This window comes from Methylobacterium mesophilicum, from assembly GCF_036441335.1.
GTDB lineage: Bacteria > Pseudomonadota > Alphaproteobacteria > Rhizobiales > Beijerinckiaceae > Methylobacterium > Methylobacterium mesophilicum_B.
On the sequence record NZ_MLBW01000023.1, the window covers coordinates 1 to 55969 of the forward strand.

The 55969-nt window shown below is 71.3% G+C and carries 49 protein-coding genes, 2 tRNA genes and 3 pseudogenes (1 of these 54 cut by a window edge); 28 read left to right on the forward strand and 26 right to left on the reverse strand.

Translation table 11 applies throughout. The features are described 5' to 3' along the window. Positions 1-649: cupin domain-containing protein (locus MMR14E_RS14775; protein ID WP_331315311.1), on the forward strand; the 649-nt coding region annotated here is incomplete at its 5' end. Positions 650-772: 123 nt separating this feature from the next. Next, positions 773-1798, forward strand: a complete 1026-nt coding sequence (locus MMR14E_RS14780; protein ID WP_331315313.1) for an SDR family oxidoreductase — start codon at positions 773-775, stop codon at positions 1796-1798. Here the strand turns inward: MMR14E_RS14780 and MMR14E_RS29280 are convergent. Continuing rightward, positions 1792-1935: pseudogene (locus MMR14E_RS29280) on the reverse strand (outer membrane protein transport protein); the annotation flags it as partial. The gene MMR14E_RS14780 and the pseudogene MMR14E_RS29280 overlap by 7 nt on opposite strands. Positions 1936-1980: 45 nt before the next feature. On the opposite strand from MMR14E_RS29280, the gene MMR14E_RS14790 reads away from it, so the two are divergent. Further along, positions 1981-2904: an alpha/beta hydrolase gene (locus MMR14E_RS14790; protein ID WP_331315314.1), complete on the forward strand. Its 924-nt coding sequence runs from the start codon at positions 1981-1983 to the stop codon at positions 2902-2904. A gap of 22 nt (positions 2905-2926) precedes the next feature. Here the strand turns inward: MMR14E_RS14790 and MMR14E_RS14795 are convergent, their stop codons facing one another. Further along, the gene (locus MMR14E_RS14795; RefSeq protein WP_331315315.1) at positions 2927-3889 is read right to left on the reverse strand and encodes a phytanoyl-CoA dioxygenase family protein; all 963 of its coding nucleotides are present in this window, start codon (positions 3887-3889) and stop codon (positions 2927-2929) included. 373 nt (positions 3890-4262) lie between these two features. On the opposite strand from MMR14E_RS14795, the gene MMR14E_RS14800 reads away from it, so the two are divergent. Then, a complete protein-coding gene (locus MMR14E_RS14800) occupies positions 4263-4577 on the forward strand; it encodes a GCG_CRPN prefix-to-repeats domain-containing protein (RefSeq protein WP_331315317.1) in 315 nt (104 codons plus the stop codon). A 20-nt stretch (positions 4578-4597) separates the two neighbouring features. Here the strand turns inward: MMR14E_RS14800 and MMR14E_RS14805 are convergent. From MMR14E_RS14805 to MMR14E_RS14835, 7 genes are all read right to left on the reverse strand, one after another. After that, positions 4598-4673: transfer RNA gene (locus MMR14E_RS14805), tRNA-Val, on the reverse strand. Positions 4674-4734: 61 nt separating this feature from the next. After that, positions 4735-5013 carry a hypothetical protein gene (locus MMR14E_RS14810; protein WP_331315318.1) on the reverse strand — a complete coding sequence of 93 codons (279 nt, stop codon included), beginning with the start codon at positions 5011-5013 and terminating at the stop codon, positions 4735-4737. An 83-nt stretch (positions 5014-5096) separates the two neighbouring features. Next, positions 5097-7523 (reverse strand): endopeptidase La, encoded by a 2427-nt coding sequence (lon, locus tag MMR14E_RS14815; protein WP_331315319.1) that lies wholly within the window; start codon positions 7521-7523, stop codon positions 5097-5099. A gap of 250 nt (positions 7524-7773) precedes the next feature. Beyond that, positions 7774-9045 (reverse strand): ATP-dependent Clp protease ATP-binding subunit ClpX, encoded by a 1272-nt coding sequence (clpX, locus tag MMR14E_RS14820; RefSeq protein ID WP_010684321.1) that lies wholly within the window; start codon positions 9043-9045, stop codon positions 7774-7776. A 184-nt stretch (positions 9046-9229) separates the two neighbouring features. After that, positions 9230-9856 (reverse strand): ATP-dependent Clp protease proteolytic subunit, encoded by a 627-nt coding sequence (locus MMR14E_RS14825; protein WP_012322036.1) that lies wholly within the window; start codon positions 9854-9856, stop codon positions 9230-9232. Positions 9857-9982: 126 nt separating this feature from the next. Next, positions 9983-11416, reverse strand: a complete 1434-nt coding sequence (tig, locus tag MMR14E_RS14830) for a trigger factor (RefSeq protein ID WP_331315321.1) — start codon at positions 11414-11416, stop codon at positions 9983-9985. Positions 11417-11547: 131 nt separating this feature from the next. Beyond that, a tRNA-Leu gene (locus MMR14E_RS14835) sits at positions 11548-11632 on the reverse strand. Between the two features lie 376 nt (positions 11633-12008). On the opposite strand from MMR14E_RS14835, the pseudogene MMR14E_RS14840 reads away from it, so the two are divergent. Both MMR14E_RS14840 and MMR14E_RS14845 read left to right on the forward strand, forming a co-directional pair. Next, positions 12009-12131 (forward strand): annotated as a pseudogene (locus MMR14E_RS14840) (ABC transporter permease); the annotation flags it as partial. A 59-nt stretch (positions 12132-12190) separates the two neighbouring features. Continuing rightward, complete coding sequence (locus tag MMR14E_RS14845) at positions 12191-13573, forward strand: multicopper oxidase family protein (protein WP_331315552.1); 1383 nt, start codon at positions 12191-12193, stop codon at positions 13571-13573. 4 nt (positions 13574-13577) lie between these two features. Here MMR14E_RS14845 and MMR14E_RS14850 read toward each other — a convergent pair whose 3' ends face one another. Then, entirely contained in the window at positions 13578-14459 is an 882-nt protein-coding gene (locus MMR14E_RS14850; protein WP_331315323.1) for an ADP-dependent NAD(P)H-hydrate dehydratase, read from the reverse strand. Between the two features lie 194 nt (positions 14460-14653). Between MMR14E_RS14850 and MMR14E_RS14855 the strand changes: the two genes are divergently transcribed. Further along, positions 14654-14992 carry a P-II family nitrogen regulator gene (locus MMR14E_RS14855; RefSeq protein ID WP_003600526.1) on the forward strand — a complete coding sequence of 113 codons (339 nt, stop codon included), beginning with the start codon at positions 14654-14656 and terminating at the stop codon, positions 14990-14992. Between the two features lie 186 nt (positions 14993-15178). Further along, a complete protein-coding gene (locus MMR14E_RS14860) occupies positions 15179-15358 on the forward strand; it encodes a DUF2735 domain-containing protein (protein WP_331315324.1) in 180 nt (59 codons plus the stop codon). 269 nt (positions 15359-15627) lie between these two features. Here MMR14E_RS14860 and MMR14E_RS14865 read toward each other — a convergent pair whose 3' ends face one another. Then, positions 15628-16662 carry a glutamine synthetase beta-grasp domain-containing protein gene (locus MMR14E_RS14865; RefSeq protein WP_331315326.1) on the reverse strand — a complete coding sequence of 345 codons (1035 nt, stop codon included), beginning with the start codon at positions 16660-16662 and terminating at the stop codon, positions 15628-15630. 332 nt (positions 16663-16994) lie between these two features. Here MMR14E_RS14865 and glnA point away from each other — a divergent pair, with 332 nt between their 5' ends. Further along, positions 16995-18404: a type I glutamate--ammonia ligase gene (glnA, locus tag MMR14E_RS14870; RefSeq protein ID WP_192706492.1), complete on the forward strand. Its 1410-nt coding sequence runs from the start codon at positions 16995-16997 to the stop codon at positions 18402-18404. Between the two features lie 194 nt (positions 18405-18598). Continuing rightward, a pseudogene (locus tag MMR14E_RS14875) lies at positions 18599-19217 on the forward strand (VOC family protein). A 163-nt stretch (positions 19218-19380) separates the two neighbouring features. Here MMR14E_RS14875 and MMR14E_RS14880 read toward each other — a convergent pair. Then, positions 19381-20004: a ribonuclease D gene (locus MMR14E_RS14880; RefSeq protein WP_331315327.1), complete on the reverse strand. Its 624-nt coding sequence runs from the start codon at positions 20002-20004 to the stop codon at positions 19381-19383. A gap of 99 nt (positions 20005-20103) precedes the next feature. Here MMR14E_RS14880 and MMR14E_RS14885 point away from each other — a divergent pair, with 99 nt between their 5' ends. After that, positions 20104-20532: a cupin domain-containing protein gene (locus tag MMR14E_RS14885; RefSeq protein WP_020090769.1), complete on the forward strand. Its 429-nt coding sequence runs from the start codon at positions 20104-20106 to the stop codon at positions 20530-20532. On the opposite strand, the gene MMR14E_RS14890 is transcribed toward MMR14E_RS14885, so the two are convergent. Then, positions 20529-21443: a DMT family transporter gene (locus tag MMR14E_RS14890; protein ID WP_331315329.1), complete on the reverse strand. Its 915-nt coding sequence runs from the start codon at positions 21441-21443 to the stop codon at positions 20529-20531. The two genes, MMR14E_RS14885 and MMR14E_RS14890, sit on opposite strands and share 4 nt — an antisense overlap. A 99-nt stretch (positions 21444-21542) precedes the next feature. On the opposite strand from MMR14E_RS14890, the gene MMR14E_RS14895 reads away from it, so the two are divergent. Continuing rightward, positions 21543-22769 carry a glycerophosphodiester phosphodiesterase family protein gene (locus tag MMR14E_RS14895; protein ID WP_331315331.1) on the forward strand — a complete coding sequence of 409 codons (1227 nt, stop codon included), beginning with the start codon at positions 21543-21545 and terminating at the stop codon, positions 22767-22769. A gap of 219 nt (positions 22770-22988) precedes the next feature. On the opposite strand, the gene MMR14E_RS14900 is transcribed toward MMR14E_RS14895, so the two are convergent. From MMR14E_RS14900 to MMR14E_RS14915, 4 genes are all read right to left on the reverse strand, one after another. Continuing rightward, on the reverse strand, positions 22989-23228 hold the full coding sequence (locus tag MMR14E_RS14900; RefSeq protein WP_331315333.1) for a hypothetical protein: 240 nt from the start codon (positions 23226-23228) through the stop codon (positions 22989-22991). 21 nt (positions 23229-23249) lie between these two features. Further along, complete coding sequence (locus MMR14E_RS14905) at positions 23250-23744, reverse strand: hypothetical protein (protein ID WP_331315335.1); 495 nt, start codon at positions 23742-23744, stop codon at positions 23250-23252. A gap of 456 nt (positions 23745-24200) precedes the next feature. Next, positions 24201-24929, reverse strand: a complete 729-nt coding sequence (phbB, locus tag MMR14E_RS14910) for an acetoacetyl-CoA reductase (RefSeq protein ID WP_331315337.1) — start codon at positions 24927-24929, stop codon at positions 24201-24203. A 114-nt stretch (positions 24930-25043) separates the two neighbouring features. Continuing rightward, positions 25044-26228 carry an acetyl-CoA C-acetyltransferase gene (locus MMR14E_RS14915; protein WP_331315338.1) on the reverse strand — a complete coding sequence of 395 codons (1185 nt, stop codon included), beginning with the start codon at positions 26226-26228 and terminating at the stop codon, positions 25044-25046. 325 nt (positions 26229-26553) lie between these two features. Here MMR14E_RS14915 and phaR point away from each other — a divergent pair, with 325 nt between their 5' ends. Beyond that, positions 26554-27150: a polyhydroxyalkanoate synthesis repressor PhaR gene (gene phaR, locus MMR14E_RS14920; RefSeq protein WP_331315340.1), complete on the forward strand. Its 597-nt coding sequence runs from the start codon at positions 26554-26556 to the stop codon at positions 27148-27150. Between the two features lie 437 nt (positions 27151-27587). Here phaR and MMR14E_RS14925 read toward each other — a convergent pair whose 3' ends face one another. Further along, the gene (locus tag MMR14E_RS14925; protein ID WP_331315553.1) at positions 27588-27890 is read right to left on the reverse strand and encodes a hypothetical protein; all 303 of its coding nucleotides are present in this window, start codon (positions 27888-27890) and stop codon (positions 27588-27590) included. A gap of 162 nt (positions 27891-28052) precedes the next feature. Between MMR14E_RS14925 and MMR14E_RS14930 the strand changes: the two genes are divergently transcribed. Then, complete coding sequence (locus MMR14E_RS14930; RefSeq protein ID WP_331315342.1) at positions 28053-30932, forward strand: phosphoenolpyruvate carboxylase; 2880 nt, start codon at positions 28053-28055, stop codon at positions 30930-30932. 564 nt (positions 30933-31496) lie between these two features. Continuing rightward, the gene (locus MMR14E_RS14935; RefSeq protein ID WP_331315344.1) at positions 31497-32477 is read left to right on the forward strand and encodes a helix-turn-helix domain-containing protein; all 981 of its coding nucleotides are present in this window, start codon (positions 31497-31499) and stop codon (positions 32475-32477) included. A gap of 429 nt (positions 32478-32906) precedes the next feature. Here MMR14E_RS14935 and MMR14E_RS14940 read toward each other — a convergent pair whose 3' ends face one another. Together MMR14E_RS14940 and MMR14E_RS14945 are read right to left on the reverse strand one after the other, a co-directional pair. Next, positions 32907-33362 (reverse strand): NfeD family protein, encoded by a 456-nt coding sequence (locus tag MMR14E_RS14940; RefSeq protein ID WP_331315346.1) that lies wholly within the window; start codon positions 33360-33362, stop codon positions 32907-32909. 5 nt (positions 33363-33367) lie between these two features. Further along, the gene (locus MMR14E_RS14945; RefSeq protein WP_331315347.1) at positions 33368-34348 is read right to left on the reverse strand and encodes an SPFH domain-containing protein; all 981 of its coding nucleotides are present in this window, start codon (positions 34346-34348) and stop codon (positions 33368-33370) included. Positions 34349-34491: 143 nt separating this feature from the next. On the opposite strand from MMR14E_RS14945, the gene MMR14E_RS14950 reads away from it, so the two are divergent. From MMR14E_RS14950 to MMR14E_RS14965, 4 genes are all read left to right on the forward strand, one after another. Further along, the gene (locus tag MMR14E_RS14950; RefSeq protein WP_331315349.1) at positions 34492-34680 is read left to right on the forward strand and encodes a hypothetical protein; all 189 of its coding nucleotides are present in this window, start codon (positions 34492-34494) and stop codon (positions 34678-34680) included. Continuing rightward, positions 34677-35771: a glycosyltransferase family 4 protein gene (locus MMR14E_RS14955; protein WP_331315351.1), complete on the forward strand. Its 1095-nt coding sequence runs from the start codon at positions 34677-34679 to the stop codon at positions 35769-35771. Before MMR14E_RS14950 ends, MMR14E_RS14955 begins: the two co-directional genes overlap by 4 nt. Positions 35772-35878: 107 nt before the next feature. After that, positions 35879-36973, forward strand: coding sequence for a glycosyltransferase (locus MMR14E_RS14960; RefSeq protein WP_331315352.1), 1095 nt, complete (start codon positions 35879-35881; stop codon positions 36971-36973). Then, positions 36970-38004, forward strand: coding sequence for a glycosyltransferase (locus tag MMR14E_RS14965; RefSeq protein ID WP_331315354.1), 1035 nt, complete (start codon positions 36970-36972; stop codon positions 38002-38004). The genes MMR14E_RS14960 and MMR14E_RS14965 overlap by 4 nt, the downstream gene beginning before the upstream one ends. 77 nt (positions 38005-38081) lie before the next feature. On the opposite strand, the gene MMR14E_RS14970 is transcribed toward MMR14E_RS14965, so the two are convergent. Next, entirely contained in the window at positions 38082-38264 is a 183-nt protein-coding gene (locus MMR14E_RS14970; protein WP_020090787.1) for a hypothetical protein, read from the reverse strand. Between the two features lie 177 nt (positions 38265-38441). On the opposite strand from MMR14E_RS14970, the gene MMR14E_RS14975 reads away from it, so the two are divergent. The 4 genes from MMR14E_RS14975 (at position 38442) to MMR14E_RS14990 (ending at position 44208) form a co-directional block, all read left to right on the forward strand. Continuing rightward, positions 38442-39725 (forward strand): efflux RND transporter periplasmic adaptor subunit, encoded by a 1284-nt coding sequence (locus tag MMR14E_RS14975; RefSeq protein WP_331315356.1) that lies wholly within the window; start codon positions 38442-38444, stop codon positions 39723-39725. A 21-nt stretch (positions 39726-39746) separates the two neighbouring features. Continuing rightward, positions 39747-42881 carry an efflux RND transporter permease subunit gene (locus tag MMR14E_RS14980; protein ID WP_331315358.1) on the forward strand — a complete coding sequence of 1045 codons (3135 nt, stop codon included), beginning with the start codon at positions 39747-39749 and terminating at the stop codon, positions 42879-42881. 118 nt (positions 42882-42999) lie between these two features. Continuing rightward, the gene (locus MMR14E_RS14985; protein WP_331315360.1) at positions 43000-43557 is read left to right on the forward strand and encodes a DUF4337 domain-containing protein; all 558 of its coding nucleotides are present in this window, start codon (positions 43000-43002) and stop codon (positions 43555-43557) included. A 123-nt stretch (positions 43558-43680) separates the two neighbouring features. Next, entirely contained in the window at positions 43681-44208 is a 528-nt protein-coding gene (locus tag MMR14E_RS14990; RefSeq protein ID WP_331315361.1) for a phosphate-starvation-inducible PsiE family protein, read from the forward strand. A gap of 84 nt (positions 44209-44292) precedes the next feature. On the opposite strand, the gene MMR14E_RS14995 is transcribed toward MMR14E_RS14990, so the two are convergent. After that, complete coding sequence (locus MMR14E_RS14995) at positions 44293-44811, reverse strand: TspO/MBR family protein (RefSeq protein WP_331315363.1); 519 nt, start codon at positions 44809-44811, stop codon at positions 44293-44295. A gap of 94 nt (positions 44812-44905) precedes the next feature. On the opposite strand from MMR14E_RS14995, the gene MMR14E_RS15000 reads away from it, so the two are divergent. Further along, positions 44906-46108 carry a trans-sulfuration enzyme family protein gene (locus MMR14E_RS15000; RefSeq protein ID WP_331315365.1) on the forward strand — a complete coding sequence of 401 codons (1203 nt, stop codon included), beginning with the start codon at positions 44906-44908 and terminating at the stop codon, positions 46106-46108. A 91-nt stretch (positions 46109-46199) separates the two neighbouring features. Next, positions 46200-46679 (forward strand): hypothetical protein, encoded by a 480-nt coding sequence (locus MMR14E_RS15005; RefSeq protein WP_331315366.1) that lies wholly within the window; start codon positions 46200-46202, stop codon positions 46677-46679. 19 nt (positions 46680-46698) lie between these two features. Here the strand turns inward: MMR14E_RS15005 and MMR14E_RS15010 are convergent, their stop codons facing one another. Then, complete coding sequence (locus MMR14E_RS15010; protein ID WP_331315368.1) at positions 46699-47481, reverse strand: class I SAM-dependent methyltransferase; 783 nt, start codon at positions 47479-47481, stop codon at positions 46699-46701. 94 nt (positions 47482-47575) lie between these two features. Here MMR14E_RS15010 and MMR14E_RS15015 point away from each other — a divergent pair, with 94 nt between their 5' ends. Both MMR14E_RS15015 and MMR14E_RS15020 read left to right on the forward strand, forming a co-directional pair. Continuing rightward, positions 47576-48505 (forward strand): AEC family transporter, encoded by a 930-nt coding sequence (locus MMR14E_RS15015; RefSeq protein WP_331315370.1) that lies wholly within the window; start codon positions 47576-47578, stop codon positions 48503-48505. Between the two features lie 113 nt (positions 48506-48618). Continuing rightward, positions 48619-49848 (forward strand): acyl-CoA dehydrogenase, encoded by a 1230-nt coding sequence (locus MMR14E_RS15020; RefSeq protein ID WP_331315371.1) that lies wholly within the window; start codon positions 48619-48621, stop codon positions 49846-49848. Between the two features lie 74 nt (positions 49849-49922). On the opposite strand, the gene addB is transcribed toward MMR14E_RS15020, so the two are convergent. Further along, positions 49923-53087, reverse strand: a complete 3165-nt coding sequence (gene addB / locus MMR14E_RS15025) for a double-strand break repair protein AddB (protein WP_331315372.1) — start codon at positions 53085-53087, stop codon at positions 49923-49925. Positions 53088-53208: 121 nt separating this feature from the next. After that, positions 53209-54705 carry an FAD-dependent tricarballylate dehydrogenase TcuA gene (tcuA, locus tag MMR14E_RS15030; RefSeq protein ID WP_331315374.1) on the reverse strand — a complete coding sequence of 499 codons (1497 nt, stop codon included), beginning with the start codon at positions 54703-54705 and terminating at the stop codon, positions 53209-53211. Between the two features lie 134 nt (positions 54706-54839). Between tcuA and MMR14E_RS15035 the strand changes: the two genes are divergently transcribed. Further along, complete coding sequence (locus MMR14E_RS15035; protein ID WP_331315376.1) at positions 54840-55493, forward strand: GntR family transcriptional regulator; 654 nt, start codon at positions 54840-54842, stop codon at positions 55491-55493. Positions 55494-55506: 13 nt separating this feature from the next. On the opposite strand, the gene MMR14E_RS15040 is transcribed toward MMR14E_RS15035, so the two are convergent. Then, positions 55507-55969, reverse strand: partial view of an MFS transporter gene (locus MMR14E_RS15040; protein ID WP_331315377.1) — the 3' portion only. Its footprint extends 845 nt past the window's final position; 463 of the gene's 1308 nt are visible here — the last part of the coding sequence; its start codon lies beyond the right edge, outside the window; its stop codon occupies positions 55507-55509.

Genomic DNA, 55969 nt, shown 5'->3' on the forward strand with positions numbered 1-55969 from the left:
GCGGACCGCCCGGGCCGGGGTGCTGCCGGTGTCGTTCGCGTGGTCGGATGTCGGCACCTGGGACGCGGTCTGGCAGGTGCTGGACCACGACGCGGCCGGCAACGCCGTGCGCGGCCGGGTCTCGCTGATCGGCACGCGGAACAGCCTCGTGCACAGCCAGGGCGAGGGCCTGACCGCGGTGGTGGGCCTGGAGGACGTGGTGGTGGTCTCCACCCCCGACGCGGTGCTGGTGGCCTCCAAGGCGCATTCGGGCCAGGTGAAGGAGCTGGTCGGCGCCCTGCGGGCGCAGGGCGCGCCGGAGGCGGACGCGCACCTGCGGATGTACCGGCCCTGGGGCTGGTACCAGCGCATCGACCTGGGCGAGCGCTTCCAGGTGAAGCGGATCCAGGTGGTGCCGGGCGGGCGGCTGTCGCTGCAGAAGCACTACCACCGGGCCGAGCACTGGGTGGTGGTGCGCGGCACCGCCGAGGTCACGATCGACGAGCGGGTGGTGCTCGTCCACGAGAACGAGGCGGTCTACCTGCCGATCGGCTCGATGCACAGGCTGGCCAACCCCGGCAAGATCCCCCTGGAGCTGATCGAGGTCCAGGTCGGCTCCTACACCGGCGAGGACGACATCATCCGCGTCGAGGACATCTACGGGCGCTGAGCCCGGGCCGGGCAGCCTGCGACCCGATCGCCCGCGGGCCGCCAGGAACATGCGGCCGCCCCGATCGATAGCCCAGCGTGTGGCCGCTCCCGTGCGGCCGCGCCGCAGCGTCGGGGACACCGCATGAAGCACAAGCCGCTCCGCGAGCAGGTCGTCGTGATCACCGGCGCCTCGTCGGGCATCGGCCTCGCCACCGCCCGGATGGCGGCCGAGCGCGGCGCCCGGGTGGTGCTGGCGGCGCGCAGCGGCGACGCCCTGGCGCGCATCCGGGCCGAGATCGAGGGCGTCGGCGGCAAGGCGATCGACGTCGTCGCCGATGTCGGCCGGCGGGCCGACGTGCAGGCGGTCGCCGACCGGGCCGAGGCCACCTTCGGCGGCTTCGACACCTGGGTGAACGTGGCGGGCGGCTCGATCTACGGCCGGCTGCGCGAGATCAGCGATGCCGATCACGAGCGCCTGATCCAGACGAACTTCTGGGGAACGGTCTACGGCTCCCTGGTGGCGACCGAGCACCTGCGCCGGCACGGGGGCGCCCTCATCAATGTCGGCAGCATCGCGTCCGACCTCGCCTTCCCGTTCCAGGGCATGTACGCGGCCTCGAAACACGCCGTGAAGGGCTTCACCGACGCCCTGCGCATGGAGCTGATGGACGAGAACGCGCCGATCTCGGTGACGCTGATCAAGCCGGCCTCGATCGACACGCCCCTGCCCCAGCGGGCGCGCAACTACATGGACCGCGAGCCGAGCCTGCCGCCGCCGATCTACCCGCCGGAGGAGGTGGCGAACGCCATCCTGCACGCGGCGGTGCACCCGCAGCGCGACATCTTCGTGGGCGGGGCCGGCAAGGCCTTCGTGGCCGGCAAGGAGTTGGCCCCCGGCGCCTACGACTATCTCGGCCCGGCGATCATCGCGCTGCAGAAGCGCGGGAGCGCGCCGCGCAACCCGGACGGCGCCCTGCACGCGCCGGTGGCGGCGGGCGAGACGCGGGGCGACCCGCCCGTTCCGGTCATGCGGACCAGCGCCTATACCCGCGCGACCCTGCACCCCCTCGCGGCGGCGGCCGGCCTCCTCGGCGTCGGCGCGGCCACCGAGACGATGTCGGCGCTGGAATCCACCACGCCCGCGAAGGCGATGTTGCTGATGTTGTAGTCGCGGCCGATGCCCGCGAGGATCCGCGACCGGTCCAGGAAGAAGTGCGAGTAGGCGAGGTTCAGCGTCAGCTGCTGGCTCCAGCGGTAGCTGGCGCCGACCGAGACGTTGTACCGGTCGCCGTCCGGCAGGCGCACCGAGCGATTCCGGAAGTCGATGGNCGGACGGCGGCGGCGGCTCTAGTGGCCGTCGCGACGGAGCCCCTGCCCGGGCCCGCCCGGCCTGCGCGGGAGGCCGGGACCGGCGCCGAGGCCGATCCCCGGATCGTGCCGCGCCGGATCGTGTCCCTGGCCGACGACCGGACGATCGCCTACGCGCAGACCGGCGCCGGGCCGGACCTCGTGGCGATCCACGGCACGCTGATGTGCCTGGAGGACGTCTGGCTCGGCCCCGTGCCGGCGCTGGCCGCGCATTTCCGCGTGCTCGCGGTCGACCGCCCGGGCCACGGCTTCAGCCGGCGCCCGCGCGGCGGCGCGGCCGACATCTGGGATCAGGCGGCCTCCATCCGGGAGGCCGTGCGGCGCCTCGGCCTGGAGCGCCCGGTCATCCTGGGCCACTCCTTCGGCGCCGCCGTCGCCCTCGCCTACGGCATGCTCCATCCGGACGAGGTGGCCGGTATCGTCGCCCTCGCGCCGATCTGCTTCCCCGAGCCGCGGCTGGAGCAGGTGCTGTTCGGGCCGCGGGCGCTGCCGTTCGGCGGCGACGCGCTCTCGGCGCTCCTGGGCGCGAGCAGCGACCGGGCGCTGCTCCCGCTCCTGTGGAACGCGATGTTCTTCCCCGAGGCGATGCCGCCGCGCTTCGCGCGGGACTTCCCCTTCGCCCTCGCGGGCCGCCCGGCGCAGATCACCGCCGAGGGCGAGGATGCGGGCTGGCTCTGGCCGGGGCTGACGCGCAGCGTCCTCGGCTACCCGGCCCTCCGCCGGCCCACGCGCATCCTGGGCGGCGGCGCCGACCTGGTCGTGAACACCGACCTGCACGGCCGGCGGGCGGCCAGCCTGATCCCCGGGGCGCAGTTCGAGCGCCTGGCGGGGGCCGGACACATGCTGCATCATCGTCAGACCGACGCGGTCGTGCGCGCGGCGCTGGCCGTCCGCTCGGCCGCCTGACGCCCCGCGAGCGGGGCCATCGTCAGCGGATGAGCGCCTTGATCTGCTGCTTGGCGCCCGCCTTCAGACGGGCGAGGCCGCCGCGGGCCTGCCGCTCGCGCTCCTGCCGCAGCGTGCGCTTCTCGGCGTTCCAGGGATGCTCGTGCCGGAGGGTGTGCTCCGGCGCGCGGACGCCGAAGCCGAGGGCGTAGGCGCGCCGCGGTCCGGCGCTGAGATTCGGCCCGGCGCAGTGCAGGGTCCGGCAATCGTGGAAGGTGGCGCCGCCGGCCGGCAGCGGACAGGGGACCGCGCGCTCCACCGGAACCCCGAGGGCCTCGAGCCCGTGGATCCGCGGATCGCCGCCGATGCTGCGATGGGGGAGGAGCGGCTCCCGGTGGCTTCCCGGGACGTAGAGCATGCAGCCGTTCTCCGGCGACACGTCCTGCAGGGGCATCCAGACCGTGATCGCCCGGTAATTGGTGTAGGCGGCGTAGAACGCCTCGTCCTGGTGCCACGCGGTCGCCGCGCCGATCTTCGGCGGCTTGCGGATCGCGTGCTCGAAGACCAGGGCCGCGCGGCCCCCCAGGAGCTGGCGCGCCATGGCCAGGGCGTTGGCCCGGAACAGGATGTCCCGGAGAAGCGGCTCGAACCGGGACGGATTGAGGAGCTGGGGCGAGCGCGCCTCGCTGGCGCCGCGGTCGACGTCGACGAGGTCGAACAGGCTCCCGTCCTTCCAGCCCCGCGCCTCCTCGAACAGGCGGTCATAGGCGCCGCGCAGCGTGTCGAGTTCCTCGGCGGTGGTGATCGCCGGGACGGTGACGAACCCGTCGCGCCGGAACGCGGCGATCTCGTCGTCGCTCAGGAGCCGCGTCGGGGTGCGCGCCGCCGCCCGGTGTCCCACGATCCAGCCGACGAGCCGCGACCGCGCCGCGGCCACGCGGGCGGAGAGGCCGTTTCCGGCCTCGGCGACGTCGAGCCCCAGGCGATCTGGAATCGTGACCGGCATCGCACCCTCCGCTTCGAAATGATCACGTGACGATGCCCACGTTTATTTCAGGGCTTACAGTACCTATTCTTAGGTACACCTAGTCATTCCGGCTTCAGGCATTCGGATTCAGCTTCGCCTCACACCACCTCCAGTTGAGATCGTCGGAGACAGCTCTTCCCGGGGCCGGGCGCGGGCGTTGGCCGCCGGCGTCGATCCCGCTGACGCGAGACGCCCGGTGCGGCAGCACCGCGCCGCGCCGATGCATCGTATTGATCGCATGTCCGAAACCCTTTTCTTTCATGGCCGATATTTAATGCAGCTCTTGGGCGTATTTGCGAGTTCACTCCGCGATCGAAGCGATCAGTACGGTCCGATTACTCGGAGAAAAATCATGAATATTTTAACGAAAGCTGCCGCGGCCGCGACCCTGGCGGCCCTGCCGGTCTCGGGCGCGCAGGCGATGCCGGTCCCGGCCGATCCGGGCCTCGCGGCGCCGATCACCCTGGTGGCGGGGGGATGCGGGCCGGGCGCCTGGCGCGGCCCCTGGGGCCACTGCCGCAGCACACCCTATGTCGGGCCGCTGCCCGGCGGCTGGTACCAAGTGCGTGCGGGGAACGGCTGCCCGCCCGGCTACTGGCGCGGACCGTGGGGCCATTGCCGCAACACGCCGTATCACGGACCGCTGCCGAACGGCGGCTACCGGTAGCCGCGGCGACGCCGGAGCGCTGGTGGGCGGTGAGGGACTCGAACCCCCGACCCTCTCCGTGTAAAGGAGACGCTCTACCAACTGAGCTAACCGCCCGGCCGGCGACCGTTACGGCATGGCGCCGGTCCGGTGCAAGGGTCCCCGCCCCGGATCCGCGTCAGGGGTCGACGGGCCGCGCCGGGAGGGCGTGGGACAGGCCGAGCGCCGCCACGAATTGCACAGCATCGGCTCCCGGGCCGCGCCACCGGTGACGATGCCGAATCGGCCGGCCGAGGCGGCCTCGCGGCAGGCCGCCTCCGGCATGCCGATCACCGGGCGCCGAACCGGCCGCGACGGCGCGCAGCACCGCCCGGTCGCCGATCTGCCCGCGGACATGGCCGGCAACGAGGTCGGTGCCGTGCGCGCTGGTGTTCGGGTCGATCAGCAGGACGCGCATCCGCGTCTCCGCGCCCGGATGCGCCCACGAAAAAGCCCCCGGCGCGCGGGGCGCCGGGGGCTCGTCTCGATCCGTCAGGCGGCTCAGTGGGCCACGAAGGCCGCGCCGTCCTCCTCGGTCCGGGCGGGCTTGGCCACCGGCAGCGGCTCCTCCCACTCGATCGCCTCGGGCTGGCGGACCAGCGCCTTCTCCAGCACTTGGTCCATCCGCGAGACCGGGATGATCTCCAGCCCGTTCTTCACGCTGTCGGGCACCTCCGCGATGTCCTTGGCGTTCTCCTCGGGGATCAGCACCGTCTTGATGCCGCCACGGAGCGCGGCCAGCAGCTTCTCCTTCAAGCCGCCGATCGGCAGGACCCGGCCGCGGAGCGTCACCTCGCCGGTCATCGCGACGTCGCGACGGACCGGGATCCCGGTCAGCGTCGAGATGATTGCGGTGGCCATGGCGATGCCGGCCGACGGACCGTCCTTCGGGGTCGCCCCTTCAGGCACGTGGACGTGGATGTCGCGGCGCTCGAAGAGCGGCGGCTCGATGCCGAAGTCGAGGGCCCGGGAGCGGACGTAGCTCGCCGCCGCCGAGATCGATTCCTTCATCACGTCCTTCAGGTTGCCGGTGACCGTCATCTTGCCCTTGCCGGGCATCATGACGCCCTCGATCGTCAGCAGCTCGCCGCCGACCTCGGTCCAGGCCAGACCCGTCACCACGCCGACCTGATCGTCCGCGTCGATCTCGCCGTAGCGGAACTTCGGCGGGCCGAGGAAGACCGGAAGGGTGTCCGGGGTCACCGCGACCGACTTGGTCTTGGTGATCAGGATCTCCTTCACCGCCTTGCGGATCAGGTTGGACAGCTCGCGCTCCAGGTTGCGGACGCCGGCCTCCCGCGTGTAGCGGCGCACCAGCATCATCAGGCCGTCGTCGTCGATCGACCACTCGTGCGTCCCGAGGCCGTGCTTCTTCAAGGCGTTCGGGATCAGGTGCTTGCGCGCGATCTCGACCTTCTCCTCCTCGGTGTATCCGGCGATGCGGATCACCTCCATCCGGTCCATGAGCGGGCCCGGGATGTTGAGGGTGTTGGCCGTGGTCACGAACATCACGTTCGAGAGGTCGTAATCAACCTCCAGGTAGTGGTCGTTGAAGGTGCTGTTCTGCTCAGGGTCGAGCACCTCGAGGAGCGCCGCCGACGGATCGCCGCGGAAGTCCATGCCCATCTTGTCGATCTCGTCGAGCAGGATGAGCGGGTTCGAGGTCTTGGCCTTGCGCATCGACTGCACGATCTTGCCGGGCATCGAGCCGATATAGGTCCGGCGGTGACCGCGGATCTCGGCCTCGTCGCGCACGCCGCCGAGCGACATCCGGACGAATTCGCGCCCCGTCGCCTTCGCGATCGACTTGCCGAGCGAGGTCTTGCCGACGCCGGGAGGACCGACGAGGCACAGGATCGGGCCGGTGAGCTTGTTCGCCCGCTGCTGCACGGCGAGGTACTCGACGATCCGCTCCTTGACCTTGTCGAGGCCGAAATGGTCCTCGTCGAGCAGCGCCTGGGCACCGAGCAGGTCCTTCTTGATCTTCGAGCGCTTGCCCCACGGGATGCCGAGCATCCAGTCGAGGTAGTTGCGCACGACGGTCGCCTCGGCCGACATAGGCGACATCTGGCGCAGCTTCTTCAGCTCGGCGGTGGCCTTGTCGCGGGCCTCCTTGGAGAGCTTGGTCTTCTCGATCTTCTCCTCGAGCTCGGCCAGCTCGTCGCGGCCGTCCTCGGAGTCGCCCAGCTCCTTCTGGATCGCCTTCATCTGCTCGTTCAGGTAGTACTCGCGCTGGGTCTTCTCCATCTGCCGCTTGACGCGGGTCCGGATGCGCTTCTCCACCTGGAGCACGGAGATCTCGCTCTCCATCAGAGACAGCACGCGCTCGAGGCGCTGCGCCACCGTGGGGGTCTCGAGGATGCCCTGCTTGTCGGAGATCTTGACGAGCAGGTGCGAGCCGATCGTGTCGGCGAGCTTGGACGGCTCGTCGATCTGGGTCACGGCGGAGACGACCTCGGGCGAGATCTTCTTGTTCAGCTTGACGTAGTTCTCGAACTCCGAGAGCACGGAGCGCGCGAGCGCCTCGGCCTCGACGCGGTCGCCGAGCTCGTCGTGGAGCGCCTCGGCGGTCGCCTCGTAGAACTCGTCCGAGCGGGTGAAGTCCACGACCTTCGCGCGGCCGACGCCCTCGACCAGCACCTTCACGGTGCCGTCGGGCAGCTTCAGCAGCTGGAGCACGGAGGCAAGGGTCCCGATCTTGTAGATCGCGTCGGTCGCCGGGTCGTCGTCGCCCGCGTTGATCTGGGTGGCGAGCAGGATGTGGCGGTCGGTGCGCACCGCCTCCTCGAGGGCGCGGATCGACTTCTCGCGGCCCACGAACAGGGGCACGATCATGTGCGGGAAGACGACGATGTCGCGCAGGGGGAGGACGGCGTAGGAGCCCGTCGAGCCCGGGACCACCGGCTGGCGCGATTTCGACTGTGACATGCTGACTTCCTCTCAGGGACGCCCGGGTTCGCCGCCTCCATGCACGGAGCGCGCCTACAGCCAGGGGCCGACCGGGCCGCGAGGGTCGGGGCTTTCTGGGACTTTGCGGCTGGTAACGCGGACCGAACCTCGAAGGAGCGTGCGGCCACCGCGCTGAGCCTGAGGTGGCTGCGGGGGAGACCGTTTTCAAGACGGTCCCCGCAGCGCGCCCGGCCGTGAGCCGGGCGCTTAGTGCAACCCTTCCAAGCGCTTACGCGCTGACGCTGGCGGGCGCGTCCTTGTTGCGGTCGCCGTGGATGTAGAGGGGGCGCGACTTGCCCTCCACCACCTCCGGGCCGATGACCACCTGCTCCACGGACTCGAGGCCCGGCAGGTCGTACATCGTGTCGAGCAGGATCGTCTCCAGGATGGAGCGCAGGCCGCGGGCGCCGGTCTTCCGCTCGATCGCCTTGCGGGCCACGAGCGACAGCGCCTCGTCCTGGAAGGTCAGGTCGACGTTCTCCATCTCGAACAGCCGCTGGTACTGCTTGACCAGGGCGTTCTTCGGCTCCTGCAGGATCTTCTTCAGCGCGGCCTCGTCGAGGTCCTCCAGCGTCGCCAGGACCGGCAGGCGGCCGACGAACTCGGGGATGAGGCCGAACTTCAGCAGATCCTCCGGCTCGACCGAGCGGAAGATCTCGCCGGTGCGGCGGTCGTCCGGGGCCTGCACGGTCGCGCCGAAGCCGATCGAGGTGCCCTTGCCGCGCTGGGAGATGATCCGCTCCAGCCCCGCGAAGGCGCCGCCGCAGATGAACAGGATGTTGGTGGTGTCGACCTGCAGGAATTCCTGCTGCGGGTGCTTCCGGCCACCCTGGGGCGGGACGGAGGCGACCGTGCCCTCCATGATCTTTAGGAGCGCCTGCTGAACGCCCTCGCCCGACACGTCGCGGGTGATCGACGGGTTGTCGGACTTGCGGGAGATCTTGTCGATCTCGTCGATGTAGACGATGCCCCGCTGCGCCCGCTCGACGTTGTAGTCCGAGGCCTGGAGCAGCTTGAGGATGATGTTCTCGACGTCCTCACCGACGTAGCCGGCCTCGGTCAGCGTCGTGGCGTCCGCCATGGTGAACGGCACGTCCAGGATGCGGGCGAGCGTCTGCGCGAGCAGCGTCTTGCCCGAGCCGGTCGGCCCGATCAGCATGATGTTGGACTTGGCCAGCTCGACGTCGTTGTGCTTCGTCGCGTGGGCGAGCCGCTTGTAGTGGTTGTGCACCGCGACCGAGAGGACCTTCTTCGCGAAGTCCTGGCCGATGACGTAATCGTCGAGGACGCGGCGGATCTCCTTGGGGGTCGGCACGCCGTCGCGGCTCTTCACCAGCGAGGATTTCGACTCCTCGCGGATGATGTCCATGCACAGCTCGACGCACTCGTCGCAGATGAACACCGTGGGGCCGGCGATCAGCTTGCGGACCTCGTGCTGGCTCTTGCCGCAGAACGAGCAATACAGCGTGCTCTTCGAGTCGTTGCCGCCAGTCTTGCTCATATCGGTCTCCGATTCCTCGCATCCGCAGCCGGCAAGGGGCGGACGCGCATCGCATGAATGTAGGGGGCCCGTTTAAAGAAACAGTGTGCTGCGCGCCTTTGACCGAAGGGCCCGAACCTCGATGCAAACACGCTGCCGCGGCGGGATCAAGGCCGCGCCGCGGCGGTCAGGCGACGCGGGCCGGTCAGGCGGCCGCCGGCTCGGGGCGCTTCTCGATCACCTCGTCGATGAGCCCGAACTCCTTGGCCGCGTCGGCGGTCATGAAGTTGTCGCGCTCCAGCGCCGTGTGGATCGTGTCGTAGTCGCGGCCGGTATGCTTCACGTAGATCTCGTTCAGGCGCCGCTTCAGCGCCTCGATCTCGCGGGCGTGGATCAGGATGTCGGTCGCCTGGCCCTGGAAGCCGCCGGACGGCTGGTGGACCATGATCCGGGCATTCGGCAGGGCGAAGCGGTGGCCCGGCTCGCCGGCGGTGAGCAGCAGGGAGCCCATCGAGGCGGCCTGGCCGACGCAGAGGGTCGTCACCGGGCAGCGGATGAACTGCATCGTGTCGTAGATCGACAGGCCCGAGGTGACCACGCCGCCGGGGGAGTTGATGTAGAAGGAGATCTCCTTCTTCGGGTTCTCCGCCTCGAGGAACAGCAGCTGCGCCACGATCAGCGACGCGCCGTAATCCTCCACGGGGCCGGTGAGGAAGATGATGCGCTCGCGGAGCAGGCGGGAGTAGATGTCGAAGGCGCGCTCGCCGCGGCTCGACTGCTCGACGACCATCGGCACGAGCGCGTTGTTGTAGACGTCGATCGGATCTCTCATCTCGTCCTGCCCCGGAGTGAGGCCCGGGGCTGCCGCGAATCAGGGCAGCCCCGGGCATGTCAGCGAACACCGGCGATGCTTAACCATCGCCTAACCCTTGCCCGCCGTCCTGGGACAGAGCGGGACTCAGTCGGCCTTGGCTTCGGTCTTGGCGTCGGTCTTGGACTCGCCCTTGGCCTCGGCCTTGTCTGCCGGCTTGCCGCCGGTCGTGTCGTCGTCATCTTCGTCCGCGAAAAGCGCCTCTTTCGAGACGGGCTCCTCGACGAGCTTGACCTGCCCGAGGACGTGGTCGACGACCTTCTCCTCGAACAGGGGCGCGCGGAGTTCCGCGAGCGCCTGCGCATTCTTCCGGTAGAAGTCCCAGACCTGCTGCTCCTGGCCCGGGAACTGCCGGACCCGGGCGATGAGGGCCTGGTTCACCTCCTCGTCCGAGACCTTGATATCGGCGCTCTCGCCGACCTGCGCAAGCACGAGACCGAGACGGACGCGCCGTTCCGCGATCTTCCGGTACTCGGCCTGGGCCTTCTCCTCGGTGGTGTCCTCGTCCTCGAAGGTCTTGCCGCGGGTCTTGAGGTCCTGCTCGACCTGGGCCCACACGGCGGCGAATTCCTGCGCCACCAGCGACGGGGGCAGCTCGAAGGCGTACTTGCCGTCCAGTGCGTCGAGGAGCTCCTTCTTGAGCCGGCGGCGCGAGGCGGTCTCGAAGTCGCGGCCGATCGCCTCCGACACGGCCTCGCGGAGCTTCTCCAGCGACTCCATGCCCATGGACTTGGCGAACTCGTCGTCGACCTTCGCCTCGCCCGGCGCCTGGATCTTCGTGACGGTCACGTCGAACTCGGCGTCCTTGCCGGCGAGGTGCTCGGCCCCGTACTCGGCCGGGAACGTGACCTTCACGAGGCGCTTGTCGCCGACCTTGGCGCCGACGAGCTGCTCCTCGAAGCCCGGGATGAACGAGCCGGAGCCGAGCTCCAGGTCGATGCCCTCGCCCTTGCCGCCCTGGAACTCCTCGCCGTCGATGCGGCCGACGAAGTCGATGGTGACGCGGTCGCCGGTCTGGGCCTCGGCACCCTCCTCGCGCTCGGTGAACGGACGGCTCTGGCCGGCCATGCGGTCGAGGGCCTCGTCGATCTCCGCGTCGGAGGGCTTGGCGACGAGCTTGGTCAGGCTGACGTCGGACAGGTCGGCGAGCTCGAAGCTCGGCATCACCTCGAGGGCGACCTTGAAGGCGAGGTCGCCCTTGGCGTCCAGCGCCTTCTCGACCTCGGCCTGGTCGGTCGGGAACTCGACCTGCGGCTCCAGGGCGAGCTTGAGGCCGTTATCGGTCACGATCTGGCGGTTCGCCTCGTTGACGGCGTTCTGCACGACCTCGGCCATCACGGAGCGGCCGTAGACCTTGCGCAGGTGCGCGACCGGCACCTTGCCGGGACGGAAGCCCTTGAGCTGCACCTTGTCCTTCATGCCGGACAGCTCGTTGGTCAGGCGCTCCTCGAGTTCCTGGGCGGCCAGCAGAACCTGAAACTCGCGCTTCAGCCCCTGGGCGTTGATCTCGGTCACCTGCATCGTCGTCGTCGCTCTTCAAAGAAACCTGGGTTCGCCGGCCGGGCCGGCGTCGTGCTCGCGCGGACCGGGATGCCGAGATGTCGGGTACGGGGCGGAGGGTCCCGAGGGGACCGCAACCTCAGCAGAGGTCCTGGTGCGGGCGGAGGGGCTCGAACCCCCACGTCTTGCGACACTGGAACCTAAATCCAGCGCGTCTACCAGTTCCGCCACGCCCGCGCGCGCCGACATCCGGCGCATCGCCGGCCGCCGGAAGCGGGCCCTATAGCATGGGCCGGCGAGCCCGCAGCAAAAAACTTGCCCCTGTGGCGCGGGAGCCCGCGCGCCGCTAAGGAGCGGACCCGTCGCGAGCCGCAGCCGAGATCCCATGCCGTCATCCCGCACCGTGCCGCCGACCGATTCGCGCGCCGGCACGCCGTCGCGCCGGACCCTGCTCGCCGCCGCGGCGGCCTTCGGGCTCGCTCCGGAGGCCGCGCGGGCGCCGCCATCGCCGAGAAGCTGTGCCCGCGCTTCGGCCTGAACCAGGCCGAGACCGAGACGGTGCGCTGGCTCGTCGAGCACCACCTGCCACCTCGCGCCCGGCGACGCGGCCTCCGTGCTGGCGGGCGAGAGCGGCGCGGCGAGCCCCGAATACATGGAGCAGCTGCGCCACAAGTTCGGCCTCGACCAGCCGCTCGCCGCGCAGTTCGGCGTCTACCTGCTGAACATGCTCCACCTCGACCTCGGCTACTCGTTCCGCAACGACAGCCCGGTGGGGAGCCTGATCGTCGACCGGCTCTGGCCCAGGCGCCGGCCGCCGCGCCGGGGACATCCGCGCCCGTCCAGCCGGAGCCCGCTTCCGCACCGACGGCCCTGCCGGCTGCGCCCGGCAAGGCCCGGTTCAGGCCGGACCCCGCGCCGGAGACGCCGGTCTGGTGCTTCGACGGCAAGGCGCTGCCGCCCGTCGTCCGGGTGAAGCTCGGGCAGGCGGTGCGCCTCAAGGTCGAGAACAGGACCGACAAGCCGCTGTCGCTGCACTGGCACGGGGTGCGCAACGTCAACGCCATGGACGGCGTCGGCGGCGTGACCCAGGCGCCGATCCCGCCGGGCGGCGACTTCCTCTACACCTTCACGCCGCCGGATGCCGGCTCCTACCTGATCCGGCCCCTGGTCGTCGGCGGCGCGAGCGAGCCGTCGGGCCGCGGTCTCGCCGGCATGCTGATCGTCGAGGAGACGAACCCGCCCGCGGTCGACGCCGACGTCAGTGTCGTGCTGCAGGACTGGCGGCTCCAGGACGACGGCACCCTCATGCCGTTCGGGCAGACGGCGCTCGCGGCCGCGCACGGACGCCTCGGCAACCTCGTGACCGTCAACGGCAAGCCGGTGCCGGGCGCCTTCGAGGCGAGGCCCGGCTCCCGGGTCCGCCTGCGCCTCGGCAACGCCTGCAACGCCCGGGCGACGCGCATCAAGTTCGAGGGCGTGAAGGTCTACGTTGCGGCGGTCGACGGCCAGCCGACCGACACGTTCGAGCCCCTGCGGGCCACCCTGCCCTTCCCGCCCGGCACCCGCTACGACCTGCTCGTCGACCTGCCGGAGCAGGAGGGCGCCACCTGCGAGATCCACGCGCTGGTCGGCAAGGGCCTCGTCCTGGCGAGCGTCGTCACCAAGGGCGCCCGGATCACCGAGAAGCGGCCTCCGATCGGGCCGATTGGCGAGAACAAGCGTCTGCCCGCCGAGATCAAGCTCCAGAACGCCCTGCGCCGCGACGTGGTGATCACCGGCGGCGCCTTCGTGCAGAAAGGGAAGGACGGGGCCAAGGACGGCCCCGCGCCCGACCCGGTCTACACGGGCGACCCGCAGAAGATCTGGTCGGTGAACGGCGCGAGCGGCACCGCCGGCCTCGCGCCGATCTTCTCGGTGAAGCGCGGCCAGGTGGTGGTGCTGGCCCTGCGCAACGAGACCGCCTTCCCGCAGGCGCTGCACCTGCACGGCCACTGCTTCCGCCTGCTCCACCCCCTGGACGACGGCTGGGAGCCCTACTGGCTCGACACGTTCCAGCTCCTGGAGGGACGGACCGCCCGGATCGGATTCCTGGCGGACAATCCGGGGCGCTGGCTGATCAGCGCCACGGTGCTGGAGCGGTTCGACACCGGCCTCTGGACGGCGTTCGAGGTGACCTGAGCGGTCAGCCCCCGGTCGACGCGACGAGATCGCGCAGCACCGCCGGCATCAATTCGGGGATGTCCTCGGCGATCAGGCCCGGCCCGTGGCGCAGGCCGGCATCCCCGTGGAGCCAGACGCCGGCCGCGGCGGCCGCGAACGGCTCCATGCCCTGCGCCAGCAGGCCGGCGATCAGGCCGCCGAGCACGTCCCCGGACCCGGCCGTCCCGAGATAGGGGCTGCCGTGGTCGTTGATGGCCGCGCGCCCGTCGGGGGCCGCGATCACCGTGTCGGCGCCCTTGAACACCACAACGGCGCCGGTGAGCGCGGCCGCCGCGCGGGTACGGGCGAGCTTGTCGGCCCCCTCCGCCGTCGCGTCCGTCCCGTCGAAGAGCCGCGCGAACTCGCCGGCATGCGGAGTCAGCACGGCCCGCGCCTCCCCGTCGGCGAGATGGGCGGCGAGCAGGGGCGCCTTCCCGGCGAAGCTCGTCAGCGCGTCGGCGTCGAGGACGAGGCCGCGCCCGGCCGCCGCCGCCACGGCGACGCGCTCCCGGGTCGGCTCGCCGGTGCCGAGCCCGGGTCCGGCCAGGATGACGTTCAGCCGCTCGTCGGTGAGCAGGTCGTCGAGATCGTCGGCGCTCTCGCAGGGCCGCAGCATGATCGCCGTGAGGTGGGCGGCGTTCTCGGGCAGCGCGGCGACCGGCGACGCGACGGTNGCCACGTAGCCGTCGCCGCCGTTGTTGCCCGGCCCGCACAGGACGACGACGCGGCCGCCAGCCGGCAGCCTGGCCCGGGCGCGTTCCGCGACGGCCGCTCCGGCCGCCTCCATCAGGGTCAGGCCCGCCACGCCGCCGTCGATGGCCGCCGCATCGACCCGCCTCATCGCCGCGACCGTCAGCACCCGCATGTCCGTCTCCGCCTCTGCCCGTGCACCGATCAGCCCTGACTAAAATCGCGCCAGATTCCGGTGAAGCGCACTAAGGATGTGCGTGCATCGCACATCAAATAGGCACTATGGTCGGACGCGCCGCGAAAACGGCGTGGCGAAGGCGTCACGAGGATGTTAGAAATGCCAGGCACCGCAGCGCAGGCCCGAGCGGCATGAAGAAGATCGAAGCGATCATCAAGCCTTTCAAGCTCGACGAGGTGAAGGAGGCGCTCCAGGAGGTCGGCCTCCAGGGCATCACCGTCATCGAGGCGAAGGGTTTCGGCCGTCAGAAGGGCCACACGGAGCTCTATCGGGGCGCCGAGTACGTGGTCGATTTCCTGCCCAAGGTGAAGCTCGAGATCGTCCTGTCCGACGCCCTGGTCGAGGGCGCCGTGGAGGCGATCCGCAAGTCGGCCCAGACCGGGCGCATCGGCGACGGCAAGATCTTCGTCTCGACGATCGAGGAGGCGATCCGCATCCGCACCGGCGAGACCGGCACGGACGCGATCTGAATCGCCGCCCGCCGGCGGTCCCGGCCCCGCCGGCGGCCACGCCCAGCGCGACATCTGCCTAAGATTTCGCACTGCGCGAATGTCCGGCATCGGCGCCTCCGGCCCTGGAGCGCCGTCCTCCGCACCCCACATCATCGGGAACGGCCGGCCCGATCGGCCGCTCGAACTGGTGCAGGAGGAAGTGCGATGGCCGTCACGGACCCGCGCGAGACCGCCAAGATCTACGATCTGTCCGCGTTCCGACGCGCGCGCGAGACCGCCCGGGCGGCCCCGGAGGCGAAGCCCGCGGCCGTGCCGAGCTTCGGCGGGGGCGCGTGGTACCACGAGGCCGCCATCCGCGAGGACGAGCGCCCGCGGCGGTCCTGAGGCGGAGGCATCGGGAGCGCCGGCACCCCTTTACGGCCGTCGAGCAGGCCCGGCGGCCCCACTCACCCAAACCCACTCATCCTGAGCTACCCGCGGCCGCGGGCCTCGAGAGGCCTCAGGCTGTCCGCGCGATCCCCGGAGGCCTCCGTCGAGGCCTGCGCCGGGTTCAGGCCCCTCGGGACGGGGATCAGATCGGGTGCCCGTGGCCCGGAAACGGCGAAGCCGGACCCCAGGGCCCGGCTCCGTATCGTCTGTCGTAGCTCCGCGTCTTACGCGGCTGCGGCGGCCTCGGTCGGCACGGAAGCGATCGTCTTCAGCACCTGCGAGGCGATCTGGTAGGGGTCGCCCTGCGAGTTCGGACGGCGGTCCTCCAGGTAGCCCTTGTAGCCGTTGTTCACGAAGGAGTGCGGCACGCGGATCGAGGCGCCGCGGTCGGCCACGCCGTACGAGAACTCGTGGATCGAGGCGGTCTCGTGCTTGCCGGTCAGGCGCATGTGGTTGTCCGGACCGTAGACGGCGATGTGCTCCTCGCGGGCGTTCTTGAACGCCTCCATGAGCTTCTCGAAATAGGCCTTGCCGCCGTGCTCGCGCATGAACGCGGTCGAGAAGTTGCAGTGCATGCCCGACCCGTTCCAGTCGGTGTCGCCGAGCGGCTTGCAGTGGTACTCGACGTCGATGCCGTACTTCTCGCAGAGGCGCTGCAGGAGGTAGCGGGCCATCCACATCTCGTCGGCGGCCTTCTTGGAGCCCTTGCCGAAGATCTGGAACTCCCACTGGCCCTTGGCCACCTCGGCGTTGATGCCCTCGTGGTTGATGCCGGCGTCGAGGCAGAGGTCGAGGTGCTCCTCGACGATCTTGCGGGCGACGTCGCCGACGTTCGAGTAGCCGACGCCGGTGTAGTACGGGCCCTGCGGCGCCGGGTAGCCGGAGGTCGGGAAGCCGAGCGGGCGGCCGTCCTTGTACAGGAAGTACTCCTGCTCGAAGCCGAACCAGGCGCCGGCATCGTCGAGGATGGTGGCGCGCTTGTTCGACTCGTGCGGGGTCGTGCCGTCCGGCATCATCACCTCGCACATCACCAGCACGCCGTTCTTGCGGGCCGGGTCGGGGAAGTGGCGCACGGGCTTCAGCATGCAGTCGGAGCTGCCGCCCTCGGCCTGCTTGGTGGACGAGCCGTCGAAGCCCCACATCGGGAGCTGCTCGAGGGTCGGGAAGCTGTCGAATTCCTTGATCTGCGTCTTACCGCGGAGGTTCGGGGTCGGCGTGTACCCGTCGAGCCATATGTACTCGAGCTTATATTTGGTCATTCCGGTTCTCTCGTCCGTATCGATGCGCGACCTGGGCAACCCGGGACGACGCGAACGGCTTGCCGCCTCGTCGACGGCTGCGGCCGCCTTCGCATGGATCGTGCCAGGAGGGCCATTGCCGGAGCACAACGGCGCCCTAGAAACCGAGCTGCCGATCACGGTTGCGAGATCGGGTGCGCGAACGGGCCGATCGTTCCATCCGGAAGCCGATTCCGCTGTCCGGCGGGTGGCAAGGCACGCCCGCGCCGGATATCAAGCGCCGCTTGCCGGCGCGCGCGACCGCGTGCGGGTGCGCCACGAGACGATTCAGAGATCCCTGGAGGATGCCCACGATGACCACTGCGGCCGAGGTGCTGAAGACGATCCGGGACAACGACGTGCGTTACGTGGACTTCCGGTTCACCGACCCGCGCGGCAAGTGGCAGCACGTCACGTTCGACGTGTCGCTCATCGACGAGGAGATCTTCGACGAGGGCACCATGTTCGACGGCTCCTCGATCGCCGGCTGGAAGGCGATCAACGAGTCCGACATGCTGCTGATGCCGGACCCGGTCACCGCCACGCTGGACCCGTTCTTCTCGGCCGCGACCATGTCGATCGTCTGCGACGTGCTGGAGCCGGCCACCGGCGAGCCCTACGGCCGTGACCCGCGCGGGACCGCCAAGCGCGCCGAGGCCTACCTGCAGCAGACCGGCATCGGCGACACGATCTATGTCGGCCCCGAGGCCGAGTTCTTCGTGTTCGACGACGTGAAGTTCGGCGCCGACCCGTACCGCACCGGCTTCGAGCTCGATTCCACCGAGCTGCCGACCAACGGCTTCACCGACTACGAGGGCGGCAACCTCGGCCACCGGGTGCAGACCAAGGGCGGCTACTTCCCGGTCCCGCCGCAGGATTCGGCGCAGGACATGCGCGGCGAGATGCTGGCCGCCATGCAGTCCATGGGCGTGAAGGTCGAGAAGCACCACCACGAGGTCGCCTCGGCCCAGCACGAGCTCGGCATGAAGTTCGACACGCTGACCCTGCTCGCCGACCACATGCAGATCTACAAGTACTGCATCCACAACGTCGCGCAGAGCTACGGCAAGTCGGCGACCTTCATGCCCAAGCCCGTCTACGGCGACAACGGCTCAGGGATGCACGTCCACCAGTCGATCTGGAAGGACGGCAAGCCGGTCTTCGCGGGCGACAAGTATGCCGGCCTGTCCCAGGAATGCCTCTGGTACATCGGCGGCATCATCAAGCACGCCAAGGCGCTGAACGCCTTCACGAACCCGTCGACCAACTCGTACAAGCGCCTGGTGCCGGGCTACGAGGCGCCGGTGCTGCTGGCCTACTCGGCCCGCAACCGCTCGGCCTCCTGCCGCATCCCGTGGACGAAGAGCCCGAAGGCCAAGCGCGTCGAGGTCCGCTTCCCCGACCCGATGGCCAACCCCTACCTCGCCTTCTCGGCGCTGCTGATGGCCGGCCTCGACGGCATCCGCAACAAGATCGATCCGGGCCCGGCCATGGACAAGGACCTGTACGAGCTGCCGCCGCGGGAGCTGAAGAAGATCCCGACCGTGTGCGGCTCGCTCCGCGAGGCCCTGACCAGCCTCGACAAGGACCGGGCCTTCCTCAAGGAAGGCGGCGTGTTCTCGGACGACCAGATCGACTCGTTCATCGAGCTGAAGATGACCGAGGTGCTGCGCTACGAGATGACCCCGCACCCGATCGAGTTCGTGCAGTACTACTCGCTGTGAGGTGAGCGAGGGCCGGGCGCGATGCCCGGCCCTCCACCCTCTCCTGGGCCGGGGCCTCTCGCGGGGTCCCGGCCTTTTGCTTGGGGACGCTCCGGCGTCGCGATCGAATCCCGATCCGAGGGCGCCCGTCGGCGCGGCGGCCGGGTCATGCCCGGCGGCCGCACGGGCGCCGGCGGTCACACGGAGCCCGCCCGATGCTCACCCTCGACCACCTCGTCGTCGTCGCCCCCGATCTCGCGGAGGGCGTGGCGCATGTCCGGGATTGCCTCGGCCTCGCCATGCCGGAGGGCGGCCGCCACCGCGAGATGGGAACCCGCAACCACCTGCTGCGCCTCGGCGACACCCTGTTCCTGGAGGTCATCGCCGTCGATCCGGAGGCGGCGGCGCCGTCGGGCGCCCGCTGGTTCGGCCTCGGCGACGCGGCGCGGGTGCGGGCCGACTGGGATTCGGGCCGGCGGCTGCGCGGTCTCCGACGGCCTCCTCGCCGCGCACGGCGCGCTCCTCGGGGCCGCGGCGACGATGACCCGGGGCGACCTGTCCTGGCGCTTCGCGGTGCCGCCGGGCGGGGCGTGGCCGGCGGACGGGGCCGCGCCCTGCGCGATGGATTGGGGACCGCGCGGCAATCCCGCCGCGACGATGCCGGATCTCGGCGCCGGTCTGGAGGCGCTCGTCCTGACGCATCCGGATCCCGACGCCGTCGCGGGGCTACACGCGGTGCTGGGTCTCGCCGCTCCACCGCAGGTTGTATCCGGCCCGGGCCCGCGCTGGACTGCCCGGATCAACACCCCGTCGGGACCGCGGACCCTGACCTGAGGGCGACGGACCCTCCTCGCCGGCCTGATCGGGTGGGCGACCGGCGAGGAGGGCCTGGCCGGGACTCGGGAGCCCAGGCAGCCACAACCTACCAGCGACACATCGCGGTGCGGTGACAGGAAAGTCTCACGCGCACAGGAAGTGTGCAGGATCCTCCGCGCCCTCAGGTGTGCGCGAAGATGTCGGTCTCGGGCCAGCCGTCGAGGTCGAGGCGGGCCCGCGTCGGCAGGAAGCCGAAACAGGCGGCCGCGAGGTCGGTGCGGCCTTCCCGAGCCAGCATGGCGTCGAGCCGCTCCCGGGCCGCGTGCAGATGGAGGACGTCGGAGGCGGCGTAGTCGAGCTGCGCCTGCGACAGGGTCTCGGCGCCCCAGTCGGAGGATTGCTGCTGCTTCGACAGGTCGACGCCGACCAGCTCGCGGACCACGTCCTTCAGCCCGTGGCGATCCGTGTAGGTGCGGGCGAGCTTCGAGGCGATCTTGGTGCAGTAGACCGGGCTCGGCATGACCCCGAGGGCCCTGTAGAGGACCGCCACGTCGAACCGCGCGAAGTGGAAGATCTTCAGGATCCCGGGATCGGCCAGGACCCGCTTGAGCACGACCGGCTCCGGCCCGTCCTGCGGGATCTGGACCACGTCGGCGGTGCCGTCGCCGGTGGAGAGCTGCACCACGCAGAGGCGGTCCCGATGCGGATTGAGACCGAGCGTCTCGGTGTCGATCGCCACCGCCCGGCCCGCGTCGTAGCTGGCGGGCAGGTCGCCGCGGTGAAGACGTACGGTCGGGCTCGGCATCGTTCTCGGACCTTGCGGGGTTTTCGGCCGGTAGCATCGGTGCCAAGTGCCGGCAAGCCGCCGACGATGCGCGCGGCCCGGACCGACAGGGAGCTGGACATGACGGCAGCCGAGGTGATCGCGACCCTGGGGTTGAAGCCCCATCCCGAGGGCGGCCATTACCGCGAGACGTTCCGCGATCCCCGCACCGTCGACGGGCGCTCGGTCGGCACCGCGATCTACTTCCTGCTCGACCTCGGCGAGGTCTCGGCGTGGCACCGGGTCGACGCCACCGAGATCTGGCACTGGCACGCCGGCGCGCCGCTGGTGATCACCACGAGCCCGAACGGGCACGACGCCGAGGCCCGGCATCTCGGACCGGACCTCGCCGCCGGGCAGCGCCCGCAATGCGTCGTGCCGGCCGGCCACTGGCAGACCGCCACCAGCCTGGGCGCGTGGACCCTCGTCGGCTGCACGGTCTCGCCGGGCTTCGACTTCGCCGGCTTCGAGATGGCGCCGCCCGACTGGCGGCCGACGCCGCGGGGCTAGGCCGGTGTCACCGACGCCCGCGAGGCTCGCACCGCCGTCAGCGCGCCCGCCACGATCAGCAGGCAGGCGAGCGCGAGGCCCGGTCCGGGGCTGGCGTATCCGGCCACGACCAGGATCAGCGTCGAGAGGACCGGTGCCGCGTAGGCGATGACGCCGAGCAGCCGGACGTCGCCGTGCTTGCAGCCGATATCCCAGAGATAGAAGGCTGCGCCGACCGGCCCCAGGCCGAGCATCAGCACGGCGCCCCACTGCTCGGCGTCGGCCGGCCAGACCGTCGTCTCGAAAGCCAGGTGACAGGCAAGGCTCAGCGCCGCCGTGACCAGGCAGAAGCCCGCGACGGCATCGGTCGGCACCTGCCCGACGCGGGCGGAGAGGACCGAGTAGCCGGCCCAGACGAAGGCCGCCGCCAGGGCGACGGCGTAGCCCGGCAGCGCCCCCGCGGCGAACCCGAGATCGCCCCGACCGGCGAACAGCACCGAGATCCCGGCGAGGCCGAGGAGCGCGCCGATCAGGTGACCCGGGCGCAGGCCGCCGGCCTCGGGCAGGCGCGCCGAGAACAGGACGATGAGCAGGGGCCACAGGTAGCTGATCAGCCCGGCCTCGGCCGGCGGCGCGAGGCGCAGGGCGCTGAAGTAGAGGGCGTGGTAGCCGAACAGGCCGCCGACGCCGAGGATCCAGACCCGCCAGGGCTGGATCAGCGCGCGGGCGCGGGCGGGCCGGATGATCCAGGCGACGCATCCGCAGAGCCCTCCGATCAGGAAGGTCGTGGCAGCGAGCTGGAAAGGCGGCATCGCGCCCGACGCGGCGGTGAAGAGGGCGAGCAGCGACCAGAGCGCGATCGCGCCGACACCCGCGATCGTCGCGGCGGAGCGGGCCTTCGGACGGGTTACGATTCCTGAACGCGCGGTCATCGCCGTTCGCTACCATGCGTTCATCCGAGTCGGCGAGGTCGGGGGTCACGCCCCTGTCACCGTCCCCCTCTACCGGCGGCCTGGAACGGGAGGTTCGCGATGCGTGGGATCATGTTGGGGCTGGGGCTGCTTCTGGGGGCGACCGCGGCCCTCGCCGGCGAGGCCGCCCAGCTCGGGCCCCGGCCCTTCTACCTCGTCGACCAGCTGAAGCCCGGCCCGCTCAAGGAGAGGCTCGCCGCCTGCGGCGTCGACCGGACCTACACGCCCCGGACCTTCTCGATCTCCCACCGCGGCGCGCCGCTGATGTTCCCGGAACACACCCGGGAGGGCCTGCTCGCCGCGTACCGGATGGGCGCCGGGATCATCGAGTGCGACGTGGCCTTCACCAAGGACCGCCAGCTCGTCTGCCGCCACAGCCAGTGCGACCTGCACACGACCACCGACATCCTGGCCCGGCCGGAACTCGCGGCGAAGTGCACGCAGGGCTTCACGCCGGCCGATCCGGCCACCGGGCGGAAGGCCTCGGCCAAGTGCTGCACCAGCGACCTGACGCTGGACGAGTTCAAGGCGCTGAACGGGAAGATGGACGCGTCCGACCCGGACGCCACCACGGTGGCGGCCTACATGAACGCGACGCCGCGCTGGCGCACCGACCTCTACGCCGGCACCGGCACGCTGATGTCGCACAGGGAGTACATCGCGCTGGTGAAGGGGATGGGTCGGAAATTCACCCCCGAGCTCAAGGCGCCCCAGGTCCCGATGCCGTTCCAGGGCACCTACACGCAGGACATGTACGCCCAGCAGCTGATCGACGAGTACAAGGAGGCCGGAGTCCCGGCCGCCGACGTCTACCCGCAGAGCTTCCAGCTCCGCGACATCCTCTACTGGCTGGAGAAGGATCCGGAATTCGGCCGCCAGGCGATCTTCCTCGACGACCGGGACGAGACCGCGAAGGGCTTCGACCCGGAGAAGCCCGCCACGTGGCAGCCCGGCATGGCCGAACTCGCCCGGAAGGGCGTCAAGATCCTGGCGCCGCCGCTGTGGATGCTGGTCCGGCCGGGCCCGGACGGGTCGATCGAGCCCTCGACCTACGCCCGGGAGGCCAGGGCGGCCGGGCTGGGGCTGATCGCGTGGTCGCTGGAGCGCTCGGGCCCGCTGAAGGGCGGCGGCGGGTACTATTACCAGTCGATCAAGCCGGTGGTCACCGGCGACGGCGACATCCTGCGGCTGCTCGACGTCCTGCACGAGCAGGTCGGCGTGCTGGGGGTCTTCTCCGACTGGCCCGCGACCACGACCTTCTACGCCAACTGCGTCGGCGCGCGGTAGCGCCGCCGCTCAGTCGGCCCAGAGGGCCACGAGGGAGAAGAAGCCGGCCATCACGAAGTTCACGATCAGGAAGCCGGTGATGATGAGGGCGAGCGTCATGGTGGCCTCGGAGGCGGAGCGGTCTGGAGGATGGGGGCGCGGCGCGGCCAGGCCTTCGTGGACCTGCGCCGCCCGCCGATATTCCCCGCGGCGCGTCCGCGGGGCGTGCGCGGTGTCCGCCTAGTACGGGATCAGCACGTAGACGAGGTTGGACAGGTACTCGCCGCTCAGCGGCTTCCAGCCGAGCCGCCGCCGGATCAGGCCGTAGCCCGCGCAGGTCAGCGCGGCGGAGCCGAGGACCGCGAGCGTGAACCAGGCCAGGCTGGCGGTCGCGAACCCGACGGCGATGCCGAACAGGGCCACCGCCACGAAGATGATCCGGCTCGGGTTGCGCGGGCCGCGCGTCGTCATGTCGGACATGGGGACCTCCCTCGATCCGGATCAGCGGGCGCGGCAGTTCGGGCCGTACCAAGTCATGGTCCGGCGATCCATGCCGCCGTCCGAGGAGGCGCCGCAGACGGGGAAGCGCGGGTCGCCGGTGCGCTGGAGGCTCATCACCTTGTAGAGGTCCTGCTGGGCCTCGCGGCGGCGGTTCTGCTCGGCGAGCTGCGCCTGCCAGTACAGGTTGCTGTTGGACTGGGCGACGGCGCGCTGCTGGTGGAGGCCCATCATGCACTCGGCGAAGCCGTCGGTGCCGGGCTCGAAGCCGAACGCGTAGCACTGGTTCTGATCCAGGGCGTGGCGCTCCTGCGGCGTGACGCAGGCCGCGAGACCCAGGGCACAGGCCGCCGCGAGGCCGAGCTTCGCGACCGCGGGCAGCGCGGGGCTGCGGCGGGCCGCGGCGCGGTCGTCACCAGTGCCGGTCGTGCGGGAAGAACAATCCTGGCTCTCGCCGATAAACTGAACGCCGAATTTACCGTGAAACCAGTTGTTCATGATCCTCGAGACCTCGATTTCTATCGGCGGGACCATCCGTGAGCCGATGGAAGGAGATCTATACGAGGCCGCTCGAATTGTTCGTGTCTCAGGACACGCGGGCCATCGCGCCGATCGCTGCCCGCAATGCCCGTTATCCCGCTCGACGCGCGTTTCCGCACGCGGGGAAGGACTTTCGTCACGCTTGCTGGGTCGGACTGTCCGAGCCGGCGACCGCGGCGGGCGGCGCCCGGCATTCTCTCGGACGCCGACATGCGGGGTCCGCGCGGGGCGGATCGGCGGTCACCGCCGTCCTGCGCCGCCGACGGGCACCGCCGCCCTGCACCGCCGCGACGATCATCGGAGGGAGCGGTGCGCGGCCGGCATCGTCGGTCGGCCCGCCGTCACGGCGCGGCCCCTGCAGCCCCGGCCTGCTGAGGCGGGCGCGCCGGGTCGCTCCGGCGCGCCCGCGGGCGATCAGACGAAGTGCTGGCCGCCGTTGATGGTCAGCGTCGAGCCGTTCACGAAGCCGGCCTCGTCGCTGGCGAGATACTCGACCGCGTGGGCGATCTCGTCGGACTCGCCGAGGCGGCCGGTCGGGATGGTCGAGATGATCTTGTTGCGGATGTCCTCGGGCACCGCCATCACCATCTCGGTGGCGATGTAGCCCGGCGCCACCACGTTGACCGTGATGCCCTTCGCGGCGCTCTCCTGCGCCAGCGCCTTGGCGAAGCCGATCACGCCGGCCTTGGCGGCCGAGTAGTTGGTCTGGCCGGCCTGGCCCTTCTGGCCGTTGATCGACGAGATGATGATGATGCGGCCGAAGTTGCGGCTGCGCATGCCCTCGATCAGCGGACGGGTGCAGGTGAACATCGAGTCGAGGTTGGTCTTGATGACCGCCTGCCACTTGTCGAACGTCATCTTGTGGAAGGCGCCGTCCCGGGTGATGCCGGCGTTGTTCACCAGGATGTCGACCGGGCCGAGCTCGGCCTCGATCGCCTTGATCCCGGCCTCGCAGCTCGCGAGATCACCCACGTCGAACTTGAAGACCGGGATGCCGGTCTCGGCCTTGAAGGCGTTGGCCGCCTCGTCGTTGCCGGCGTAGTTGGCGGCGACCTTGTAGCCCTTGTCCTTGAGCCGCTTCGAGATCGCCGCGCCGATGCCGCGGGTGCCGCCCGTCACGAGGGCGACGCGTCCTTGAGCCATTGTTTCCTCCTGTTCGCATCACTTGATGCCGCGTGCGGATGGCGTCCGCACGCGATTTTTTCTGACTTCGGCCTTAAGTCTATGTTGTGGGCCGATACTGTCGTGACAGACCGATCAGGTCCGCTCGACGCACATCGCCACACCCATGCCGCCGCCGATGCAGAGCGTGGCGAGGCCCTTCTTGGCGTCGCGGCGCTTCATCTCGTGCAGCAGGGTGACGAGGACGCGGGCGCCCGAGGCGCCGATCGGGTGGCCGATGGCGATGGCGCCGCCGTTGACGTTCACCTTCGCGTCGTCCCAGCCCATGTCCTTGTTCACGGCCAGCGCCTGGGCCGCGAAGGCCTCGTTGGCCTCGATCAGGTCGAGATCGGACGGCTTCCAGCCGGCCTTCTCGAGGGCCTTGCGCGAGGCGGGGATCGGGCCGGTACCCATCACCTTCGGGTCGACGCCCGCGGTCGCCCAGGACTTGATCCGGGCGAGCGGGGTCAGGCCGCGGCGCTCGGCCTCCGAGGCCGACATCAGCACGAGGGCGGCGGCGCCGTCGTTGAGGCCGGAGGCGTTGGCGGCCGTGACGGTACCGTCCTTGGTGAAGGCCGGCTTCAGCTTGGCCATCGCCTCCATGGTGGCGCCGTCGCGGATGTACTCGTCGGTGTCGACGACCGTGTCGCCCTTCTTGCCCGGCACCGTGACCGGGACGATCTCGTCCTTGAAGCGGCCCTCTTTGCGGGCGGCCTCGGCCTTGTTCTGCGAGCGGGTCGCGAACTGGTCCTGCTGCTCGCGGGTGAGCTGGAAGGCCTGGGCGACGTTCTCGGCGGTCTGGCCCATGTGGTAGCCGTTGAAGGCGTCCCAGAGCCCGTCCTTGATCATGGTGTCGACGAGCTTCACGTCGCCCATCTTCTGGCCGCCGCGCAGGTACTGCGCGTGGGGCGACAGGGACATCGATTCCTGACCGCCGGCCACGATGACCTTGGCGTCGCCGTTGGCGATCTGCTGCATGCCGATCGCGACCGTGCGCAGGCCCGAGCCGCAGACCTGGTTGAGACCCCAGGCGGTCGCCTTCTCGGGGATGCCGGCCTTGATGGCCGCCTGACGGGCGGGGTTCTGGCCGGCGCCCGCGGTGAGGACCTGGCCGAAGATCACCTCGTCCACCTCATCGGGCGAGACCTTGGCCCGCTCCAGGGCGGCCTTGATCGCCGTCGCGCCGAGCTCGTGGGCCGGCACCGCCCCGAAGGCGCCGCCGAACGAGCCGACCGGCGTGCGCGCGGCCCCGACGATCACGATCTCTTCGCTGCCTGCCATGTGAACGTTCTCCTCTCGCGAGCCGGCGCGCCTTCCACGTCCCGGGGCGCGCTCTGTGCCGGCCCTGGGATGAAGGGCTTGGGGTCGGCGAAGTCAAGGTTGTGCATCGCTGCGCCGAACGCGCCGATGACGCGACCGCGAGACTGAAATGGCGCGCCGACCCGGACCGCTCTGCATTATTCTGCGTTGAAGAGCTGCAGTTTGCTGTTTTCTGCGCCCGGGGAAGGCTTTAAGGATCGTGCTGCGGGCGCGAAGACAGCCCCCGTCAGACAGCACCGCGCGTCTGCAACGCCCCCCGGTCCCGAGTCCAGAAAGGCCGTTCCCGATGGCGGATACCGTCAAGGCCACCCAGACCGTCATCAAGAAGTACGCCAACCGGCGCCTCTATCACACCGGCACCTCGACCTACGTGACGCTGGAGGACCTCGCCACGATGGTGCAGAACGGCGAGGATTTCGTCGTCTACGACGCGCGCACGGGCGACGACATCACCCGCTCGGTCCTCACGCAGATCATCTTCGAGCAGGAGAACAAGGCCGGCGCCGAGAACCTGCTGCCGGTGGCGTTCCTGCGCCAGCTGATCCGCTTCTACGGCGACAGCATGCGCACGATGGTGCCGAGTTTCCTCGAATTCTCGATGGCGAATTTCGCCAAGGACCAGGACGGCCTGCGCGAGAAGTTCGCCCAGAGCTTCGGCCCCTCGGCGTTCCAGAACGCGATCGAGCAGCAGGTCCGCACCAACATGAACTTCTTCGGCGACGCCATGAAGATGTTCACGGGCTTCGCGCCGCCCGCGCCGGGAGCCCAGCCGACGGCGCCGGCCGCGACTCAGCCCGCGCCCTACGCGGGCGGCGAGCTGGACGACCTCAAGCGCCAGATGCTGGAGATGCAGCAGCGCCTCGAAGCGCTCGCGAAAAAGTAATTCGGCCGGGCCGACCGGACGAAGGGTTGACGATCGGTAAACGTCGGCCCCACCTTTGCGACACGGGCACGGAAACGTGCGGAGAGTGTGCGCATGGTGCGTATCGGAACAGTCAGCCGTCTCGGCCCGACACAGGTCCGCTCCGCCCGGCGCGCGCCGGTCCGGGACGCGGACGGGTCCCCCGAGGCGGCGCGGACGGAGGCCCACGCGCTCGCCCTGATCGACGGGGGACGTCCCGATGAGCCGCCCGGGCCCCGGGCAGCAGAGCGCCCGGCCGNGGCCGCTGACGCCCGAGGTGAACGAGGTTCTCCAGGTTGTGATCGCCGGCAAGGTCGCCACCGCCTACGGTCCGGACTTCACGACGCTGCGGCGCGGCGGCGCCGCGTCGGGCATCGAGGCGATGCTCGGCAGCCCGGCCACCCCGCACGCAGTTGGCCTCATCGCGCGGCTCCCGGAGGATTTCCACGGAGCGGCTCGTCGCGCCGCGTCCGGTCGAGGGCCCGGATCGGCTCCAGTTCGATCGCGTCCAGATCGAGCACCCGCGGGTCGAGCACCTGCGCGCTGCGGTCGATCGGGCTCTTGCGCGGCCCGACCGAGCCGATGAGCAGGTCCTCGTCCTCGACGTCGAGTTCGGATCCCATGCGCAGGGGCTCGCGCCGGCCGCGCGCCGCCATCGCGGCCACGGCGACGATGGCGGCGGCGAAGACCAGAACAGCCAAGATGATGAACAGGCGCTCCATCAGGAGGCCAGCTCTAACCCGCTGTACAGGCCACCGCCACCCCATCGAGCCGTCGTTATCTCCTCGCCGCGTCGCGGCCGTGCCCCCGAGCCCGCGCGGAACGCTCCTTGCGTGGGCTGCCGGACCGGGTAGATGCGGGCAGACCGGAGCCGGGACCGACCGATGCAGCACGAGCCGAGCCGCGAGCCCGAGGAACTGGAGGCGCACCTCCTCGGACTGATCGAGGCCGCCCGGGACCAAGCCCGGGAGGACCCGTTCCGCAACCCCGTCCTGGCCGTGACGCTGGCGATCACCCGGCGCTTCGACCGGAACGAGATCTCGACCGGCGACCTCGACGGGCTGTTCGTGCGCCTGCGCGCCGCCGCCCTGGCGGCGCGGGCGGAACGGCTGCGGGCCTATGTCGGTCTCGATGCCGACCCGGAGGATCCGCAGGCGGGTATCCCCGCCCGGCTCGTGGCGGCGGCCCCCGATCGCCCGGACAGCGTCGAGGCCTTCGCGGCCCTGATCCACCGCACCGCCTTCGCGGTGGTGTTCACGGCCCACCCCACCTTCGGCATGCCGCGGGCCGTCGCCGGCCTCCTCGCCGAGGCCGCGAGCCTGCCCGACGCCAAGGATCGCGCCGGGCTGGTCGCGCGCGCCGCGGCCCTGTCGACCCGGCCCGACGCGCCGATCACACTGGACGTCGAGTTCGAGCAGGCCTGCGCGGCGGCCAACAACGGCCGGCTCGCCCTCGACGCCTTCAACGGCGCCCTGCTCGATGCCGCCCGCGCCCGCTGGCCCGACCGCTGGACCGAGCTGACGCCGCGCCCCTTCGCCATCGCCAGCTGGGTCGGCTGCGACACCGATGGCCGGACCGATATCGGCTGGTGGGACACCCTGCGCTACCGGCTGATCTCGAAGCGGATGCAGTTCGACCGGGTGATGCGCGACCTGCCCGAGATCCCCGCCTGCCGCGAGGTCCGGGCGCTCGCCGAGAACGCCCTGGCGGCGGTGAACCGCCAGCTCACGGTGGCGCCGCGCCTCGGCGACCAGCCGTCCCTGGAGGCGGTGCACCGCTTCGCCCTGGCTCTGATCATCGAGCGCGAGCGCGCCCAGTCCGACGCCGGCGCCCTCGTTTCCGGGCTCACCAAGGCCCTGGAGGCCGCCGACGACGCCGGCGACCAGCGCCGGATCGCCGTCCTGCGCGCGGGGGTCGCGACGCACGGCCTGTCGAACGCCCTGCCGCATTTCCGGCTGAACGCCAGCCAGATCCACAACGCGGTGCGGCGGGTGATCGACCTGGAGGGCGAGCCCACCGACGCGGCCCGACGCCGCTCGCACCTCGCGACGATCCACACGCTGCTGAACGACGTCCGCCCGGTGGCGGTCGATTTCGGGGCGCTCGCGGCCGAGCGCGCCTCGGCGGCGCGGCTGATGATGACGATCGCCCAGATCCTCAAGCACGTGGACGGCACCCATCCGGTGCGCTTCCTCATCGCCGAGACCGAGACCGGCTACACCCTGCTCGCCGCCCTCTGGCTCGCGCGCCACTACGGCATCGCCGACAAGCTCGAGATCACGCCGCTGTTCGAGACGGCGAGCGCCCTCGAGCAGGGTATCCGGGTGCTCGACGACGCCCTGCGCAACCCGCACTGGCGGCAGTACCTGAAGCGCATCGGCCGGCTCACCGTGCAGTTCGGCTACTCCGATTCGGGCCGCTACGTCGGCCAGCTGGCGGCGACCTTCTGGATCGAGCGGCTGCGGCTGCGCATCACCGAGATGCTGGTCCAGAACGGCCTGTCCGACGTCGAGCTCGCGATCTTCGACACGCACGGCGAGTCGATCGGGCGCGGCGCCCATCCGACCTCCCTGCGCGACCGCCTCGCCTACCTCGCCCCCGAGGACGCGCGCGACCGGGCCCGCAAGGCCGGCATCCGGGTCCGGCTCGAATCGAGCTTCCAGGGCACCGACGGCTACCTGCTGTACGGCACCGAGGCGCTGGCGCGCGCGAGCGTCGCCCGCATCGCCGAGCACGTCTACGCGCTCGACGTGACGGAGGAGGACTCGTTCCCGGACTACGCCCTGAACGACCACCCGAAAGCCTCCGACGGCAAGGTCGATCCGATCTACGCCGAGCCGGATTTCGCTCTCGAGTTCTTCACCGCCGCCCGCCAGGACATGGAGGCGCTGGTCGACGATCCGGGCTACGCGGCGCTCCTCGGCACCTTCGGCCCGAGCCTGATCGACCGGACCGGGTCGCGGCCGGTGGCGCGCCAGACCGACAACGGCGGCCCGGCGCGGATCACCCATCCGCGCCAGATGCGGGCGATCCCCAACAACGCGATCCTGCACCAGCTCGGCTTCCTGGCGAACTCGCTCCACGGGATCGGCCGGGCCGCCCAGCGCGGCCCGGACCTGTTCCGCGACATGCGGCGCGACTCGGTGCGCTTCTCCCGGGCCTTCCGGCTGGTCCAGCACGCCGCCTCGGTGGGCGACCTCGACGTGCTGCGGGCCTATATCGACACCCTCGACCCGGCCGTGTGGCTGGAGCGGGCGCGTCGCACCCAGAAGGATTTCCGCCGGGACGAGCTCGTGGTGATCTCGGGCGCCCTGGAGCGCCTCGACCTCGCCCCCGCGCTGCGCAACCTGTTCGGACGCCTGACCCGGGACTGGCTCGCCCTGAGCGCGGCCGCGCCCGACCTGCCCGCCATGTCGGCCCGGCTGACGCTGCTCCACGCCCTGCGCCTCGCGCTGATCCACCGGATCTGGTTCCTGGCGGTGCACATCCCGGGCTTCCGGCCGCAGGCGGGCATCTCCCGCGAGCAGCTGCTGGAGCGCTTCCTGCGGCTGGACATCGACGGCTGCCTGAAACTCCTCGACGCGATCTTCCCGGTCACGCCGGACCCGACGCTGGGCCTCAATTTCGGCGAACCGGCCGGCCCGCGGGACGTCGGCACCTACGAGGCGGAGCACGCCAACCTGTTCCAGCCGATCCGCCGGATGTTCGATCAGGTGCGGGAGATCTCGGGAATGATCCAGCACGAGGTCGGGGCGTTCGGGTAGGTCCGGGCGCGCGAAGGCCTAGCGCCGGGGCTCGACCGACGATCGTCGACTTGGGCAGTTCATCGGAGGCACGCGGGGTTTCTGACCAAGCCATGTGCCATGCGCCGTCGGACTGGTTCGAAGGCCGCTGCGTGCAGGTTCCCGACTGTTTGTTTCTCGTGTCTTCTGCTCGGCGACGGCCAATGAAAACGGACGCCCAGCCTTCGCCAGGATCTGAGCGTGAGCAGTCAGTCCACCTTCGATTGCGGGATGCCGCGAACCGGACACTGCGACAATATCGCTCCCAGTCTCTGAGATATGTTTCGCCGACCCGCGCAGAATCCCCACGGTTCGCTGAAAGGGTTGCAGTCTTTTCGGCGGTTCCGACATGCAGGAAGCGCGGCCTTCGGGACAACGCTCCTCTTTCGGATATTGCATACAAAATGACGAATGACCGATAAGCGTGCGCGCTATCACGCACATCCCTAAATGTGACGCTCCGAGTTCTTGAGATTGTAGACAATATATAATAAGCCACATGCGGATCCATCGGCGGCGCAGCGCTGCCTAGCGGTGCACGCTGAGATGCAACCGGTATTTTCCAGCCAGGACATTCGCCCGCAGGCCAGATTTCAGCGCTGGCGCGAATTCCTGTGCGATCAGATCCCAGACCTGGAACTGGAAAGACTGAATGATCGACCCTTTGTGGCCCGTCTAGATCAGGCAGAATACGGCATCTTGACTGTCGGACGGATCTTCCATGGCTGCGTCTCCTCGAAGTCCTCGAGCCGGTATCGCGGTGCTGAGGACGTGCTCCAAGTGATCTTCAATCTCGAAGGCCGATCATGGTTGCAGCATGACGACCGGGAAGCGCTGAGCCAGACCGGGGACTTCACCGTGACCGCTCAGCGATCGGCTACGGTTGTGACGGAGGAAAGCACTCACTTGGTGGTCAACGTACCCCGTGAGCGCCTGGAGCGGATGCTGGGGCCGAGCCGCTTGTACACCGCCGTCACGGTCGGCCAGGGTTCAGCCTCCGCCAGCCTGACGACATCGTTCTTCCGGCAGTTAAGCGAGGTCGGCGCGTCGCTCAGTCCCGAGGCCGCAGAGCGGATGTCGTTGATCGGGGTTGACCTGATCGTCGCCAGCCTTGCCGAGCGGATTGCCCAGCAGGCACCCCGGCCCGTCCACGGCACCCTGGTGGTCCAGCGCGCCAAGGCCTACGTTGAGGCCAACCTCGCCGACCCGACCCTCGATCCCCTGAAGCTCGCCGCGGCCACGGGTGTGTCGCTTCGCCGACTTCAAGAGCTGTTCCACGAGCGTAGCCAGCACATCTCGGACTACATCTGGGAGCGGCGTCTCTCGACAGCCGCCGCACGGTTGGCCGACCCTGCCTGCGCACACCTCTCCGTCGGCATGCTGGCCTACGGCTGCGGATTCAGCAGCCAAGCGCATTTCGCCCGCCGCTTCAAGGATCGCTGCGGCATGAGCCCGCGGGAGTACCGGCAGGCTAGAAGCAACTCGTGCAGCCGGCGACGTCCGCTTTCGGCGTCGTGTCCGAGTTAGCCGGATCACCGGATCGGGGCAGGAGCAGCGTTCGCCAGTCTCGAGACGTTCCGCAACCGACCCTTGGGCGAATGGCGAAACGCAAACCTCAGCGTCCCTTCCGGACCGTTGCCACAGCCATCTGAATGACCGGGATGGGCGCATCACCGCCTTCGTCGCAGCGAGACATTGGACCGTCTTCGGGGTCCGCACGACCGGAGGTGGGCGTATGGGTCGGGTCGCGGCCATGAAGAAGCGCGGAACGCATCGGAGAACATCGCCCAGCCCCCTGTTCGGTGCCGGAAGGCAGATCCCACTGGCGTCGACGCACCCATCCGGCCGGCCCGAAGGTCCAGTCCACGGAAAGACAGTCCCCGATATCAGGACTTGCCCGCGATTCCAGCCGGCGTCCGTCGGAAGCGCCCCCTGCCCAGCAGCGACGAGCGCTCCTCAAACCGCCTCTACCCGCAACACCGTCCCCGACAGCCCCACCACCCGCACACGCCCGCCGACTGGCAGATCCGGCCCTTGGATCCGCCAGAGCGTGTCGTCGAAGCGGATGCGCCCCGCCCCCTGCACGATCGGCTCGTCGAGCACGGCCTCGCGCCCGATCAGGCCGCGGTCGGCGCGGTTCAGGTCCGGCCCAGACCGCCTGCCGCGGCGCTGGAGGCGCGCCGCGAGCGCCACCAGGGCGACAGCGAGACCGGCGAACAGCAGGGTCTGGCCCTGCCAGGGCATCGGCAGAGCCGCGGCCGCGAGGCCGGTCGCGACGGCGGCGAGGCCGAGCCAGATCAGGAACACGCCGGGCAGCAGGATCTCGGCACCGGCCAGCACGAGGCCGGCGATCACCCAGCTCCAGGCCGCCCCGAGGCCCCCGAGGGTTCCGGCGAGGGAATCGAGCGTCACCGGCGTCAGGCCCGCGGCGCCGCGACGTTCGGCGGGGTCCCGGTGCGCCGGGGCGCGGCGGCGCCGTCGCCGAAGACCGAACGGGTAAGCTCGCCGATGCCGCCGAGGGTGCCGGCGAGCGCCGCCGCCTCGATCGGCACCACCACGACCCGCTGGTTCGGCGCGGTGGCGATCGCCCGCACGGCGTCGACGTACTTCTCGGCCACGAGGAAATTCGCCGCCGCGATGTCGCCCTCGGCGATCGCCCGGCTGACCACCCCGGTCGCCGCCGCCTCGGCCTCGGCGGAGCGCTCCCGCGCCTCCGCGTCGCGGAAGGCGGCCTCGCGCCGGCCCTCTGCCTCCAGGATCGCCGACTGCTTGCGCCCCTCCGCCCGCAGGATCTCGGCGGCGCGCTGCCCCTCAGCCTCCAGGATCGAGGCGCGCTTCTCGCGCTCGGCCTTCATCTGCCGGGCCATCGCCCCCGCGAGATCGGCCGGGAGCACGATGTCCTTGATCTCGATCCGGTTGATCTTGACGCCCCAGGGCGAGGCAGCCGCGTCCATCACCCGGAGCAGGCGCTCGTTGATTTCGTCGCGGTGGGCGAGGAGCTGGTCGAGATCCATCGAGCCGACCACGGTGCGGATGTTGGTCATGGTCAGGGTCGTGGCGGCGAGGTCGAGGCTCGAGACCTCGTAGGAGGCGCGCGCCGCGTCGAGCACTTGGTAGAACACCACCGCGTCGATGGTGACGCCGGCATTGTCGCGGGTGAAGGCCTGCTGGCTCGGCACGTCGATGACCTGCTCCATCACGTTGACCTTGCGGCCGACGCGCTCGACGAACGGCGTGATCAGGCCGAGGCCGGCGTCGAGGCTGCGGGCGTAGCGGCCGAAGCGCTCCACCGTGTAGACGTAACCCTGGGGCACGATCTTCACGCCCGCGGCCAGGGTGATGATCGCCAGCACCGCGACACCCACGGCGAAGACGCTCAGCCCGAACGGAAGCCCCATCGACACCCCTCCCCTGCCGACGCCACGGCCGGCGCGGCTGCGCAGCCTAACAGGCCGCCCGGGGCTCCGCGACCGGGGGCCCGGGGGCCCCCGGGGCGTGCCGCGCCGCGGCGTGAACGGCCACCCGCGCATCTCGATCATCAATGGTTCAGGCCGCCGCGCTTAGGAAGCCGGCAAGCGTCGCGTTCGTCGTCGCTCCAGACCCCGTCAACGCAACGCTTGTTGAAGAAACATTCGGCATGATCCCCGCCACCCTCGCCGCGGAAAGAAGTCCTTTCGCGCCGCTGCGGGCGGCAGAAATCCCCACCCAACCGGACTCGGTGCGCGCGTGAAGATCGCTGTCCTCGCACATCTGAAATACCCGATCGGCCAGCCCTACGCCGGCGGCCTGGAGATGCACACGCATCTCCTGACCGTCGCGCTGAAGCGGCACGGGCACGACGTTACGCTGTTCGCCAGCCGCGGGTCCGACCCGGCGCTCGACCCGGTGATGCTGTGCGATCCGACCGGGGACGCGCTCCATGATCCGGAGCGCGAGGAGGCGATCGACCGGACCGAGCACGATGCGTACCGGCGCATGATGGAGATGGTCGCTGCCGGCGGCTTCGATCTCGTCCACAACAATTCGCTGCACGCCCTGCCGCTGTGCGAGAGCACGCGCATCGGCCTGCCCTGGGTGACGGTGCTGCACACGCCGCCCTTCGAATCCCTGGTCGGCGGCGTGGTCCAGGCCGACCCCGACATGGCCTTCCTGGCAGTGTCGCCGTCGCTCGCGCAGGAATGGGCGCATCTCGTGCCCGGCGCCCAGGTGGTCGACAACGGCGTGGACCTCTCGACCTTCGCGTATTCGGAGGCTGCCGACGACCCGCCCTTCGCCTTCTGGTCGGGTCGGATCGTGCCCGAGAAGGGGCTGCACCTGGCGATCGACGCGGCCCGCGCCGCCGGTCTGCCGCTGACCTTCGCGGGTCCCAAGCTCAATCCCGGCTACTGGGCCGCCGAGATCGCCCCGCGTCTCGGGCCGGACCTGACGCATCTCGGCCATCTCTCCCACCGGGATCTCGCCCACCATCTCGGCCGGGCCCGCGTGGCGATCGTCTCGCCGCGCTGGGAGGAGCCCTTCGGTCTCGTCGTGGCGGAGGCGCTCGCCTGCGGGACCCCGGTGGCGGCCTTCCGGCGCGGCGCCATGCCCGACATCCTCGACGCGTCCTGCGGCCGCCTCGCCCGCCCGGACGATCCGCAGGATCTCTCCGTGGCGATCCGGGACGCAGCCGGCCTGTCGCGCCGGGCCTGCCGCGACCGCGCCGAGGCGCTCTACGACGCCGCCGCCATGACCGGGCGCTACCTGGAAGCCTACGATGCCGTGATCGCGCGCTGCGCCGAGCGGGCGCGGCCGGCCCTGCGCGTCGCCGGAGGACGCGGCTGAACGGCGCCGATCCGCGCGCCGCAATCCGCACCCGAGCCCGGAGCCCGGCGGCACGACGGGCCGCCCCCGACCTCCGCGGCGCACGAGGGTGCCACGGGAGACCTGCCATGACCACGGACGCCGACCACCCGGCACCGCCACCCTGCGTCGTCTGCATCCCCGCCCGGAACGAGGCCGAGCGCCTGCCGCGCCTGCTCGCTTCCCTGGCCGCGCAGAACGGCGTCTCGGCGCGGGCGCCCCTGCGCGTCGTGGTGCTGGCCAACAACTGCACGGACGGGACCGTCCAGGCGGTGCGGGACGTCGAGGCCTCGGGCATCCTCGCGACGCTGACGCTGCGGCTGATCGCGGTCGAGCTCGGCGGCGCGGACGCCCATGTCGGCACGGCGCGGCGCATGGCGCTCGACGCCGGCGCCGACTGGCTGGAGGCCGACGGGGAGCCGGACGGCAGCCTCCTCACCACCGACGCGGATGCCCGCCTGCCGGCCGAGTGGGTGGCGGCCAATCTCCGCGCGCTGGAGGCCGCGGACATCGTCGGCGGCCGGCTGGTGATCGACGACGACGGCGCTCCGGACCCCGCCCTCACGGACCTGCACGCGCGCATCGAGCGCTACTGGTCCGGCGTCCGGCGCCTGGAGGACCTGCTCGACCCGCCGCCCTACGACCCCGCGCCCCGCCACGGTGACCATACCGGCGCGAGCCTCGCCGTCCCGGCCGTCCTGTACCGGGCGGTCGGGGGGCTGCCGGCTCTGCCCTGCGGCGAGGACAACGCCCTGGTCGGGCTTCTGCGCGCCAACGGTGCGCGCCTGCGCCACTGCCCGGACGTGCAGGTGCTGGTCTCGTCCCGCCACCAGGGGCGGGTCTCGGGTGGCATGGCCACCGAGATGCTCCGCCGGACCCGCGTCCTCGACGGGGAGGCCTACCTGCTGCCGGAGGCCGCGCACTGGCAGGCGCTGATCCTGCGCCGCGCGGCCCTGCGCCGGGCCTTCCACCTCGATCCGGAGGCCCGCGCGGCCGCCTGCGCGCGGCTCGGCCTCGACGCGGACGACCTCGCGGCCGTCGGGGCCTGCCCGAACGACATCGCCTTCGTGGAGCGCGCCGACCGGATCCTCGAATCGCGCAGCCCGCCGGCGCGGGACTGTGCCCTCGACCAGGCGGTCGCCGATCTCGACGCCCTCGCCCTGTCCCTGAGGGACGCCGCGTGACCCGCGGCATCGGCTGGTACGTCCATCACCAGGGCGCCGGCCACCTCCAGCGGGCCCGGGCCGTCGCGGGAGCGCTGGACCGGCCCTGCACGATCCTCGGGACCCTCGCCGGGTTCGACACCGCCGGCCTCGACACCGTCGACCTGCCCGACGACCGCCCCCTCGGCGACGCGGCCTTCGACGGCCGGGACGGCGCGGCCGAGCGGCCCGAGGCCCTGCACTACGCGCCGCTCAACCATCCGGGGGTCCGCGCGCGGATGGCGCGCATCGCGGCCTGGGCAGAGCGGGCCGAGCCGGCGCTCCTGGTCGTCGACGTCTCGGTGGAGGTGGCGCTCCTGGCGCGGCTGCTGTCGGTGCCGACCCTGGTGGTGCGGCTGGCGGGGACACGGACGGACCGGCCGCACCTGGAGGCCTTCCGCGGCGCGACGCGGCTGCTCGCCCCCTTCCCCGCCGCGCTCGACGGCGCGGCCGTCCCGGACTGGGTCCGGTCCAAGACCCTCTACGCGGGCTTCCTCGGCGCGCCGGCGCAGGCCCCGACCGAGGCGGGACGCGAGATCGTGGTGGTGTTCGGCCGGGGCGGCGCGGGCGGAAGCCTCGCCGAACTCGCCGCGGCGGCGCGGGCGGTCCCGGACCGGCCGTGGCACGTCCTGGGTCCGGTCTCCGGCGCGGGACCCGCGCCCGACAACCTGCACCTGCACGGATGGGTCCCCGACGTCGAGGCGCGGGTCGCGCGGGCGGCGTTGCTGGTGGGGGGCGGCGGCGACGGCGTCGTCGCCCTGGCCGCCGCGCAGGGGAAGCGCTTCGTCTGCTTGCCGGAGGATCGGCCCTACGGCGAGCAGACCGAGAAGGCCGAGGCGCTCGCGCGGCTCGGGGCCGCGATCGTGCATCCCGGCTGGCCCACGCCCGCGGCGTGGCCGAGCCTAGTCGCGGCGGGCCTCGCCCTCGACCCCGCGGTGATCGGCGGCCTGCACGATCCGGACGCGATCCGGACCTGCGCCGCGACGATCGACGCCCTGGTCCGGGACCTCTGAGCGGCCGGACCGCGACGCTCCGCCACGGAGCGACGCCGAAGCGGGGTCCACTCCGGCGCAGGCGGTTCGGTCCGAGATCAGGAGATCAGGTCGAGCTTCGCCGCCTCGATCCCGTCGGCGCGGATCGTGTCCGGCAGGGACGAGAAATCGCGGTAGCCCGCCTCGCGCGCCATGGCGTCGAGGGCCGTCTGCTCGTCGTCGGCCGCTCCCGTCCAGAGCACCGCGCCGCTCTTCGTCTGCCTGATCTGGAAAATGCTCATCGACCCCTCCCCGGTCTCGAGAAGACCATCGGCCTATTAACGTCGCTATTCATCGCTGGTTGCAGGTCGAGCGCCGTGAACGGCCGCGCTCCGACCGCCCCGATTACCTGCGGCGCGAGGCCCGGCGACGGCCCGGCCGGATGGCGCTATGCTCGGCCTCCGGTGGATTGGCTCGCCATGAAAACGCCGACCTGCAGAGCGAGGGAGTGGCAATACCAGTCCAGCGCCGATTGCGAGGCTCCCGTCGTGAACTCCGTCCGTAGGCGCGCGTCCCGCCTCAGTCTCCTGTGCGGGCTCGCGATCCTCGCCGGGGCGCCGGCCCGGGCCGTCGAGACCGCCGCAGTTCCCGACGCCGCCGCCATCGCACCCGCGGTCACCGTCGTGCCGGCCGAGAGCCGCGAGATCGTCGAGCGGGCCGTCGTCACCGGGACGCTGGTCCCCCGCGACGAGATCCTCGTCTCCCCCGAGGTCGAGGGCCTGCGCATCACAGATCTCCTCGTCGAGGAGGGCGACCGCGTCACCAAGGGACAGGTCCTCGCCAAGCTGTCGCTGGAGATGATCGTCACCCAGGAGGCCTCGAACGCGGCGGCGGTCGCCCGCGCCGAGGCGGCCATCGTCCAGGCCCAGAGCCAGATCGTCCAGGCGGAGGCCGCCAACCTGGAGGCCAAGCAGGCGTTCGAGCGCGCCCAGGCGCTCGCCAAGACCGGCAACGCCACCGCGGCCGTGCTGGAGCAGCGCGTCTCGGCGGCGCAGGGAGCCGAGGGCCGCCTCGCCGCCGCCAGGGGCGGACTGCAATCGGCCCAGGCCGACCTCGCGACGGCACGGGCCGCCGGCGCCGAGATCGCCCTGCGGCGCGCCCGCACCGACATCCGCGCCCCCGAGGCCGGGATCATCAACCGCCGCACCGCGCGGATCGGCGCCACCGCCACCGCGGCGGCAGAGCCGCTGTTCCGGCTGATCGCCCGGGGCGAGATCGAGCTGGAGGGCGAGGTGCCCGAGACGTCGCTGGCGCGCATCCACGTCGGCAACCCGGCGAGCCTGGACCTCGACGACGGCCGCCGCCTCGCCGGCAAGGTGCGCCGGGTCTACCCGGAGGTCGACCGGGCGACGCGGCTCGGCAAGGTGCGCATCCGCCTCGGCGACGATCCGGCCCTGCGCATCGGCGCCTTCGCGCGCGGCAACGTGGAGATCGCGCGCCGCACCGGCGTCGCCGTCCCTGTTTCCAGCCTGCTCTACGCGGCCGACGGCCGCGCCAGCGTGCTCGTTGTGAAGGACGGGCGCGTCGAGGCGCGGCCCGTGACCACGGGGCTCTCCGCCGAGGGCTTCACGGAACTCCGCTCCGGCGTCGCCGCCGGCGAGAGCGTCGTGGCCCGCGCCGGGAGCTTCCTGCGCGACGGCGACCGGGTGCGTCCCGTCGCGGCCCCCGCCAGCACGCCGATCGCCGACGCGGCCCCGCGGTAGGACCAGTCGAAGGAACCGGCCATGCGCCTCAACGTCTCCGCCTGGGCGATCCGCAAGCCGCTGCCGTCGGTGGTCCTGTTCCTGGTCCTGATGATCCTCGGGCTGGTGAGCTTCCGCGCGCTGCCGATCACCCGGTTCCCCAACATCGACATCCCGATCGTCTCGGTGACGATCACCCAGTCGGGCGCGGCGCCCGCGGAGCTTCAGACCCAGGTCACCAAGTGGGTCGAGGATTCGGTCGCCGGCGTGAAGGGCGTCAAGCACATCCTCTCGACGATCACGGAGGGCACCTCGACGACGACGATCGAGTTCCGCCTCGAGGTGAACCAGGACCGGGCGACCAACGACGTCAAGGACGCCATCGCCAAGATCCGGCAGAACCTGCCGCGGACGATCGACGAGCCGATCGTCTCGCGCGTGGAGATCGCCGGCCTGCCGATCATGATCTACGGCGCCTCCGCGCCGGCCATGACGCCCGAGGACCTGTCGTGGTTCGTGGACGACGTCGTCGCCCGGGGCCTGCAGAGCGTGAAGGGCGTCGGCGGCGTCGAGCGCCTCGGCGGCGTCGCCCGCGAGATCCGCGTCACCCTGAAACCCGACCGCCTGCTGGCGCTGGGCATCACCGCCGCGGACGTGAACCGGCAGCTGCGCCTGACCTCGGCCGACATGGCCGGCGGCCGGGCCGAGGTCGGCGGCCAGGAGCAGTCGATCCGGGCGCTCGCCGCCTCGGCGAGCCTCGACACGCTGGCCAAGACGTCCATCGTGGTGCCGGGCAACCGCAAGGTGCGCCTCGACGAGCTCGCGACCCTGTCGGACACCGCCGAGGAGCCCCGCACCTTCGCGCGCTTCAACGGCGAGCCGGTGGTCGCCTTCGCGATCTCCCGGGCCAGCGGCGCCAGCGACGCCGACGTGTCGGTGGGTGTCGCCAAAAAGATCGCGGCGCTGCACGCGGCCAATCCCGACGTCCGGTTCGACCTCATCGACACCAGCGTCGTGAACACGATCGGCAACTACCACTCGGCCATGATGGGCCTGATCGAGGGCGCCGTCCTCGCCGTCGTGGTGGTGCTGCTGTTCCTGCGCGACTGGCGCGCGACCCTGATCGCCGCGGTGGCGCTGCCCCTCTCGGTGCTGCCGACCTTCTGGGTGATGAGCGCGCTGGGCTTCTCGCTCAACGCCGTCAGCCTCCTGGCGATCACGCTGGTCACCGGCATCCTGGTGGACGACGCGATCGTGGAGATCGAGAACATCGTCCGGCACATGCGGATGGGGAAATCGCCCTACCGCGCCGCCCTGGAGGCCGCGGACGAGATCGGCCTCGCGGTCATCGCCATCACGGCGACGATCATCGCGATCTTCTCGCCGGTGTCGTTCATGGGTGGCATCGCCGGCCAGTACTTCAAGCAGTTCGGCCTGACCATCGCGGCGGCGGTGTTCATGTCGCTCCTCGTGGCGCGCCTGATCACGCCGCTGCTCGCCGCCTACTTCCTGCGCGACCACGGGCCGGACCACGAGCGCGACGGCGTCGTCATGCGCGGCTACACCCGCCTCGTCGCCTGGTCGGTCCGGCACAAGTTCATCACGCTCGTGCTCGGCATCGCGTGCTTCGCCGGCTCCATCGCCTCCACGGGGCTCCTGCCCGCGGGCTTCCTGCCGGCGGAGGACCAGGCCCGCACCCTGTTCGTGGTCGAACTGCCGCCGGGCGCCCGGCTCCAGGACACGGTCCGGGTCACCGACCGCATCGAGGAGAAGATCCGCGCGCTGCCCGAGGTGAAGAGCGTGTTCGTGGACGGTGGCCGCCAGCTGCCGGCCAAGAAGGAGGTGCGGCTCGCGAGCCTCACCATCAACCTGACCCCGAAGAACGCCCGTCACAAGACCCAGAAGCAGGTCGACGCGGAGGTCGCGGCGATCCTGCGGGAGGAGCCGGACCTGCGTTTCTGGGCCCTCCGCGAGGGTGGCCAGCGCGACCTCGCGCTGATCATCGCGGGCCCCGACAAGGCCGTGGTGGCAGAGGTCGCCGCCAAGCTCCAGCGCGAGGCCCAGCAGGTCCCGCACCTCGTCAACGTCATGTCGACGGCGCCCCTCGACCGGACCGAGGTCCGGATCCGGCCGAAGCCCGCCGTGGCGGCCGATCTCGGCGTGAGCACCGACACCATCGCCGAGACCGTGCGCGTCGGGACGATCGGCGACATCGGCATGAACCTCGCCAAGTTCAACGCCACCGACCGGCAGATCCCGATCCGCGTGCAGCTTCCCGAGAGCGTGCGCGGCCGGCTCTCCGACCTCGAGACCCTGAAGGTTCCGGTGAAGGGCGGGACGGCCGTGCCGCTCGCGACCGTCGCCGACATCAGCCTGGGCCAGGGCCCGACCGGAATCGACCGCTACGACCGCGCCGTGCGCGTCGCGCTCGAGGGCGACATGCAGGGCACCGACGCCCTCGCCGAGCTGATCGGCCAGGTGATGAATCTGCCGACCGCCAGGAACCTGCCTCCCGGCGTCACGATCAGCCAGACCGGCGACGCGGAGGTGATGGGCGAGGTCTTCGAGGGCTTCGCGCTGGCCATGGGCGCCGGCCTGATGATGGTGTTCGGCGTGCTGATCCTGCTGTTCGGCAACTTCCTGCAGCCGCTGACCATCCTGTTCTCGCTGCCCCTGTCCATCGGCGGCGCGATCCTGGCGCTGCTGATCTGCCACATGCCGATCTCGATGCCGGTGGTGATCGGCATCCTGATGCTGATGGGCGTCGTGACCAAGAACGCCATCATGCTGGTGGATTTCGCCGTGGAGCAGATCCGCGCCGGCGTCGATCGGAACGTCGCGATCGTCGATGCCGGCCGCAAGCGCGCCCGGCCGATCGTCATGACCACCATCGCCATGGCGGCCGGCATGGTCCCGTCCGCGATGGCCTACGGCATCGGCGGCGAGTTCCGCTCGCCGATGGCGGTGGCGGTGATCGGCGGCCTGATCGTCTCGACCGTGCTGTCGCTCGTCTTCGTGCCGGCGATCTTCGTGCTGATGGACGACCTGTCCCGCCTGCTGACGCGGCTGTTCGGCCGGTTCGTGGGCGAGCGCGACGACCCGGAGGACGAGGCCGCCTTCGATCCGGCCCGTCCAGCGAATGACGGGCACCCGCCGCCACGGATCGCCGCGGAGTAGGGCCGCCAGGGAACCGGACGCCCGGGTTCGAGGCCTCGCAGATCGGCGGCGCGCATTGCGTCGCGCGCCGCGATGGGCTGTGACTCGGCCCGCCGAATCAACGGAGACGTAGGAAGCGATGTCGGGTGGTCACGGGGCGGTCGAGGGGTCGAACAAGCGCGTGGCGCTGCTGATCTCGGTGCTGGCGCTGTTCCTGGCGTTCAGCGAGACGCTGGGCAAGGCGTCCCAGACGGATTCGATCGGCGCGAACGTCGAGGCCGCGAACCAGTGGGCCTATTTCCAGGCCCGGACGATCCGCGCGACGGTGCTCAAGACCGCCGACGAGGCCCTGGCGCTGCTCCCGCCGGGGCCGAATCAGGACGCGATCGCCGCCAAGCGCGCCGAGTGGTCCAAGACCCTGGCGCGCTGGGATTCGGAGCCGGCGACCGGCGAGGGCCGCAAGGAGCTGTCCGAGAAGGCCCGGGCGTCCGAGGGCCGGCGCGACCTCGCGCTGCTGCGCTACCACCATTACGAGTTGGCCTCGGCGGCCTTCCAGATCGGCATCGTCCTGGCGTCGGCCGAGGTGATCACCGGGATCAGCCTGCTGGTCTTCGCCGGCGGCTTCCTGGGCCTCGCCGGGGCCGCGCTACTCGGCTTCGGCTACCTCGCGCCGCACGCCCTGCCGTTCTTCCACTGATCGGCCCCGGCCACCGGCAGCGACGTAACGCCACCCCTGATCCCGATCGGTTGAGCCGGAGCTTCGCCGGACTGGACGCGCGGTTCGGAAGCTGATCGTCTCGGCACATTCCAGGGGGGAATGATGTCGGAACACTCAGAAGACCAGGGTCGCCTGACGAAGATCGCCAGCGCGATCTTCCTGCACACCGAGCACGCCATCTACGCGGCCCTCGGCATCCTGCTGGCGCTCACCGCGCTCGTGGCGCTGGTCGAGGCCACCGGCATGACCTGGGAGGCGATCCGGGCGCTCGGCGGCGCGCAGCAGATCCTGGAGGTGATCGACCGGCTCCTCTTCCTGCTGATGCTGATCGAGATCCTGCACACGGTCCGGGTCTCGATGCGGTCGGGGACGCTGACCTGCGAGCCGTTCCTGATCGTCGGGCTGATCGCGTCGATCCGGCGCGTGCTGGTGATCACCCTGCAATCGTCGGAGATCATGCACGCCAAGGACTGGTCGCCGGAGAAGCAGGCGCTGTTCCAGGCCTCGATGATCGAGCTGGGCGTGCTGGCGGGGCTGATCCTCACGATGGTCTTCGCGATCTTCCTGCTCCACCGGGCCCGCGATGACGGCAGGCCCGCGGGCGAGGAGAAGCCCGAGCACGCGTCCTGACAGCGGCGCGGCCTCCCGGCGCGACACGCGCCCTGGGACTTGCACCGCCCGCGATCACGGCCGGGCGTGCGACGGGACGGGCGATCAGTTCATCCGCAGGATCGCGGCGTTGAGCAGCGTCGCGAAGGCGACCCAGGCCGCGTAGGGGACGAGGAGCCACGCCGCGAGCCGGTCGAACCGCCAGGTCAGCCGGATCGTCCAGAGCACCATCACCAGCAGCATCGCGACGACGATCAGACCGGCGCCGATCGCGTGGGCGGTGAAGAAGACCGGCGTCCACGCGGCGTTGAGGGCGATCTGCACGAGGAACGCCGCGAGGGCGAGCCACCAGCCCTCGCGGCTCGGCCCGGTGCGCGGCATCGCGCCGAGCAGCCGCCAGAGCGCGACCGCGATCATCGTGTAGAGGATCGTCCAGGCGACTGGGAACACCCAGTTCGGCGGGTTGAAGACCGGCTTGTTCAGGCTCGCGTACCAGCCCGGGATCTCCGCCTGGGTCGATACCGAGCCGACGGCCGCGGTGGCCGCAACCGGCAGGATCGCGGCGGCGAGGCGCAGCCAGCGCGGCAGGGGCGATCCCTCGGGGACCTGTGTGGCGGCGGTCATGATCGTCGGTCCTTGCGGGCGCGGCTCGTGGCGCGGCTTGCCGGGGCCCACGCGCCGTGGCACGCGCCCGTCTCCATCCGCCGAGAATCGCCAGATGTCACAGCCTAACGCGCCGCAGGGTCCGTCGGATAGCCGGGGCGACGCCGAGCCGGGATTCGCGCGCCGGAGCCTCGCCGCCCAGGCCATGGGCCGGATCGAGCCCGAGACGCGGGCCGTGGTGATGCCGCTCCACGTCGCCACCACCTTCATCCGCGATCCCGACAACGGCTACAGCTCCGGCTACAGCTACGCGCGGCCCGACAACGCCACGGTGCGCGAGGCCGAGTCGGTCCTGGCGATGCTGGAGGGGGCCGGCGCCGGCGCGCTGCTGTTCGGCTCCGGGATGGCTGCGGCGACCGCGGTGTTCGGCGCGCTGGAGCCCGGCGACCACGTGGTCGCCGGAACGGTCATGTACTGGGCGCTGAAGCGCTGGCTGCGCGAGGAGGCGCCCCGGCGCGGCCTCACGCTGACCTTCGTGGACACGGACGATCCGGACGCCCTGCGCGCCGCGATCGAGCCCGGCCGGACCAAGCTCGTCTGGATCGAGACACCCGGCAACCCGCTCTGGACGGTCACCGACATCGCCGCTGCGGCCGAGATCGCCCACGCGGCGGGGGCGCGGCTCGCCGTGGATTCCACGGCCGCCTCGCCGGTTCACACCCGGCCCCTGGAACTCGGCGCCGACATCGTGATGCACTCGGCCACCAAGATCCTCAACGGCCATTCCGACGTCGTGGCGGGCGTGCTGGCGGGGGCGCGGGCCGATGCGTTCTGGGAGCGGATCCGGGGGATCCGCGCCGGCAGCGGCGGCATCCTCGGGCCGTTCGAGGCCTACCTGCTGATGCGCTCCCTCCGGACCCTGCACCTGCGCGCGGCCGCCCAGGCGGCCGGCGCCCTGCGGCTGGCCGGGCGCCTGAGCGAACACCCGCACGTGACCCGCGTCCTCTACCCGGGTCTCCCGGACGATCCCGGCCACGCGGTCGCCCGCCGGCAGATGCGGGACGGGTTCGGCTTCATGCTGTCGATCCGGGTGGCCGGCGGCGAGGCGGGCGCCATCGCCACGGCGGCGCGGGTGCGGCTCTGGAAGCGGGCGACCTCGCTCGGCGGCGTCGAGAGCCTGATCGAGCACCGCGCCTCGGTGGAGGGTCCGGGCAGCCCCTGCCCGCCGGACCTGCTGCGCCTGTCCACCGGCATCGAGGATACGGAGGACCTGTACGGCGATCTCGATCAGGCGCTGCGCGGCGCCCACGGGAGCTGATTGTCGGGGCCTTTGGTGCCGAACGGGATCCTGGCGCGTTGTGCCGGCAGTTCCGGCGGCGCGAACCGCCACAGATCGCGAGTCCGACGACATGACGACCCGTTCCCGCACGATGGTCCCCGGCACCTTCGCGCTGCTCACCCTGGTTCTCGCGCCGGCCTCCGCCCGGGCCGACGCGGTGCCGTATCTCGACGTCGAGCGCACCTGCCAGTCGGCCCAGGTCACCAACACGACCATCAGCGACAAGGCGAATTACGACGGCTGCATCCGCTCCGAGCGCGACGCCAAGAAGGAGGCCGAGCGGCACTGGAGCAGCTACACCCCCGCCGCCAAGCGTCAGTGTCAGGACCAGTTCAAGGCGGGCGGCTACCCGTCCTACGTCGAGATGGTGACCTGCCTCGAGCTCGCGTCCGGAACGGTGCCGACGCAGAGCGCCGAGGGCGGTCGCGCGGTCGGCGGGCCGGGTGCGCCGAAGGACGTCAAGGTGCAGCGGGAGGGCGGCGCCACTCTCACCAAGGAGCCGCCCGCGACCCAGCGCACGGACCCGATCAAGGTGCTGGAGAACAAGTAGGCCGCCGACCCGTGCGCCGTCACGCGCGCGCGCTGCAGAAGGCCGTCGTCACGTAGGGGAAGTCGACGATCGACGGGCCGGCGAGTTCGGGCGTGTCGGCGATGAGGACCCGCACCGCCTCGGCCACGCCGGCCCGCTCGGCGGCGGGAAGCGCCGCGATGAAGCTGACCGAGAGCGTGCGGTCGAGAATCACGGTCTCGGGCGTTCCGCAATGCGCGTGCCGCCAGCGGCGCTCGCGCAGCGGTCCGAAGTCCGGCGTGGGGAACGGGGTCCGCCACGCGCCGGTGCGGTAGCGCGGCGCGCCGCCCTCGTGCGGATCGGTGATCCGCGACAGGGCGGCGACCCAGGGAACGGTCTCGTCGCGCACGTTCCAGATCAGCCCGAGCCGGCCGCCGGGACGCAGCACCCGGGCGATCTCGGTCAGCGCGGCGGCCGTGGCGAACCAGTGGAAGGACTGGGCGCAGACCACCGCGTCGAGGCTCGCCGCGTCGAGCGGGATCGCCTCCGCGGTCCCGGCGCGGGCTTCGACCTCCGGATGCGCGTCCGAGATCCGCGCGCGCATGGCGTCGAGGGGCTCGACGGCGACGACGGAGGCGCCGGTCGCGCGCAGGGCGGGCAGGAACTTGCCGGTGCCGGCGCCCAGGTCGAGGACCCGCCGCCCCGGCCCGAGACCGAGATCCTCAGTCAGCCAGCCGGCCACGGCCGGCGGATAGTCGGGGCGTCCCGTCACGTAGGTGTGGGCCTCGGCGCCGTAGCCCCGCGCGGCGGCGCGGTGAATCCCCGATCCCCTCTCGTCCGACATGCCAGCACAGCTCCCGGCGGTGCGCGACGCGGCGCGCCGGCGTGCTATGGGCCGAGTCGCCCCCCGCGCACCAGACTCCGCTCCCGACGGCCCCGTGAACGCCCTCGCCATCATCGCCCCGATCTTCGGGATCGTCCTGATCGGCTGGGCGGCCGCCCTCGCGGGCCTCCTCTCCGACAAGGTCAGCGACGGGCTGTCGGAATACGTCTTCGCCGTCGCCGTCCCGGCCCTGATCATCGCCACGCTGACGAGGCCCGGGATGAGCGGGACCGTCGCCTGGTCGTACTGGGTCGCGTATTTCGGCGGCGCGGCGATCTCGTGGTTCGTGGGCACGCTGATCGCCCGGCGTCGGGCCGGGATCGAGCGGCGCGGCGCGATCCTCCACGGCTTCGCGGCGAGCCAGTCGAACACGGTGTTCGTGGGCGTCCCGATGATCCTCCAGGCCTACGGCGAGGAGGGCGCCTTCCCGCTGTTCATGCTGCTGGCCGTCCACCTGCCGCTGATGATGGGCAGCGCCACCTTCCTGATCGAGTCCGATTCCGGCCTGCCGGTCCTGGCGCGGATCCGCGGGCTCGCCCTGGTGCTGCTGCGCAACCCGATCTTCGTGGCGCTGCTGATCGGCATGGCCATGAAGGCCCTCGGCCTCGCGCCGGTCGGCATCGCCCGGTCGCTCATCGACGCCTTCGCGGGCACGGCCTCGACCTGCGCCCTGGTGGCGCTCGGCGCCGGCCTGAAGCGCTACCGGGTCCTGTTCGACCTCAAGGGTGCCCTGGTGATCGCGCTCCTGAAGAATCTCCTGCACCCGCTGGCGGTCTGGATCCTGGCCTTCCACGTCTTCGCGATGCCGGCCGCCTACGCGGGGGTCGCCACCCTGTTCGCCGCCATGCCGGTGGGGATCAACGCCTACCTGCTGGCGGCGCGCTACCGGACCGAGACCGGCATGGTCGCGGCCTCGGTGCTTGTCTCGACGCTCCTGGCGCCGCTCACCACCCTGGCCTGGCTCACGCTGCTCGGCCGTGCGTGACGGCGGCGCCCCGGCGTCACCGCGCGCGTTGGACCGGGCGCCGCGCGGGTCTAGGGTAGGCCCAAGAGTGCGGGCCGCGTAGACCCGCGCGTCCCTGCAGGCGAGGAATTTCGATGAACGCTCCGATGCGCCCTCCGGGCAGCGCCTCACCGTCGGCCCCGGCCTCGGCCCGCTTCGTCTGGGACGATCCCTTCCTGCTGGAGGATCAGCTCACCGAGGACGAGCGGGCGATCCGCGACGTCGCCCAGAGCTTCGCGCAGGAGCAGCTCCTCCCCGGGATCGTCGAGGCCTACGCCACCGAGAAGACCGATCCCGGCCTGTTCCGGAAGATGGGCGAGCTCGGCCTGCTCGGCGTGACGCTCCCCGAGGAGTACGGCTGCGCGGGCGCCTCCTACGTGGCCTACGGGCTCGTGGCGCGGGCGGTCGAGGCCGTGGATTCCGGCTACCGCTCGATGATGAGCGTCCAATCCTCCCTCGTGATGTACCCGATCCACGCCTACGGCTCCGAGGAGCAGCGCAAGAAGTTCCTGCCGAAGCTCGCCTCGGGCGAGTGGATCGGCTGCTTCGGCCTCACCGAGCCCGATGCCGGCTCGGACCCGGCCGGCATGAAGACCAAGGCCGAGAAGATCGACGGCGGCTACCGGATCTCGGGCGCCAAGATGTGGATCTCGAACGCGCCGTTCGCTGACGTGTTCGTGGTCTGGGCGAAGTCCGAGGCGCACGAGGGCGCGATCCGCGGCTTCGTCCTCGAGAAGGGCATGAAGGGCCTGTCGGCACCGACGCTCAAGGGCAAGCTGTCCCTGCGCGCCTCCACCACCGGCGAGATCGTCATGGAGGGCGTCGAGGTCGGCGAGGACGCGCTGCTGCCGAACGTCTCGGGACTGAAGGGGCCGTTCGGCTGCCTCAACCGGGCGCGCTACGGCATCTCGTGGGGCGCGATGGGCGCCGCCGAGGATTGCTGGCACCGCGCCCGCACCTACACGCTGGAGCGCAAGCAGTTCGGCCGGCCGCTGGCGCAGACGCAGCTCGTCCAGAAGAAGCTCGCCGACATGCAGACCGAGATCGCCCTCGGGCTCCAGGCCTCGCTCCGGGTCGGGCGGCTGATGGACGAGGGCAGGATGGCCCCCGAGATGATCTCGCTGGTCAAGCGCAACAATTGCGGCAAGGCGCTGGACATCGCCCGGACCGCCCGGGACATGCACGGCGGCAACGGCATCATGGGCGAGTACCACGTGATGCGCCACGCCCAGAACCTCGAGACGGTGAACACCTACGAGGGCACCCACGACGTCCATGCCCTGATCCTGGGCCGGGCCCAGACGGGGCTGCAGGCGTTCTTCTGAGCCTCGGACCGCGCCGCCCATCCGCGTCCTCGTCCCGCGGTGCGGGCGGGACACCCTGACGCGACGGGGCGGGATCACTCCCCGCCCTCGTCCCCGGCGAGCGACCACTCGAGCACCCGGGCGAGGTGGTCGTAGGCGCCGTACTGGCTGGCATATTGCGGGTAGGGCCGCGCCGTGTAGGCCGCCTCGCCGGTCATGAACCGGGCGACAAGCCCCCGCAGCCGCGCGGCGTGCTCGGCCACGATCGCCTCCACGCCGCGCTCCTCGCCCCGGGGCGGCTTCACCGGGATCGGGACGAAGGGCTTCCGCCCGCCCGAGGCGTGGACGTAGAGCAGGTCCGGCGTCGTCTTCACGGCCGGCAGATCCGCGAAGGCGCCGTGCATCAGCATCGCCGCCTCCAGGGTGAGCTGCGGCGAGAACCCGGAGAAGATCATCTTCCCCGAGGGCGGCGTCCCGGTCTTGTAGTCGACGATGCAGGCGCTGCCGTCCGGCCGCAGCTCGATCCGGTCGGCCCGGGCGCGCAGCGTGAAGGTCTCGCGCCCCATCGGGATCGCCCAGCGCCCGGAGACCTCCGGGTAGACCCGCGTCAGGCCGGGCCGGCGCTGCGCCTCCCAGTCGAGATAGGCCGAGGCCATGCGCTCGTAGCGCGGCCACCACTCGGCGTAGAGGTTCGGGTACTCCGCCTCGATCTCGCCGAAGGCGTTCACCGCGAGGTTCAGCAGCCGCTCCGCCGCGTCCGGAGGCAGGTCCGTCGGATGGCGGCCGGCGAATTCCGCGAAGACGTCGTGGACCAGGGAGCCGCGGGTGGCGACGCCCGGCGCCGCCGCCAGCGGATCGAGCGGGTCGAGCCCGAGCACGTGGCGGGCGAAGATGCTGTAGGGATCGCGCACCAGCGTCTCGATCTCGGTGACGCTGAGCGAGCGCGGGAACAGGGCCGGGTCCGGCTTCGGCGCGGGGCGCTTCAGCCGCGGTTCCGGCGGCGCCGTGTCGAGCCGCGCGGCGAGGCCCGCGAGCCGGCGCCCCGCGCGCAGGACGGTGTCCCAGCGGGCATCGCCCGAGAGGGCGCGCAGGCGCTGGATCAGGCGGGACGGCACGGTCGGCGCGCCCTCCCGCTTCAGCGCCCGGGTGATCACCGCGTCGCGGCACCCGAGCGCCTGCACGAAGTCGTGGGCCATCTGGCCGATCCGCCGCTCGGGCGGGTTGAGGCCGACCCGCTCGCGCATCGGCCGGTTGAGGAACGAGTCGGTCAGCGTGCGCACCGGCCACACGCCCTCGTCCAGGCCGCCGAGCACCACGCGGTCCACCGACAGCAGGCGCGCCTCCAGCAGCCCGAGGATGCGCAGGCGCGGATGCGGCGCCTCGCCCGAGCAGGCGACGAGGCGCTCCCGGGCCAGCGACGTGAAGAAGGTGGCGTAATCGTCGAACCGCCCCGGCATCAGGCCGGGCTCGGCCATCTCCAGGTCGTCGAACAGGGCGTCGAGGCAGGAGAGGGACCCGTCCGTCTCCGCCGGGGAACCGTCCTCCGGCCCGGCGATCAGCCGGTCGCACGCCTCCCGGTGCCCCGTGGCGGTGGTGACGAGGTCGCATTCCCCGGCCCCGTCCGGGCCCGGGAAATCCCGGAACACCAGGTCCAGCCGGTCCAGCAGGTCCGCGGCCAGTTCCCAGTCGACGTCCTTCAGGCGGCGCTTGGCCCGGGGCCGGTGCTCGGGCGGCCCGGCGCGCTCGGCCGCGAGGGCCTTGCGCAATCCGTCGAAGCCGGGCGCCGGGACGGGGCCGCGCAGCAAGCCGATCTCCAGGGCCGCGGCGCCCCGGACCACGTCGGGACGCGGCAGGCCGAGATGGACCATCGGATGTGAGAGCAGCGCGATCAGCCGGGCCGGGATCGCGTCGGCCTGATCGCGGGCGAGGTCGGCGGCGAGCTCCGCGGCGAGGCGCGCGGGCCGCCCGGCCGGGCTTCCGGCCAGGGATTGGCCGGCGGAGTCCTCGGCCACGATGCCCCAGCGCAGCAGCTCGACGGCGACACGGCCGGCGAGCCCGCGGTCGGGCGTGATCAGGGCCGCGGTGGCGCCGGGGGTCTGGAGGGTCTCGCGCAGCGCCAGCGCCGCGACCAGCGCCTCCTCGCGCTCGTCGGCCGCCTCGGCGAGCGCGACCCCTTCGAGGCCGAGGCGGGCGACGGTGTCGCGCGCGGCCGGGTCGAGGGCGGCCCACGCGTCGGTGGTGTCGGCCGGCCGCAGGGCCTGCGACAGGAGCGCGGCCCGCGCCACCTGGCCGGCATCGGGCTCGCCGAGGGCGACGATCTCGGCGCGGTCGAGGTTGAGGTTCTCCGGCCCGAGCAGCCGGTGCAGCACCGCCTGCGGGTGGCCGTGCGCGATCAAGCGCGAGAAGCCCTCGCCGGTGTCGATGCCGTCCCATCCGGCCGCGTCGAGGTCGAGATCGAGCCCGGGCAGGACCACGGCGCCGTGGGGCAGCTTGGCCACGGCCGCGATGAGCCGGGCCGTGGCGGGGACGGAGCCCAGCGAGCCGGCGACGATCACCGGGTCCTGCGTGGCGCTGCGGGACAGGCGCTGCTCCTCGGCCAGCACGAGGCTGCGGGCGCGGGCGACGGGATCGGCGAGGCCGCGCTCGGCCAGGAGCTTCGGCCAGTTCTCGGCGGCGATTTTCACGAAGTCGAGGGTCAGGCCGAAGTAGCGGGAATACTCCGCCTCGACGGCCGCGCCGATCTCCGACCAGGGCAGGCCCTCGACGGTGAGCGCGTCCATCAGGCGCTCGAGGTCGCCGGCGAGCCCGACCGCGTCGGCGGGGGAGGACGGCACCAGGAACGGCACCTCGGCGTCCAGCGGCAGCAGGGTCCGGTCGACGGTCCTGGCCCAGGCCTGGACGAGGCGCGCCAGGATCAGCCGGCGCTCCAGCGGCGGCATCGGGATGCTGAGGGGGTCGGCGTTGTCCTCCAGCAGCGGCTCGGCGGCGAGGTCGAGCTCGGCCTCGTCGGCCTCGCCGAGGGGGATCATCCGCGGCAGCAGCGTCGCCTGACCGGGCGCATCCCGGCCGAGCCTCTCGGCCAGGATCGCAGCCAGCGCCCGCGCGGCGCGGCGGGTCGGCAGGTAGATCGTGACGGCGGCGAGCGCCAGCGGATCGTCCGCCACCGGCCCGACGAGACGGCCGGAGAGCAGCGCCTCGGCGAGCGTCGGCAGGAACGGGACGCCGCGGGAGATGGTGAAGACGGCCTGTCGGGCGGGCATGGGGGCTTCTACGCCCGCGCCGGGGCCGCGGACAGGGGGCGATCGGCCCCTGGGCAAACGATCGCGCGCATGCCCCTCCCCCGCGAAGGGGCAGGGCACCGGTCGCGGTCCGCCGCGGCCCTCAGCCCTTCGCCCTCGCGGCGGCGCCGTAGCCGGCGCGGCGGCCGAACACGACGCCGGAGGTCAGCCCCGAACCGCCGGGATAGCCGTTGAAGAAGACGCCGCCGACCATCTCGCCGCAGGCGTAGAGGCCGGGAATCGCGCCGCCGTCCGCGCGCTTCACGCCGCCGTCGTCGCCGACCTCGACACCGCCGTACGTGAAGGTGATGCCGCCGGTGACCGGGTAAGCCTTGAACGGGCCGGTCTCGATCTTCTGCGCCCAGTTCGACTTCGGCAGCGCGAGCCCTGCCGTGCCGCGCCCGTCCTTCACGGTCGGATCGAACGGGACGCTCTCGTCCACGGCGGCGTTGAACGCCGCGATGGTCCGCCGCGCCGCCGCCCGGTCGATGCCCTCGAGCCGGTCGAGGAGCCCGTCCAGGGTGTCGGCCTCGACGAAGTGCGCGTCGTGGAACCGGTACTCGCTGTAGAGCAGGTGATCGACCTTGGCGTCGAAGATCTGCCACGCCACGTGCCCGGGCTGCTCCATGATGGCGCGGCCGAACTGGGCGTAGGTGTAGTTGCGGAAATCCTTGCCCTCGTCGACGAACCGCGCGCCGTCCGCGTTGAGCATCAGCCCGAGGAAATAGCAGATCTTCCGGTAGTGCTTGCGCTCGCCGTGGGGCAGGTCGAGGTTGCCGTAATCGGGGGTGTGCAGGTCCATCGGCGTGGCGTGGCAGCCGCCGTAGAAGCCGTGGGCCTTCGCGCCCAGCGCCAGCGCCATCTCGAGACCGTCGCCCCGGTTGTGTGGCGTGCCGCGGACCCGGGCCTTGTCCCAGCCCGCGCCGATGAAGCGCGTCCGCAGGGCGGCGTTCGATTCGAAGCCGCCGCAGGCGAGCACGACGGCCTCGGCGCGGAACGCGCCCTGCGGTGTCTCCACGCCGACGACGCGCCCGTCCTCGACGATCAGCCCCTCGGCCGGACAGCCGTAGCGGATCTCGCCGCCGGCCCGGGTGAAGGCGGCCAGTTCCGCCTGGGCGAGGCCGAAGCCCTCGTCGTGGGTCGCGAGCGTCAGGCCGCCCCAGAACACGAAGCGCCCGTCCTTCTCGAAGGACTGGCGGGAATAGATCGGCTCGAACTTAACCCCCTGGGTGCCGAGCCAGCGCAGCGCCGCGCCGCTCTCGTCGATCAGGATGCGCTGCTCGCGCGACAGCGGCCGCCCATCGTTGAAGCCGAGGAGATCCTGCTCGAATTTCTGCGCCGTGTAGGTGCCGAAATCTGTGCGCGGCAGGCGCGGATCCTGCGGATCGGCAAGCAGGGGGATCAGGTCGTCGTTGCCTTCGTAGACGAAGCGCATGGCGCCGGCCGTGTAGGCGGTGTTGCCGCCCGCCAGATCCCGCTCGGCCTTCTCGATCATCAGCACCGAGGCGCCGCGCTCCAGGGCGGCGAGGCCCGCGCTCATGGCGGCGTTGCCTGAGCCGACCACCAGAACATCCCGCTGCGCATCGCCCGACCGCTGCATGCCCGTCTCTCCACCATCCGTCATCGTGCGACTGATTGTATACGCATGCATGCAATCTGCGGCAAGCGTTCCCTGCGGCAAGCGTTCCGGCGAGCCGCGTTTCGAGCTATGGCCCGGTCCAGGGAGATCCTGCGATGAAGGCGAGCGAGTCGGAGCGCTCCAGCGGCGCCGGCGCCTACGAGCGCCTGCTGCGGGCGATCGAGGAGGGCGAACTCGCCCCCGGCAGCCGGCTGCGCGAGGCCGAGCTCGCGGAGCGGTTCCAGATCAGCCGCACGCCGGTGCGGGAGGCGCTCGGACGGCTGGAGGCGCAGGGCCTCGTCGCCCACGAGCCGCACCGGGGCGCCAGCGTTGCGCAGCTCGATTACGGGCAGGTCAGCGAGCTCTACGACATGCGCGAGGTGCTGGAAGGGACCGCGGCCCGCCTCGCGGCGATCCACGCCAGCACGGTCGAGACCGAGATCCTGGAGGAGATGGTCGCCCGGGACCGGACGCTGCTCGGGGACGCGCCCGCCCTGGCCCGGACCAACCGCCTGTTCCACCGGCAGATCCACGGGGCGGCGCGCAATCGCTTCCTGCAGAGCACGCTGGAGACGATGCGCCTGTCGCTGGTGCTGCTGCCCGGCGCCACCACGCTGGCGGCGCCCGACCGCGCCGCGGAATCGCTGGCCGAGCACGCCGCGATCGTGGCGGCGATCCGGGCCCACGACGGCGATGCCGCCGAGGCCGCGGCCCGGGCCCATATCCGCGCCGCCTTCAAGGCACGGATCCGGATCTGGCAGGAGAGCTGAGCGGTCCCCGCCCTCAGGCGTGGGCCGGCACGCGCTCCAGTCCCTGCCGGCTCCGGAACAGCGCGAGCGTCGCGACGATGCCGCACGCGGCCGCTGCCATGAGCCAGTAGCTCGGCGCGGCCCGGTCGCCGGTCTTCTCGATCAGGAAGGTCGAGACCATCGGCGTGGCCGTGCCGAACAGCGCGGTGGCGAGGCTGTAGGCCAGCGAGAAGCCGCTCGCGCGGACATGGGCCGGCACCACCTCGGAGAGCGACACCACCATCGCGCCGTTGTAGACGCCGAAGAAGAACGAGAACCACAGCTCGACGGCGAGCATCTTGCCGAAGGTCGGGTCGGCCACGAGCCAGTGCAGGGCCGGGTAGGTCGTCAGCAGCGACAGGGTCGAGATCGTCAGCAGCACCGGCTTGCGGCCGATGGCGTCCGACAGGGCCCCGCCAACGGGCAGCCAGACGAAATTGGTGACCGCCACGCACAGC

Bases quoted from the DNA above. Each gene is read 5' to 3' on its own strand.
- MMR14E_RS14780 (WP_331315313.1), top strand. From the start codon at position 773: ATGAAGCACAAGCCGCTCCGCGAGCAGGTCGTCGTGATCACCGGCGCC.
- MMR14E_RS14795 (WP_331315315.1), bottom strand. From the start codon at position 3,889: ATGCCGGTCACGATTCCAGATCGCCTGGGGCTCGACGTCGCCGAGGCC.
- MMR14E_RS14800 (WP_331315317.1), top strand. From the start codon at position 4,263: ATGAATATTTTAACGAAAGCTGCCGCGGCCGCGACCCTGGCGGCCCTG.
- MMR14E_RS14810 (WP_331315318.1), bottom strand. From the start codon at position 5,013: ATGCGCGTCCTGCTGATCGACCCGAACACCAGCGCGCACGGCACCGAC.
- lon (WP_331315319.1), bottom strand. From the start codon at position 7,523: ATGTCACAGTCGAAATCGCGCCAGCCGGTGGTCCCGGGCTCGACGGGC.
- clpX (WP_010684321.1), bottom strand. From the start codon at position 9,045: ATGAGCAAGACTGGCGGCAACGACTCGAAGAGCACGCTGTATTGCTCG.
- MMR14E_RS14825 (WP_012322036.1), bottom strand. From the start codon at position 9,856: ATGAGAGATCCGATCGACGTCTACAACAACGCGCTCGTGCCGATGGTC.
- tig (WP_331315321.1), bottom strand. From the start codon at position 11,416: ATGCAGGTGACCGAGATCAACGCCCAGGGGCTGAAGCGCGAGTTTCAG.
- MMR14E_RS14855 (WP_003600526.1), top strand. From the start codon at position 14,654: ATGAAGAAGATCGAAGCGATCATCAAGCCTTTCAAGCTCGACGAGGTG.
- MMR14E_RS14860 (WP_331315324.1), top strand. From the start codon at position 15,179: ATGGCCGTCACGGACCCGCGCGAGACCGCCAAGATCTACGATCTGTCC.
- MMR14E_RS14865 (WP_331315326.1), bottom strand. From the start codon at position 16,662: ATGACCAAATATAAGCTCGAGTACATATGGCTCGACGGGTACACGCCG.
- glnA (WP_192706492.1), top strand. From the start codon at position 16,995: ATGACCACTGCGGCCGAGGTGCTGAAGACGATCCGGGACAACGACGTG.
- MMR14E_RS14880 (WP_331315327.1), bottom strand. From the start codon at position 20,004: ATGCCGAGCCCGACCGTACGTCTTCACCGCGGCGACCTGCCCGCCAGC.
- MMR14E_RS14885 (WP_020090769.1), top strand. From the start codon at position 20,104: ATGACGGCAGCCGAGGTGATCGCGACCCTGGGGTTGAAGCCCCATCCC.
- MMR14E_RS14890 (WP_331315329.1), bottom strand. From the start codon at position 21,443: ATGACCGCGCGTTCAGGAATCGTAACCCGTCCGAAGGCCCGCTCCGCC.
- MMR14E_RS14895 (WP_331315331.1), top strand. From the start codon at position 21,543: ATGCGTGGGATCATGTTGGGGCTGGGGCTGCTTCTGGGGGCGACCGCG.
- MMR14E_RS14900 (WP_331315333.1), bottom strand. From the start codon at position 23,228: ATGTCCGACATGACGACGCGCGGCCCGCGCAACCCGAGCCGGATCATC.
- MMR14E_RS14905 (WP_331315335.1), bottom strand. From the start codon at position 23,744: ATGAACAACTGGTTTCACGGTAAATTCGGCGTTCAGTTTATCGGCGAG.
- phbB (WP_331315337.1), bottom strand. From the start codon at position 24,929: ATGGCTCAAGGACGCGTCGCCCTCGTGACGGGCGGCACCCGCGGCATC.
- MMR14E_RS14915 (WP_331315338.1), bottom strand. From the start codon at position 26,228: ATGGCAGGCAGCGAAGAGATCGTGATCGTCGGGGCCGCGCGCACGCCG.
- phaR (WP_331315340.1), top strand. From the start codon at position 26,554: ATGGCGGATACCGTCAAGGCCACCCAGACCGTCATCAAGAAGTACGCC.
- MMR14E_RS14925 (WP_331315553.1), bottom strand. From the start codon at position 27,890: ATGGAGCGCCTGTTCATCATCTTGGCTGTTCTGGTCTTCGCCGCCGCC.
- MMR14E_RS14930 (WP_331315342.1), top strand. From the start codon at position 28,053: ATGCAGCACGAGCCGAGCCGCGAGCCCGAGGAACTGGAGGCGCACCTC.
- MMR14E_RS14935 (WP_331315344.1), top strand. From the start codon at position 31,497: ATGCAACCGGTATTTTCCAGCCAGGACATTCGCCCGCAGGCCAGATTT.
- MMR14E_RS14945 (WP_331315347.1), bottom strand. From the start codon at position 34,348: ATGGGGCTTCCGTTCGGGCTGAGCGTCTTCGCCGTGGGTGTCGCGGTG.
- MMR14E_RS14950 (WP_331315349.1), top strand. From the start codon at position 34,492: ATGGTTCAGGCCGCCGCGCTTAGGAAGCCGGCAAGCGTCGCGTTCGTC.
- MMR14E_RS14960 (WP_331315352.1), top strand. From the start codon at position 35,879: ATGACCACGGACGCCGACCACCCGGCACCGCCACCCTGCGTCGTCTGC.
- MMR14E_RS14970 (WP_020090787.1), bottom strand. From the start codon at position 38,264: ATGAGCATTTTCCAGATCAGGCAGACGAAGAGCGGCGCGGTGCTCTGG.
- MMR14E_RS14975 (WP_331315356.1), top strand. From the start codon at position 38,442: ATGAAAACGCCGACCTGCAGAGCGAGGGAGTGGCAATACCAGTCCAGC.
- MMR14E_RS14980 (WP_331315358.1), top strand. From the start codon at position 39,747: ATGCGCCTCAACGTCTCCGCCTGGGCGATCCGCAAGCCGCTGCCGTCG.
- MMR14E_RS14985 (WP_331315360.1), top strand. From the start codon at position 43,000: ATGTCGGGTGGTCACGGGGCGGTCGAGGGGTCGAACAAGCGCGTGGCG.
- MMR14E_RS14990 (WP_331315361.1), top strand. From the start codon at position 43,681: ATGTCGGAACACTCAGAAGACCAGGGTCGCCTGACGAAGATCGCCAGC.
- MMR14E_RS14995 (WP_331315363.1), bottom strand. From the start codon at position 44,811: ATGACCGCCGCCACACAGGTCCCCGAGGGATCGCCCCTGCCGCGCTGG.
- MMR14E_RS15000 (WP_331315365.1), top strand. From the start codon at position 44,906: ATGTCACAGCCTAACGCGCCGCAGGGTCCGTCGGATAGCCGGGGCGAC.
- MMR14E_RS15005 (WP_331315366.1), top strand. From the start codon at position 46,200: ATGACGACCCGTTCCCGCACGATGGTCCCCGGCACCTTCGCGCTGCTC.
- MMR14E_RS15010 (WP_331315368.1), bottom strand. From the start codon at position 47,481: ATGTCGGACGAGAGGGGATCGGGGATTCACCGCGCCGCCGCGCGGGGC.
- MMR14E_RS15020 (WP_331315371.1), top strand. From the start codon at position 48,619: ATGAACGCTCCGATGCGCCCTCCGGGCAGCGCCTCACCGTCGGCCCCG.
- addB (WP_331315372.1), bottom strand. From the start codon at position 53,087: ATGCCCGCCCGACAGGCCGTCTTCACCATCTCCCGCGGCGTCCCGTTC.
- tcuA (WP_331315374.1), bottom strand. From the start codon at position 54,705: ATGCAGCGGTCGGGCGATGCGCAGCGGGATGTTCTGGTGGTCGGCTCA.
- MMR14E_RS15035 (WP_331315376.1), top strand. From the start codon at position 54,840: ATGAAGGCGAGCGAGTCGGAGCGCTCCAGCGGCGCCGGCGCCTACGAG.